Origin of the sequence: Novosphingobium sp. ST904 (assembly GCF_001298105.1) — a bacterium.
Lineage (GTDB): Bacteria > Pseudomonadota > Alphaproteobacteria > Sphingomonadales > Sphingomonadaceae > Novosphingobium.
Window position 1 is genome coordinate 1 of record NZ_LGJH01000149.1, and the last position, 51650, is coordinate 51650.

At 63.4% G+C, this 51650-nt stretch carries 73 protein-coding genes, 1 tRNA gene, 2 pseudogenes and 1 other annotated feature (1 of these 77 running past the window's edge); of the genes and pseudogenes, 17 read left to right on the forward strand and 59 right to left on the reverse strand.

Features of this window, described 5'->3' with window-relative positions; translation table 11 throughout:
- Positions 1-970: pseudogene (locus tag ADT71_RS15290) on the reverse strand (IS3 family transposase); the annotation flags it as partial.
- Positions 575-689 (reverse strand) — a sequence feature (AL1L pseudoknot). It overlaps the preceding pseudogene by 115 nt.
- Before the next feature lie 60 nt (positions 971-1030).
- Between ADT71_RS15290 and ADT71_RS15300 the strand changes: the two are divergent.
- A complete protein-coding gene (locus ADT71_RS15300; RefSeq protein ID WP_197283038.1) occupies positions 1031-1288 on the forward strand; it encodes a hypothetical protein in 258 nt (85 codons plus the stop codon).
- Between the two features lie 11 nt (positions 1289-1299).
- Here ADT71_RS15300 and ADT71_RS31420 read toward each other — a convergent pair whose 3' ends face one another.
- The 4 genes from ADT71_RS31420 to ADT71_RS15320 form a co-directional block, all read right to left on the reverse strand.
- Positions 1300-2013, reverse strand: coding sequence for a hypothetical protein (locus tag ADT71_RS31420; protein ID WP_156336604.1), 714 nt, complete (start codon positions 2011-2013; stop codon positions 1300-1302).
- Between the two features lie 567 nt (positions 2014-2580).
- Positions 2581-4041 carry a mercury(II) reductase gene (gene merA, locus ADT71_RS15310; RefSeq protein ID WP_054438164.1) on the reverse strand — a complete coding sequence of 487 codons (1461 nt, stop codon included), beginning with the start codon at positions 4039-4041 and terminating at the stop codon, positions 2581-2583.
- Positions 4042-4082: 41 nt separating this feature from the next.
- Positions 4083-4412 (reverse strand): heavy-metal-associated domain-containing protein, encoded by a 330-nt coding sequence (locus ADT71_RS30420; protein WP_082370374.1) that lies wholly within the window; start codon positions 4410-4412, stop codon positions 4083-4085.
- A gap of 12 nt (positions 4413-4424) precedes the next feature.
- Positions 4425-4790 (reverse strand): mercuric transporter MerT family protein, encoded by a 366-nt coding sequence (locus ADT71_RS15320; protein WP_231635913.1) that lies wholly within the window; start codon positions 4788-4790, stop codon positions 4425-4427.
- 107 nt (positions 4791-4897) lie between these two features.
- Between ADT71_RS15320 and ADT71_RS15325 the strand changes: the two genes are divergently transcribed.
- The 3 genes from ADT71_RS15325 to ADT71_RS15335 all read left to right on the forward strand — a co-directional run bounded on the left by ADT71_RS15325 (position 4898) and on the right by ADT71_RS15335 (position 6450).
- On the forward strand, positions 4898-5311 hold the full coding sequence (locus ADT71_RS15325) for a helix-turn-helix domain-containing protein (protein WP_054438168.1): 414 nt from the start codon (positions 4898-4900) through the stop codon (positions 5309-5311).
- A gap of 306 nt (positions 5312-5617) precedes the next feature.
- Positions 5618-6151, forward strand: coding sequence for an antirestriction protein ArdA (locus ADT71_RS15330; RefSeq protein WP_054438170.1), 534 nt, complete (start codon positions 5618-5620; stop codon positions 6149-6151).
- A 2-nt stretch (positions 6152-6153) separates the two neighbouring features.
- Positions 6154-6450, forward strand: coding sequence for a hypothetical protein (locus tag ADT71_RS15335; RefSeq protein ID WP_054438172.1), 297 nt, complete (start codon positions 6154-6156; stop codon positions 6448-6450).
- Positions 6451-6695: 245 nt separating this feature from the next.
- Here ADT71_RS15335 and ADT71_RS15340 read toward each other — a convergent pair.
- The 5 genes from ADT71_RS15340 to accD all read right to left on the reverse strand — a co-directional run bounded on the left by ADT71_RS15340 (position 6696) and on the right by accD (position 10546).
- Positions 6696-6769: transfer RNA gene (locus ADT71_RS15340), tRNA-Gly, on the reverse strand.
- Between the two features lie 139 nt (positions 6770-6908).
- Positions 6909-7856, reverse strand: a complete 948-nt coding sequence (locus ADT71_RS15345; protein ID WP_054438174.1) for an acetyl-CoA carboxylase carboxyltransferase subunit alpha — start codon at positions 7854-7856, stop codon at positions 6909-6911.
- 35 nt (positions 7857-7891) lie between these two features.
- Positions 7892-9241: an acetyl-CoA carboxylase biotin carboxylase subunit gene (gene accC / locus ADT71_RS15350; protein ID WP_054438176.1), complete on the reverse strand. Its 1350-nt coding sequence runs from the start codon at positions 9239-9241 to the stop codon at positions 7892-7894.
- Between the two features lie 13 nt (positions 9242-9254).
- The gene (gene accB, locus ADT71_RS15355) at positions 9255-9701 is read right to left on the reverse strand and encodes an acetyl-CoA carboxylase biotin carboxyl carrier protein (RefSeq protein WP_054438177.1); all 447 of its coding nucleotides are present in this window, start codon (positions 9699-9701) and stop codon (positions 9255-9257) included.
- Positions 9698-10546, reverse strand: a complete 849-nt coding sequence (gene accD / locus ADT71_RS15360) for an acetyl-CoA carboxylase, carboxyltransferase subunit beta (RefSeq protein ID WP_054438179.1) — start codon at positions 10544-10546, stop codon at positions 9698-9700. Before accD ends, accB begins: the two co-directional genes overlap by 4 nt.
- A 443-nt stretch (positions 10547-10989) precedes the next feature.
- Between accD and ADT71_RS15365 the strand changes: the two genes are divergently transcribed.
- From ADT71_RS15365 to ADT71_RS35035, 3 genes are all read left to right on the forward strand, one after another.
- Positions 10990-11406, forward strand: a complete 417-nt coding sequence (locus tag ADT71_RS15365; RefSeq protein ID WP_054438181.1) for a secondary thiamine-phosphate synthase enzyme YjbQ — start codon at positions 10990-10992, stop codon at positions 11404-11406.
- 127 nt (positions 11407-11533) lie between these two features.
- Entirely contained in the window at positions 11534-12952 is a 1419-nt protein-coding gene (locus ADT71_RS15370) for an L-serine ammonia-lyase (protein WP_054438183.1), read from the forward strand.
- Positions 12953-13208: 256 nt separating this feature from the next.
- On the forward strand, positions 13209-13334 hold the full coding sequence (locus tag ADT71_RS35035; RefSeq protein ID WP_255351651.1) for a hypothetical protein: 126 nt from the start codon (positions 13209-13211) through the stop codon (positions 13332-13334).
- A gap of 198 nt (positions 13335-13532) precedes the next feature.
- On the opposite strand, the gene wecC is transcribed toward ADT71_RS35035, so the two are convergent.
- Positions 13533-14834 (reverse strand): UDP-N-acetyl-D-mannosamine dehydrogenase, encoded by a 1302-nt coding sequence (wecC, locus tag ADT71_RS15375; RefSeq protein WP_054438184.1) that lies wholly within the window; start codon positions 14832-14834, stop codon positions 13533-13535.
- Positions 14812-15951 carry a non-hydrolyzing UDP-N-acetylglucosamine 2-epimerase gene (wecB, locus tag ADT71_RS15380; RefSeq protein ID WP_054438370.1) on the reverse strand — a complete coding sequence of 380 codons (1140 nt, stop codon included), beginning with the start codon at positions 15949-15951 and terminating at the stop codon, positions 14812-14814. The genes wecC and wecB overlap by 23 nt, the downstream gene beginning before the upstream one ends.
- 119 nt (positions 15952-16070) lie before the next feature.
- Between wecB and dcd the strand changes: the two genes are divergently transcribed.
- The 3 genes from dcd (at position 16071) to ADT71_RS15395 (ending at position 17859) form a co-directional block, all read left to right on the forward strand.
- The gene (gene dcd, locus ADT71_RS15385; RefSeq protein ID WP_054438186.1) at positions 16071-16625 is read left to right on the forward strand and encodes a dCTP deaminase; all 555 of its coding nucleotides are present in this window, start codon (positions 16071-16073) and stop codon (positions 16623-16625) included.
- Positions 16626-16697: 72 nt separating this feature from the next.
- Positions 16698-17279 carry a DoxX family protein gene (locus tag ADT71_RS15390; RefSeq protein ID WP_054438188.1) on the forward strand — a complete coding sequence of 194 codons (582 nt, stop codon included), beginning with the start codon at positions 16698-16700 and terminating at the stop codon, positions 17277-17279.
- A gap of 70 nt (positions 17280-17349) precedes the next feature.
- Complete coding sequence (locus tag ADT71_RS15395; protein ID WP_054438190.1) at positions 17350-17859, forward strand: nuclear transport factor 2 family protein; 510 nt, start codon at positions 17350-17352, stop codon at positions 17857-17859.
- 128 nt (positions 17860-17987) lie between these two features.
- Here the strand turns inward: ADT71_RS15395 and ADT71_RS15400 are convergent, their stop codons facing one another.
- The 19 genes and pseudogenes from ADT71_RS15400 to ADT71_RS15485 all read right to left on the reverse strand — a co-directional run bounded on the left by ADT71_RS15400 (position 17988) and on the right by ADT71_RS15485 (position 28304).
- A complete protein-coding gene (locus ADT71_RS15400; protein ID WP_054438192.1) occupies positions 17988-19058 on the reverse strand; it encodes a site-specific integrase in 1071 nt (356 codons plus the stop codon).
- 4 nt (positions 19059-19062) lie between these two features.
- Positions 19063-19344, reverse strand: coding sequence for a helix-turn-helix domain-containing protein (locus ADT71_RS35775; protein WP_082370375.1), 282 nt, complete (start codon positions 19342-19344; stop codon positions 19063-19065).
- Positions 19332-20060 (reverse strand): DNA methyltransferase, encoded by a 729-nt coding sequence (locus tag ADT71_RS15405; RefSeq protein ID WP_054438194.1) that lies wholly within the window; start codon positions 20058-20060, stop codon positions 19332-19334. The genes ADT71_RS35775 and ADT71_RS15405 overlap by 13 nt, the downstream gene beginning before the upstream one ends.
- Positions 20060-20323, reverse strand: coding sequence for a hypothetical protein (locus ADT71_RS15410; protein ID WP_156336607.1), 264 nt, complete (start codon positions 20321-20323; stop codon positions 20060-20062). Before ADT71_RS15410 ends, ADT71_RS15405 begins: the two co-directional genes overlap by 1 nt.
- Positions 20324-20396: 73 nt before the next feature.
- Positions 20397-20717, reverse strand: a complete 321-nt coding sequence (locus ADT71_RS33745; protein ID WP_054438198.1) for a hypothetical protein — start codon at positions 20715-20717, stop codon at positions 20397-20399.
- 86 nt (positions 20718-20803) lie between these two features.
- Positions 20804-20914, reverse strand: a pseudogene (locus ADT71_RS35780) (ASCH domain-containing protein); the annotation flags it as partial.
- A complete protein-coding gene (locus ADT71_RS31425) occupies positions 20911-21477 on the reverse strand; it encodes a hypothetical protein (protein WP_132468689.1) in 567 nt (188 codons plus the stop codon). The gene ADT71_RS31425 and the pseudogene ADT71_RS35780, both read right to left, overlap by 4 nt.
- On the reverse strand, positions 21474-22160 hold the full coding sequence (locus tag ADT71_RS15425) for a hypothetical protein (protein ID WP_054438202.1): 687 nt from the start codon (positions 22158-22160) through the stop codon (positions 21474-21476). The genes ADT71_RS31425 and ADT71_RS15425 overlap by 4 nt, the downstream gene beginning before the upstream one ends.
- 26 nt (positions 22161-22186) lie before the next feature.
- Positions 22187-22483, reverse strand: coding sequence for a hypothetical protein (locus tag ADT71_RS15430; protein WP_054438204.1), 297 nt, complete (start codon positions 22481-22483; stop codon positions 22187-22189).
- 374 nt (positions 22484-22857) lie between these two features.
- Entirely contained in the window at positions 22858-23061 is a 204-nt protein-coding gene (locus tag ADT71_RS15440) for a hypothetical protein (protein ID WP_132468687.1), read from the reverse strand.
- A 16-nt stretch (positions 23062-23077) separates the two neighbouring features.
- On the reverse strand, positions 23078-23266 hold the full coding sequence (locus ADT71_RS15445; protein WP_054438211.1) for a hypothetical protein: 189 nt from the start codon (positions 23264-23266) through the stop codon (positions 23078-23080).
- Entirely contained in the window at positions 23266-23769 is a 504-nt protein-coding gene (locus ADT71_RS15450; protein ID WP_054438213.1) for a hypothetical protein, read from the reverse strand. The genes ADT71_RS15445 and ADT71_RS15450 overlap by 1 nt, the downstream gene beginning before the upstream one ends.
- Positions 23769-24671 carry a hypothetical protein gene (locus tag ADT71_RS15455; RefSeq protein ID WP_054438214.1) on the reverse strand — a complete coding sequence of 301 codons (903 nt, stop codon included), beginning with the start codon at positions 24669-24671 and terminating at the stop codon, positions 23769-23771. Before ADT71_RS15455 ends, ADT71_RS15450 begins: the two co-directional genes overlap by 1 nt.
- An 89-nt stretch (positions 24672-24760) precedes the next feature.
- Positions 24761-26416 (reverse strand): toprim domain-containing protein, encoded by a 1656-nt coding sequence (locus ADT71_RS15460; protein ID WP_054438216.1) that lies wholly within the window; start codon positions 26414-26416, stop codon positions 24761-24763.
- Positions 26413-26592, reverse strand: a complete 180-nt coding sequence (locus ADT71_RS15465; protein WP_054438218.1) for a hypothetical protein — start codon at positions 26590-26592, stop codon at positions 26413-26415. The genes ADT71_RS15460 and ADT71_RS15465 overlap by 4 nt, the downstream gene beginning before the upstream one ends.
- 125 nt (positions 26593-26717) lie before the next feature.
- Positions 26718-27092 carry an ogr/Delta-like zinc finger family protein gene (locus ADT71_RS15470; protein ID WP_054438220.1) on the reverse strand — a complete coding sequence of 125 codons (375 nt, stop codon included), beginning with the start codon at positions 27090-27092 and terminating at the stop codon, positions 26718-26720.
- Positions 27089-27544: a hypothetical protein gene (locus ADT71_RS15475; RefSeq protein WP_054438222.1), complete on the reverse strand. Its 456-nt coding sequence runs from the start codon at positions 27542-27544 to the stop codon at positions 27089-27091. Before ADT71_RS15475 ends, ADT71_RS15470 begins: the two co-directional genes overlap by 4 nt.
- A complete protein-coding gene (locus tag ADT71_RS15480) occupies positions 27541-27945 on the reverse strand; it encodes a hypothetical protein (protein WP_054438225.1) in 405 nt (134 codons plus the stop codon). Before ADT71_RS15480 ends, ADT71_RS15475 begins: the two co-directional genes overlap by 4 nt.
- Positions 27942-28304 (reverse strand): YdaS family helix-turn-helix protein, encoded by a 363-nt coding sequence (locus ADT71_RS15485; RefSeq protein ID WP_054438227.1) that lies wholly within the window; start codon positions 28302-28304, stop codon positions 27942-27944. The genes ADT71_RS15480 and ADT71_RS15485 overlap by 4 nt, the downstream gene beginning before the upstream one ends.
- Positions 28305-28372: 68 nt before the next feature.
- Here ADT71_RS15485 and ADT71_RS15490 point away from each other — a divergent pair, with 68 nt between their 5' ends.
- The 3 genes from ADT71_RS15490 to ADT71_RS15500 all read left to right on the forward strand — a co-directional run bounded on the left by ADT71_RS15490 (position 28373) and on the right by ADT71_RS15500 (position 29954).
- Positions 28373-29038, forward strand: a complete 666-nt coding sequence (locus tag ADT71_RS15490; RefSeq protein ID WP_054438229.1) for a S24 family peptidase — start codon at positions 28373-28375, stop codon at positions 29036-29038.
- 66 nt (positions 29039-29104) lie between these two features.
- Complete coding sequence (locus ADT71_RS15495) at positions 29105-29635, forward strand: Ltp family lipoprotein (protein ID WP_197283039.1); 531 nt, start codon at positions 29105-29107, stop codon at positions 29633-29635.
- A gap of 1 nt (position 29636) precedes the next feature.
- Entirely contained in the window at positions 29637-29954 is a 318-nt protein-coding gene (locus tag ADT71_RS15500; protein WP_054438233.1) for a hypothetical protein, read from the forward strand.
- Between the two features lie 215 nt (positions 29955-30169).
- Here ADT71_RS15500 and ADT71_RS15505 read toward each other — a convergent pair whose 3' ends face one another.
- The 8 genes from ADT71_RS15505 to ADT71_RS15535 all read right to left on the reverse strand — a co-directional run bounded on the left by ADT71_RS15505 (position 30170) and on the right by ADT71_RS15535 (position 36495).
- A complete protein-coding gene (locus ADT71_RS15505; protein WP_054438236.1) occupies positions 30170-31168 on the reverse strand; it encodes a contractile injection system protein, VgrG/Pvc8 family in 999 nt (332 codons plus the stop codon).
- Complete coding sequence (locus ADT71_RS15510) at positions 31168-31572, reverse strand: phage tail protein (protein ID WP_054438238.1); 405 nt, start codon at positions 31570-31572, stop codon at positions 31168-31170. The genes ADT71_RS15505 and ADT71_RS15510 overlap by 1 nt, the downstream gene beginning before the upstream one ends.
- Complete coding sequence (locus ADT71_RS15515) at positions 31572-33818, reverse strand: phage tail tape measure protein (protein WP_054438239.1); 2247 nt, start codon at positions 33816-33818, stop codon at positions 31572-31574. The genes ADT71_RS15510 and ADT71_RS15515 overlap by 1 nt, the downstream gene beginning before the upstream one ends.
- Positions 33815-33949: a GpE family phage tail protein gene (locus tag ADT71_RS30435; RefSeq protein ID WP_082370378.1), complete on the reverse strand. Its 135-nt coding sequence runs from the start codon at positions 33947-33949 to the stop codon at positions 33815-33817. Before ADT71_RS30435 ends, ADT71_RS15515 begins: the two co-directional genes overlap by 4 nt.
- Positions 33949-34299, reverse strand: a complete 351-nt coding sequence (locus tag ADT71_RS15520) for a phage tail assembly protein (RefSeq protein WP_054438241.1) — start codon at positions 34297-34299, stop codon at positions 33949-33951. The genes ADT71_RS30435 and ADT71_RS15520 overlap by 1 nt, the downstream gene beginning before the upstream one ends.
- A gap of 130 nt (positions 34300-34429) precedes the next feature.
- Entirely contained in the window at positions 34430-34939 is a 510-nt protein-coding gene (locus ADT71_RS15525; RefSeq protein WP_054438243.1) for a phage major tail tube protein, read from the reverse strand.
- Positions 34940-34976: 37 nt separating this feature from the next.
- Positions 34977-36134, reverse strand: a complete 1158-nt coding sequence (locus ADT71_RS15530; RefSeq protein WP_054438245.1) for a phage tail sheath subtilisin-like domain-containing protein — start codon at positions 36132-36134, stop codon at positions 34977-34979.
- Between the two features lie 10 nt (positions 36135-36144).
- Positions 36145-36495, reverse strand: coding sequence for a GPW/gp25 family protein (locus ADT71_RS15535; protein ID WP_054438247.1), 351 nt, complete (start codon positions 36493-36495; stop codon positions 36145-36147).
- A 142-nt stretch (positions 36496-36637) separates the two neighbouring features.
- Between ADT71_RS15535 and ADT71_RS15540 the strand changes: the two genes are divergently transcribed.
- Positions 36638-37198 (forward strand): phage baseplate assembly protein V, encoded by a 561-nt coding sequence (locus ADT71_RS15540; RefSeq protein ID WP_054438249.1) that lies wholly within the window; start codon positions 36638-36640, stop codon positions 37196-37198.
- Positions 37199-37318: 120 nt separating this feature from the next.
- Positions 37319-38398 carry a hypothetical protein gene (locus ADT71_RS31435; RefSeq protein WP_132468685.1) on the forward strand — a complete coding sequence of 360 codons (1080 nt, stop codon included), beginning with the start codon at positions 37319-37321 and terminating at the stop codon, positions 38396-38398.
- Positions 38399-38418: 20 nt separating this feature from the next.
- Here the strand turns inward: ADT71_RS31435 and ADT71_RS15545 are convergent, their stop codons facing one another.
- Genes ADT71_RS15545 through ADT71_RS15580 form a run of 9 tightly spaced genes read right to left on the reverse strand, consistent with a single transcriptional unit; the run spans position 38419 to position 44972 of the window.
- Entirely contained in the window at positions 38419-38994 is a 576-nt protein-coding gene (locus ADT71_RS15545; protein ID WP_054438251.1) for a hypothetical protein, read from the reverse strand.
- A complete protein-coding gene (locus ADT71_RS15550; RefSeq protein ID WP_054438253.1) occupies positions 38994-39470 on the reverse strand; it encodes a lysozyme in 477 nt (158 codons plus the stop codon). Before ADT71_RS15550 ends, ADT71_RS15545 begins: the two co-directional genes overlap by 1 nt.
- The gene (locus tag ADT71_RS31440; RefSeq protein WP_156336618.1) at positions 39463-39636 is read right to left on the reverse strand and encodes a hypothetical protein; all 174 of its coding nucleotides are present in this window, start codon (positions 39634-39636) and stop codon (positions 39463-39465) included. The genes ADT71_RS15550 and ADT71_RS31440 overlap by 8 nt, the downstream gene beginning before the upstream one ends.
- A complete protein-coding gene (locus ADT71_RS15555) occupies positions 39633-39995 on the reverse strand; it encodes a hypothetical protein (protein ID WP_054438255.1) in 363 nt (120 codons plus the stop codon). The genes ADT71_RS31440 and ADT71_RS15555 overlap by 4 nt, the downstream gene beginning before the upstream one ends.
- A 3-nt stretch (positions 39996-39998) precedes the next feature.
- Entirely contained in the window at positions 39999-40943 is a 945-nt protein-coding gene (locus tag ADT71_RS15560; RefSeq protein ID WP_054438258.1) for a hypothetical protein, read from the reverse strand.
- Positions 40940-42661, reverse strand: coding sequence for a sialidase family protein (locus ADT71_RS15565; protein WP_054438260.1), 1722 nt, complete (start codon positions 42659-42661; stop codon positions 40940-40942). The genes ADT71_RS15560 and ADT71_RS15565 overlap by 4 nt, the downstream gene beginning before the upstream one ends.
- A gap of 12 nt (positions 42662-42673) precedes the next feature.
- Positions 42674-43633, reverse strand: a complete 960-nt coding sequence (locus ADT71_RS15570) for a hypothetical protein (RefSeq protein ID WP_054438263.1) — start codon at positions 43631-43633, stop codon at positions 42674-42676.
- Entirely contained in the window at positions 43633-44265 is a 633-nt protein-coding gene (locus tag ADT71_RS15575; RefSeq protein ID WP_054438265.1) for a phage tail protein I, read from the reverse strand. The genes ADT71_RS15570 and ADT71_RS15575 overlap by 1 nt, the downstream gene beginning before the upstream one ends.
- Complete coding sequence (locus ADT71_RS15580; protein ID WP_054438268.1) at positions 44262-44972, reverse strand: baseplate J/gp47 family protein; 711 nt, start codon at positions 44970-44972, stop codon at positions 44262-44264. The genes ADT71_RS15575 and ADT71_RS15580 overlap by 4 nt, the downstream gene beginning before the upstream one ends.
- Positions 44973-44983: 11 nt before the next feature.
- Between ADT71_RS15580 and ADT71_RS15585 the strand changes: the two genes are divergently transcribed.
- Positions 44984-45247 carry a hypothetical protein gene (locus tag ADT71_RS15585; protein ID WP_054438269.1) on the forward strand — a complete coding sequence of 88 codons (264 nt, stop codon included), beginning with the start codon at positions 44984-44986 and terminating at the stop codon, positions 45245-45247.
- A gap of 148 nt (positions 45248-45395) precedes the next feature.
- Here the strand turns inward: ADT71_RS15585 and ADT71_RS15590 are convergent, their stop codons facing one another.
- The 11 genes from ADT71_RS15590 to ADT71_RS15640 form a co-directional block, all read right to left on the reverse strand.
- Positions 45396-45668, reverse strand: coding sequence for a BrnA antitoxin family protein (locus ADT71_RS15590; RefSeq protein ID WP_054438271.1), 273 nt, complete (start codon positions 45666-45668; stop codon positions 45396-45398).
- Positions 45665-45910, reverse strand: coding sequence for a BrnT family toxin (locus ADT71_RS15595; protein WP_054438274.1), 246 nt, complete (start codon positions 45908-45910; stop codon positions 45665-45667). The genes ADT71_RS15590 and ADT71_RS15595 overlap by 4 nt, the downstream gene beginning before the upstream one ends.
- 60 nt (positions 45911-45970) lie before the next feature.
- The gene (locus ADT71_RS15600) at positions 45971-46450 is read right to left on the reverse strand and encodes a phage virion morphogenesis protein (protein ID WP_054438276.1); all 480 of its coding nucleotides are present in this window, start codon (positions 46448-46450) and stop codon (positions 45971-45973) included.
- Positions 46451-46454: 4 nt separating this feature from the next.
- Complete coding sequence (locus tag ADT71_RS15605; protein WP_054438279.1) at positions 46455-46943, reverse strand: phage tail protein; 489 nt, start codon at positions 46941-46943, stop codon at positions 46455-46457.
- Positions 46944-46946: 3 nt separating this feature from the next.
- Complete coding sequence (locus ADT71_RS15610; protein ID WP_054438283.1) at positions 46947-47162, reverse strand: tail protein X; 216 nt, start codon at positions 47160-47162, stop codon at positions 46947-46949.
- Complete coding sequence (locus ADT71_RS15615; protein WP_082370381.1) at positions 47159-47359, reverse strand: hypothetical protein; 201 nt, start codon at positions 47357-47359, stop codon at positions 47159-47161. Before ADT71_RS15615 ends, ADT71_RS15610 begins: the two co-directional genes overlap by 4 nt.
- A gap of 1 nt (position 47360) precedes the next feature.
- A complete protein-coding gene (locus tag ADT71_RS15620) occupies positions 47361-47576 on the reverse strand; it encodes a hypothetical protein (protein WP_054438286.1) in 216 nt (71 codons plus the stop codon).
- On the reverse strand, positions 47576-48070 hold the full coding sequence (locus tag ADT71_RS15625; protein ID WP_054438291.1) for a head completion/stabilization protein: 495 nt from the start codon (positions 48068-48070) through the stop codon (positions 47576-47578). The genes ADT71_RS15620 and ADT71_RS15625 overlap by 1 nt, the downstream gene beginning before the upstream one ends.
- A 119-nt stretch (positions 48071-48189) precedes the next feature.
- Positions 48190-48948, reverse strand: coding sequence for a phage terminase small subunit (gpM, locus tag ADT71_RS15630; protein ID WP_054438295.1), 759 nt, complete (start codon positions 48946-48948; stop codon positions 48190-48192).
- A gap of 161 nt (positions 48949-49109) precedes the next feature.
- A complete protein-coding gene (locus ADT71_RS15635) occupies positions 49110-50231 on the reverse strand; it encodes a P2 family phage major capsid protein (RefSeq protein ID WP_054438297.1) in 1122 nt (373 codons plus the stop codon).
- A gap of 49 nt (positions 50232-50280) precedes the next feature.
- A complete protein-coding gene (locus ADT71_RS15640) occupies positions 50281-51117 on the reverse strand; it encodes a capsid scaffolding protein (RefSeq protein ID WP_054438299.1) in 837 nt (278 codons plus the stop codon).
- A 147-nt stretch (positions 51118-51264) separates the two neighbouring features.
- Between ADT71_RS15640 and ADT71_RS15645 the strand changes: the two genes are divergently transcribed.
- Positions 51265-51650, forward strand: the 5' portion of a protein-coding gene (locus tag ADT71_RS15645) for a terminase large subunit domain-containing protein (protein WP_156336621.1). Its footprint extends 1570 nt past the window's final position; only the first 386 of its 1956 coding nucleotides appear in the window; the start codon lies at positions 51265-51267; its stop codon lies off the right edge, out of view.

The following is a 51650-nucleotide window of genomic DNA, read 5'->3' on the forward strand; positions in this document are numbered from 1 at the left end:
GCCTCGGCCAAGCGCTGGGTATAGTTCATCGCAAGATATTGAACTCCCCTATCGCTATGGTGGATCAGTCCATCATCGGGATCTGGCCTGCGGGCATGAATCGCCTGCTCCAGGGCATCCAGAACGAAGCTGGCAGTGGCTGACGTGCTGACCTTCCATCCGACAATCCGCCGGGCAAAAGCATCAATCACGAAGGCGACATAGACGAAGCCTGCCCAAGTATGCACGTAGGTGAAATCGACGACCCACAGGGCGTTTGGCCGGCTGACGCGAAATGCCCGATTGACCTTGTCCAGCGGACACGGCGCCTTCGGGTTGCTGATGGTGGTGATCGTCTTCTTCCCACGACGGACGCCTGCCAGCCCCATGGCGCGCATTAATCGTTCCACCGTGCATTTCGCCACCATGATGCCTTCACGCCGCATCTGGTGCCAGACCTTGCGTGCGCCATAGAGACCGAAGCTGGCCTCATGGACCCGCTTGATCTGCTCCCTGATCTCGTCATCACGCTGCGCACGTGCTGGACGCCTGCCGGGATCGGCACTACGCGCGGCGTGTTCATGGTAGGAGGATGGGGCGATTGCCAGTTCCCGGCAGATCGGCTCGATACCCAAATCCTCGCGATGGACGTCGATGAACGCCATCATCATCTCCCGGGGCGGTCGAGCTCCGCCATCGCAAAATACGCAGATGCCTTGCGCAAAATCTCGTTGGCCCGGCGTAGTTCCTTCACTTCGCGCTCCAGCAATCTCAGGCGTTCCCGGTCATCCGCCGCCAGCGCCGCTGGCCCCGCTCGTCGGCTCGCCTCCTCGCGGCACCACCGGCGCAGCGTCTCCAGCGAGCAGCCGATCTTCGCCGCGATCGACTTCATCACTTCCCATTCCGAGCCGTACTCGGCCCGCTGCTCCACCACCATACGAACCGCCCGCTCGCGGACTTCAGGTGAAAATTTGTTGGTTGTCTTGCTCATAACGGATGCTCCTTCTCACAAGTTGGAGCCTCCTGGAAACCCGGGGCGCTTCAAACCGACATGATCACGGAAACCACCAACAGCCCTGCCTTCATGCTCTATCGCGTAGACGGCAACGGCCCCGAGGCGCGCTGGACCAAGATTGGCGCAGCATGGCCGAACCGCGACGGCAAGGGTTTCAATATCCTCTGCGACGCCGTTCCGCTGCAAGGCCGTATCGTCATGAGGGAATACACGCCAAAACCCAAAGGCGACGCCACAGCGGACGCGGCAGTTCCGAAGGCGCGGGCGACCGCCAAGAAGGCCGGTGGGCGCTAACGCGCCCCCGGCTATCCGGCCTCATCAACCGTGGTGTCCTCGACAGCATATTTTTTAAGCTGACTGACGAGGTGGAAGATAAAGTCCGCCATGATGATGGTGTTCAGGCTCGTCTGCTGTGTCTTGTAGCAAATGATGCCGTGCAAAGCGCCATGTCGGTTGGGAACGGGGTCGGCGCGGTATTTCTCGCGCATCGTATCATCATCGCCAACCTCGTCATACAAGTGATCTTCCACCTTCCTGAACAACTGCCATGAATACTCATATGCCGCCAGATCGCCGAGCGGCATTTCGCGGACCATTTCCCAAACCTCTTTCAGCCGCGTGATCCGCAGGCGGGATTGCTTGCCATTCTTTGTAGGGACGGTGATCGTCCGCTTGCCGTCAAAGAACGCATCGCTGCATACCCGTTCAATCTCTGGGAATAGTAGCCGAGGTGCGACACGGAACATGCCCTGCCGGTGCGCCGCCAATGCTTCGTTCATCGTTTCCTTCGCTTCCTCGTCAACGTCATAGTCGGCGAGTTTTGCAAGGAACGCTTGTTCTACCGCAGCCCATTGCAGGGCCAGCCCCGTGCCGTCGTCATGCACCAGAAAAATGGGCGCGAGCATATCCATGTTGTGTGGGCGCGCACCGACCTCGATACGATGACGTTGCGATCCGACAGCCAGAATTATCATGCCCATGAGCGGGCCAGTCTCAGGCTTGAACAGGAGTTCGGGCATGAGCTGGTTCCCGGCAAACACGCCAGGAGCGCGCACAAGACATGGCCCGTGACGCCCGGGGCGAGATGACCGCGCACGCTGACAGGCTCGCGTTTCTTGCAATCACAACCGGGCCTGCTGCTAGAACAGATTGCCAGCCTTGTGCCTCAGGCCGCGAAATCGGTTTCGCGCTTTGTGCGCTCAACGGCGCTTGCACTTATACCGAGCCTTACATCGCGTTTCATGGCGTTTGCCCGACGCGCCAAGAAGGGCAAAGGTGACGCTGGTAGTGCCAGCCATAGCGAGGTTACGTCCAGCTTCCTTTCAACTTCCGGCAGCGCGTCCGAAGGCGCGGTTGACGGAGCAGATTTTAGGTCAATGTTCCTGTCCCCGCCGTTCGCGCCCCGACCCAGCCCACGGCCGCGATCCACGCGCCGCCGCTTACGGGCACGATTCCGCGCCCGTCACTTCTTCAAACCGCCATAGATGCAGTGAACCTAAAAACTCTCGGGGACAGGCTCAAATAGGTGGGCATTTGGATTTAGATAGGTTGCACCGTCTTGCTTTGCCAGATTGCGATGGATGGCTCTACCCGGCACAGCAGGACAACTTGGCCACATCCTTGTCGAATGTTTGCGCTGCCAATTTTAAGCCTTCAACCGTGGTCAGATAGGGAAAAATCGTCGCGCCGAGATCGACTGCGGTCATTCCACACTTGATCGCCAGCACCAGCGTCTGGATCGAATCTGCGCCTTCGGGGGCCACGATTTGCCCGCCGAGCAGCCGGTCACTTGCCTTGTCGGCGACCAGCTTGATGAGCCCGCGCGTGTCACGCGCCGCCAAGGCCCGAGGCACCGCATCGAGCGGTAGCAGCGAAACCTTGACCTCAAGCCCTTGCGCACGCGCCGCCGTTTCAGTGAGGCCGACACTGGCAACCTGCGGATCGGTGAACACAACCGATGGCATGGTGCTATTGTCGTAGCGGTCCTGATTGCCTTCGACAGCATTGCGCGCGGCCAGCTTCGCGCCATAGGCGGCCATATAGACGAACTGGTCGCGGCCAGTGATATCGCCTGCCGCGTAAATGCCCGGAACGCTGGATTCGAGATAGTCATCAACCACGATGCCGCCGCTCTGGCCCAGCGCGATGCCATGATCTTCGAGACCCATCCCGTCGCTATTGGGGCGACGTCCGGTGGCGATCAACACTTGCTCGGCCGCAATGGTCTGAACCGCAGCAACGGTGTCGCAATGGCCTTCGCCGTCGCAAGACAGGCTTTCGCAAATCAACTCTATTCCGTTGCCCGTCGGGTCGATGCGCTGATAGCCGATACCCGAACACACGCGCACGCCCTCAGCTTCGAGATAGCTTTGCAGTGCCGCGCCGACTTCCGGGTCCATTTCGGGCAGCAGGCGGCTGCGGCAGCAGATGGTGACGGTAACACCAAGCCGCGCGAACATCTGCCCCAGCTCGACGCCGATCACGCCGCCGCCGATGACCAGCAAGGATTTCGGCAGACGCTCAAGCGCCAGCGCCGATGTGCTGGTCAGATAGGGAACATTGTCGAGACCCGGAATTGGCGGCACAGCGGCGCGCGCGCCCATCGCCAATATGACCTTGCTTGTCTCCATCGGCGCATCGCCAACCAGCAACTTGCCATCGGCAAAGCGGGCCTTGCCGTCGATATAGGTCACGCCTTCATAAGCTGGCAGCAGATCGATATATTTCTTCTGCCTCAACTCCGTAACCAGTTCATCTTTCGACGTGGCGAGCGCGGTCCAATTGTCCAGACTGACACTGCCGCCAAGGCCCGGAAAGCGTGCGGAGGCCTTTCCGCCATGCACCGCTTCTGCGGCACGGATCAGGGTCTTGGACGGGACGCAGCCCACATTGACGCAGGTGCCGCCAATGATGCCGTGGCCGATCAGTGCGACCTTAGCACCAAGTTCGGCGGCGGTAATCGCGGCGGAAAATCCCGCCGAACCCGCGCCGACAACGGCCACATCGTATCCCTCCCGCCCAACAGGGCGGTTACAAAGGTCTTTCATTACAGGTCGCTTTCCTCCGGTGCGCGGTTTGCCGCCCGATTTCAGTTGTTGACGGCGCGTGCCGGATAGCCTGCATTGGTCGAAGCAGCGGCAATCGCTGTCGCATTGGTCCGGCGCGGATCATAAGTCGCACGCGCAGTCTTGGCACCAAAATCAACACTGACGGCGCTAACCCCGGTCACACCTTCCATAGCCTTCTTCACAGTGATGGGACAGGTGGCGCAGGTCATGTTCTGAATCGCGAAAGTGGTTTGCGTTTGCGCGCTTGCAGCAGTCGAAGGGTGATCCTGAGTCGTGCCGCCAACTGCGAATGCGACCCCGCCCCCTGCCATTGCCAGCACGGCAAGTCCGATAAGCAATATCTTTTTCATGTGTATTTCCTTTCAATAGAACAGGGGCGCCCACCAATCGATAGAGAGCGCGAGGATGACGATGGCAAGCCCCAGCCACAGCACCACTTTGGTGGTGCGAGCCGACTGCGGACGGGCACAGTATGACCCGTCTTCGCAAGGAGGCATCGCCTTGAAATAAATATGCCAGAAGCCAAATCCGAGCAGCGCGAGCGTTATCACCGCAACATAGGGCTTGTAGGGTTCGAGTGCCGTCAGATTTGCAATCCACGCCCCCGAAATGCCTAGCGTGACGAACAGCAACGGCACGACACAACAAGCCGAGGCCAGCCCCGCGCCGATCAGAGCACCCGTAGCAAGCCAGCCCGATCGGTCGCCCTTCGGGAGTTCGGTAACCACGGGAGTTCCCTTTTCAGGCGTTAAAGCCACGACGCGATTCCTTTCTTTTGGACTAATGATTCTCAGTGTAAGCTCTGTAGCAGCTACAGACTCAAGAGGTATTTTTCATGGAACAACAAGGCGGCATCTTGCGTGCCCAACTCGCCGGGAAGACCGGCTGCAACCTTGAAACCATCCGCTATTACGAGAAGGTCGGATTGCTCCCACCGACACCGCGCGCCGCCAATGGTTACAGGGTCTATTCGCCGGAACTGGTGCAAAGGTTGCAGTTTATCCTCCGCGCGCGTGAGCTTGGATACGCGATGGAGGAAATACGCTCGCTCCTGTCGCTCACCGACACGGGCACACAAACTTGCGGCGAGGTTATGGCGCGAACCCAATCTCACCTTGAAGATGTTCGTCACCGTATTGCCGACTTACAAAAGATCGAGACAACGCTGGCGATGACCTTGGAGAAATGCTCAGGCGAGGACGTGCCTGAATGCCCCGTCCTCGACGCGCTCCAGTTTCCAGTGACGTAGGCTATTAATGACACCTTCGCTCTATTGAATATTGAGGTTCGCGGGCGTCCCCTTCGGGCCGCGCTCTATCGCTCGCGCGACGAAACCCCGTGCCGGGTTTTCGCCCATCCGGGTTGCGATCCCTGACGTATAAGACTGGGGCGCTGCCCCTCGCGCGCTGCGAAGCCCCTTCCGCCCAGCTTCCTCCGCTTTGCTCCGTGCAGCCGGTTCCCCGCGAAGGGGCTTACTCCGCTTGCCCCCCGCTGTTCGCCACGAGGCAGGGTTTCAGAGCGCGTCCCTGAAACCCAAGCCCAATGGAGCCGAACAATGGAAACCACCCTCAATCACAAAACTGAACCCCGAATCTATGTGGCCTGTCTTGCCGCTTACAATAACGGCTATTTGCATGGCGCGTGGATCAACGCGGCGCAGGAGCCGTGGGCGATCTATGACGCGGTGCGCGTCATGTTGGCAGCATCGCCCATCGCCGGAGCGGAAGAATGGGCCATCCATGATTACGAGGGCTTTGGCGGAATCCGCATCGAGGAATACACCAGCTTTGACCGCCTGAGCGCACTTGCCAGCTTTCTTGCCGAACATGGTGTGATGGGCGCGGCCTTGCTGGAACACTATTGCGGCGATCTTGATGAAGCGCGGGAGGCCTTGGCCGACCGCTACCTTGGAGAGCATCCCAGCCTTGCCGACTATGTACAGGAGGTGACGGAGGAAACCACCGCCATCCCGCAGCCGCTGCGCTATTACATCGACTACGCCGCTATGGCGCGGGATGCCGAATTGAACGGCGACCTCTTCACCGTCAGCACCGCATGGGACGCTGTGCACGTATTCGCGGGGTGCTGACCATGGAACAGCAACCCCAAGTCTACCGCTTCACATGGCGCGGCATTGAGATCGAGGCTACCTATAGTCCCGTTCAATGGGGCGTCATCGCCCATCTTGAAATCCGCAGCATCGAGCCGCCACGTGCCCCGCTGCCTATCACCGAAACGGGCTACCTCTCGCATTTCCACCCTTGTGGAACAGTTGAAGCCAACGGCGGCGATGTTGTCGCGCAGGTCACAGCATGGCTGGACGAGGATGCGACAAAGCCTGCATGGCGCGCCTATGTTGCCAAGAGCCGCCAAGGCGAATTGTTCTGACGAGGGGAAACCGCGCCAACAGCGCGGGTTTCCCATTCCGCCCCAAGCCCCGGAACCCCGCCCGAGAATCGCGGCAAAGCCGCAACGTGTCTGTGATGACGAGATTGCTCGCCGCCGCTGTTGTCGGCATCAAGCGACGAACGAATCAGAATCAATTCCGCAAATTTTTCTGCACAATACCTACACAGGCAAAAATTAGTGATTTTTACCGTTATATTTCAGGTATTTAATGAAATCCAAAGATATGGAGCGGGTGAAGGGAATCGAACCCTCGTATTCAGCTTGGGAAGCTGCTGCTCTACCATTGAGCTACACCCGCGGATGGCGGCAAGACTGCTGCCTTTGCGCTATCGCAAGGTCGCGCTCTGGCACAGGGAGGCTGGGTGGTCAATGGGTTGCAAGCGCCTGGCGCCTGCATCGGAGGAGACGCCGACCCGGGGCCGGCGCCTCTCCTGAAATCACGCCCGGCCGATGGCCAGGAAGCGTTCCTCACGGCGGGCGAGCAAATCGCGGGCGGTAAGGGCAGACAGGGTATCGAGTTCCTCGTCAATGGCGCTGAACAGTGACCGGGCCGCGGCCGGGGCATCGCGCTGGGCACCGCCGACGGGCTCAGGCACGATGCGTTCGATGACGCCCAGCGAAAGCAGGTCCTGAGCCGTCACCTTCATGGCCTCGGCGGCGTCAGGCGCCTTGTCCGGGGTCCGCCACAGGATCGACGAGGCGCCTTCGGGCGAAATCACCGAATAGATCGAGTGTTCGAGCATCAGCACGCGGTCGGCAGCGGCCAACGCTACTGCGCCGCCGGAACCGCCTTCGCCGACGATGGCCGAAACGATCGGCACCGGCACCGCAAGACAGGCCTCGATCGAACGGGCGATGGCTTCCGCCTGCCCGCGCTCTTCCGCCTCGACGCCGGGGAAGGCGCCGGCGGTATCGACCAGGGTGACGACCGGCAGGCCGAACTTGCCCGCCATCTCCATCAGGCGGATCGCCTTGCGATAGCCTTCGGGCTTCGCAGAACCGAAGTTGTGCTTGATGCGGCTGGGCGTGTCGTGGCCCTTTTCATGCCCAAGAACCATGACCTTGCGGCCGTTGAGCCGCGCGAGGCCACCAACGATCGCCTCATCTTCGCCATAGACGCGGTCGCCCGCCAGCGGGATGAAGTCGGTGAACCCCAGGCGCAGATAGTCCACGAAGTGCGGCCGCTGCGGATGGCGCGCCACTTGCGTCTTCTGCCAGGGCGTCAGCTTGGCATAAGTGCCCGCCAGCATGCCGGCGCTCTTCTTCTCGAGGCGCGCGATTTCTCCCGCGATATCGAGATCGCTGTCGCTGGCAGTGGTGCGCAGCTCTGCAATGCGCGCCTCGAGCGCGGCGATCGGCTTTTCGAATTCAAGGAACGAGATCATGCTCTTTTCCGTTTACATGCCTGGTTCAGCGCGCCTCAGCCGGCGCGCTTGGCCAGCCATTCTTCCAGCCACTTGATCGTGTACTCGCCGCTCTCGAACTCGGGGTCCTCGAGCAGGGCCTGGTGCATCGGAATCGAGGTCTTCACCCCGTCGATCACCATTTCCTCCAGCGCGCGCTTGAGGCGCATGATCGCGCCCTGACGGGTGCGACCGGAAACAATCAGCTTGCCGATCATCGAATCGTAATAGGGCGGAATGCGGTAGCCTGCATAGAGCCCCGAATCGACGCGCACGTTCATGCCGCCCGCCGCGTGATAATTGGTCACCTGCCCCGGAGAGGGGGTGAAGTTCCATGGGTCTTCCGCGTTGATGCGGCACTCGATGGCGTGGCCCTTGAACTCGATGGCGTCCTGCGTGAACGTCAGCGGCTGGCCTTCTGCGACGCGAATCTGCTCACGCACGAGATCGACGCCCGTGATGGCTTCCGTCACCGGATGCTCCACCTGCAGGCGCGTGTTCATCTCGATGAAGTAGAACTCGCCGTTTTCCCAGAGGAACTCGATCGTACCGGCGCCGCGATAGCCCATGTCGGCCATCGCCTTGGATACGATGCCGCCCATGCGGTCGCGCTCTTCGGGGGTGATGACCGGCGAAGGCGCTTCTTCCAGCACCTTCTGGTGGCGGCGCTGCAGCGAGCAGTCGCGCTCTCCAAGGTGAACCGCCGCGCCCTTGCCGTCGCCGAACACCTGGAATTCGATGTGCCGCGGATTGCCGAGGTACTTTTCCATGTAGACCGTGGCATCGCCGAAAGCAGCTTTCGCTTCCGAACGGGCCTGACCCATCTGGCTCTGGAGTTCTTCGGCGGAATTCACGACCTTCATGCCGCGACCGCCGCCGCCCGAAGCCGCCTTGATGATGACCGGGTAGCCGATCGTCTCAGCCAGGGCGCGAGCCTCGTCGAAGTCCTCGATCGCACCGTCGGATCCCGGAACCAGCGGCAGGCCGAGCGCGCCTGCGGTGCGCTTGGCTTCCACCTTGTCGCCCATCGTGCGGATGTGCTCGGGCTTGGGACCGACCCAGATCAGGCCATGTGCCTCCACGATCTCGGCGAACTGGGCGTTCTCCGAGAGGAAGCCGTAGCCGGGGTGGATCGCGTCGGCCTGGGTGATCTCGGCCGCGGCAATGATCGCGGCGACGTTGAGATACGAATCCTTCGCCGCCGGCGGGCCGATGCAGACCGCATGGTCGGCAAGGCGCACATGCATGGCTTCGGCGTCGGCGGTGGAATGGACCGCGACGGTCTCGATGCCCATTTCGCGCGCGGCGCGATGGATCCGCAGCGCGATCTCGCCGCGATTGGCAATCAGGAGGCGCTTGATGGCCATGAAGCTACTGTCCTCAGGCGATAACGACGAGCGGCTGGTCGAATTCGACCGGCTGCTGGTTGTCGACGAGGATGGCCTGGATCGTGCCGCTCTTGGGGGCGTTGATCTGGTTCATGACCTTCATGGCCTCGACGATGAGCAGAACGTCGCCAGCCTTGACCTGCTGGCCAACGCTGATGAAGTTCGCCGCGCTGGGTTCGGGCGCGAGATAGACGGTGCCAACCATCGGCGACTTCACGGCGTCAACCGGGGCGGCAGGCGCAGCCTCGGCTGCCGGAGCGGCGGCTGCAGCCGGAGCGGCGACCTGCGGCAGTGCCGGGGCCGCGGCAGCAACGATCTGCTGTGCAACCTGACGCACGACCTTGATCTTGCGTTCGCCGTCCTCGACCTCGATTTCGGTCAGGCCGGTTTCAGCGAGGAGCTCGGCGAGCTCGCGTACCAGCGCGCTGTCGATGTTCACGCAACTTCCTTTCGTTCAAGATAACCGAGCAGCGAGGCCAGCGTGCCTTTGAGGTCCTGGCGGTGGACCACCATGTCCACCATGCCGTGGGCATGGAGGTACTCGGCGCGCTGGAAGCCGTCGGGGAGTTTTTCGCGGATGGTGTCCTGGATCACGCGCTGGCCGGCGAAGCCGATGAGCGCGCCCGGCTCGGCGATCTGGATATCGCCCAGCATCGCGTAGCTGGCGGTGACGCCGCCGGTGGTGGGATCGGTCAGGACGACGATATAGGGAAGACCCGCCCGTGCGAGGCGGCGGATCGCCACGGTCGCCTTGGGCATCTGCATGAGCGAGAGGATACCCTCCTGCATGCGGGCGCCGCCGGCGGCAGTGCAGATCACGTAGGCGCAATCCTCGGCGATGGCCCGTTCGACGGCCTCGACGAAAGCCTCACCCACCGCCATGCCCATCGACCCGCCCATGAAGGCGAAGTCCTGGACGCCGAGCACCACCTTCTGCCCCTCGATCGCGCCGAGCGCATTGGTCAGCGCATCGGGGAAGGGATTGGCGGCGCGCGCGGCGCGGATGCGGTCGGAATACTTCTTGCTGTCGCGGAAGTTCAGCGGATTTTCCGGAACCTTCGCGGCAGGCAGGACGGAATAACCGGCGTCGAGCAACTGGTCGAAGCGCGTCTGCGCACCGATGCGGCCGTGGTACTGGCAGCGCGGGCAGACCGACAGATTGTCCTCGAACTCCTTGGTGAAGAGCATCTCGCCGCAACCGGGACACTTGGTCCACAGGTTGTCGGGCGTGTCCCGCTTCTTCAGGCTCCCGAGGGAATTGCGTACCTTGCTAAGCCAACTCATGACGAACCCTTGCGTGAAACTCGTGCGGCCCGGTGAGTCCGGGCTCGCATGCTGGATCGACCGGGCGCAGTATCGAGGGCTTGTTTTCCAGCGCCCCTTGCGACCGAACGATCTCTGTGTGCGACGTGCTCCGCGCTGGCCTGTCGGGCCCGCCGCCGAGCGCGGCAATACGCGGCAGATATGGGTAGATCAATCGCCAGTACACTCCGGCATGCGCAAAAAGTGCCCCGCGGCGGTGCACGAGGAGCCTGAAAGGCGCAGAAATCCGCGAATCCGACAGGTTAATCGGCACCCCCGCAAAAGATGAGTGGAAGCGGCGAAAACAGGCTTTTTTCACCCCTTTACCATTACGTCAAGGCGGAATTCGTGGCCTTTGGAGCACGCTTCGGATCTTTCGGAGCGCGGTTGAAGGTGGGCCTGGAGGGGTTCAGAAGGGGTAGAACATGAAACAGGCCACCGCGATCCTCTCCTTCGACACGCCCGGCCGCGGGCTTTGCGATATCACCCGCACGATTGCCGACTGGCATCGCGAGACCGGCATCGGAGAGGGCCTGCTCACCCTGCTCTGCCGCCACACATCCGCCTCGCTCCTGATCCAGGAGAACGCCGCGCGCGAAGTGAGGGGCGACATCGTCGACTGGCTGGACCGCATGGCGCCGGAAGGCCGCCACTACGCCCATGACGACGAAGGCCCTGACGACATGCCCGCCCATCTCAAGGCAACGCTGACCGGCGTGAACCTCTCGATCCCGGTTATCGGCGGACGCCTGGCGCTGGGCACCTGGCAAGGCATCTACCTTGCCGAGCATCGCCGCGCCCCGCACCGGCGGCAGGTTGCGCTCCATCTGATCGGGACCTGACGCCGAACCTGCGGCGATTCTCCCACACCTGCCGCAATCGCCGGCGCTTTATCTGGCCCGGCTGAATTGGACCATTGCATCCGCCCACGCGATGCCTATCCACGCTGCCTTGTTGTAATCGGAGAGTATGCCGTGCCCTTCCCCGCCAGCGAGCGCGAGTCCGTCCTTTGATCTCGGCGCTGACCTGTTCCGCATCGGCCTGGGCCCTTCCAGTTCGCACACTGTCGGCCCGATGCGCATCGCCGCGCGTTTCCTCCAGACGCTCGAGGAAGCCGGGCAGTTCGAATCGATCGCCCGCATAAGGGTGGAACTGCAAGGCTCGCTCGCGCTGACCGGCGAAGGCCACGGCACGCCGGATGCCTGCCTCATGGGCCTGATCGGGTTCCAGCCGGAAACCGCCGATCCGGCCGAAGCGCACGAGGCCGCCGCCCAAGTCCGCGCGACCGGCCGGATCGCCCTGCTCGGCCGCCGCGAAGTCGCCTTCGATCCCGCGACCGATCTCGTGCTGGACTTCGACCACATTCCCGATCTCCATCCCAACGGCATGGTCGTGACCGCCTTCGACGCGGTGGGCGGCGAAATCGCCCGGAATGAGTATTTCTCGACCGGCGGGGGCTTCTTCTCCAGCCGCCACCAGCTCGAACAGCCCGCACCGGACGACCAGGTGACTCACGGCCCACCGGTTGCCTACCCGTTCGGCTCAGGCGCGCAGCTCCTGGAAGTCTGTGCCACCAGCGGGCTCGACATCGCCTCGGTCATGCTCGCCAACGAGGCGGCGCGCCGGCCGGAGGACGAGACGCTGGCCGGGCTGGACGCGATCGCGGAAGCCATGAACCAGTGCATCGACAGCGGCCTCGAACGCGAGGGGCTGCTGCCCGGCGCGCTCAAGGTCCGCCGCCGCGCCCGCGCGATTCACCAGAACCTGATCTCGCGCCCGCAGGACAACCAGGCCGAGACCCTGATGGACTGGCTCAACCTCTATGCCATGGCGGTGAACGAGGAGAACGCCAGCGGCGGCCGCGTCGTCACCGCCCCCACCAACGGGGCGGCGGGCATCGTGCCCTCGCTGCTGCGCCAGTATTGCAGCGAGGGGCGCAAGGCGGTTCCCGCCAAGGCCCGCCGCTACCTGCTGACCGCAGCCGGGATCGGTCTGCTCTACAAGCAGCGCGCCTCGATCTCGGGCGCGGAGATGGGCTGCCAGGGCGAAGTGGGCGTGGCCTGCTCGATGGCGGCGGCAGGGCTCGCGGCGGTCTGGGGCGGCACGCCGGAGCAAGTCTGCGCCGCCGCCGAGATCGGCATGGAACACAACCTCGGGCTCACCTGCGATCCGGTGGGCGGCCTCGTGCAGATCCCCTGCATCGAGCGCAACGCCATCGCCTCGGTCAAGGCCGTCAATGCCGCCAAGCTGGCGCTCCACGCGGGTGAGACCCCGCGCGTCTCGCTCGACCAGGTGATCGAGACGATGCGCCAGACCGGGCTCGACATGTCCAGCAAGTACAAGGAAACCAGCCAGGGCGGCCTCGCCATCAACGTGGTGGCCTGCTGAGGGCGAGCATGCCCCTTCCCCTCAGGCTTTCGGTCGCACCGAAAAGCCGTCGCTGGGGCGGACGGAACGTCGATGCGGGGCGCTCCGCCGCTTCCCCGCAATCCGGCCGCGTTTCATGCGGTCCGCACCTTTTTCACAGCCTGTTTTACCACGTTCACGGCAACTTCAGCCGGGCCGGTGCTTTGATCGACATGCAGCGGGTGCGACGCTGTGGCCGCAAGGCCGCCTGAATGTCGAATTTCAAAGGACAGGAACAATGAAGAAGACCGGCACCACCCTCCTCGCCGCCCTCGCACTCGGCGCCCTCATCCCCGCCTCGGGCGCCATGGCGCAGCAGCCGGCTCCCCACCCCAGCGCGCATCCCACGAAGGCGCGGTCGTGAAGAAGACCACGACGCGCCAGACCACGGTCAAGAAGACCACGCACAAGAAGGTCACCTGCCGCTACGTCATGCAGCATGGCAAGAAGGTGAAGGTCTGCAAGTAAGGCTTTCCGGCCCCCGTTCCGGCGGGGGCCCAGGCTGGGAGAAGTTCCGAGAGCCGGCCGTTCCCGGCCTGCCCCGGTTTCCTAGCCGCCAGTCTTAGCCCGCGAGCGCCATCCGGGCCTCGTCCTCGCGCACGACACGGGGCTGGTCGGGCCAGATGCCGCGGGTATCGTAGACCAGCTTTTCCGAACGCTCCGCCAGCGGAACCACGCGGAACACGTCGTGATCGACCAATACGATCAGGATCTCGCAAGTCTCCAGCGCATCGTCGATATCGATCTGGACAGCCCCGGTATCGGTGAACTCGATCGGCAGCTGCGCCGCATAGGGCTCCACCACATGGATGCGGCTGCCGAACTTGCGGGCGAGCCGGCTGGTGACAAAGCGCGCCGGGCTTTCACGGAAATCGTCGATATTGGCCTTGAAGGCGAGCCCGAGGCAGGCGACTTTCGCCTCCGGGTTGGCTTCCACCAGAGCCTCGGCCTTGGCGATGACATGGCTCATCTTGTGATCGTTGACGCCGCGCGCAGTGCGGATCAGCGGGGTTTCCTCCGGCGCGCCGTGAACGATGAACCAGGGATCGACGGCGATGCAGTGCCCGCCCACGCCGGGGCCGGGCGTCAGGATATTGACGCGCGGGTGACGGTTGGCGAGGCGGATCACTTCCCACACGTCCAGCCCCATGCGGTCCGCCACCATGGAAAGCTCGTTGGCGAAAGCAATGTTCACATCGCGATAGGCATTCTCGACCAGCTTGGTCATCTCGGCCGCGCGGGCATCGGTGGTCACGCATTCGCCGCGCACGAAGCGCTTGTAGAAGGCCAGCGCCTTGCGCGCGCAGCGCGGGGTGATGCCGCCGATCGAGCGATCGTTGTTGGTCAGTTCCTCAAGGATGCGGCCGGGCAGCACGCGCTCGGGACAATAGGCGATCGAAACGTCCGGCGTATCGCGGGTCAGGCCGGGAATCTTCAGGTCCGGGCGCAGTTCGGCGATCAGGTCGCGAAGCTGCTCGGTCGTCCCCACCGGCGAAGTGGATTCGAGGATCACCACGTCGCCCGCCTTGAGCACGGCAGCGACAGAGCGGCCCGCCGCCAGCACATAGGAGATATCCGGCGCGTGATTCTTGTCGAACGGCGTGGGAACCGCGATCACGAAGACATCCGCCGGCGCGATCGCGGTCGAAGCCGAAAGCAGCCCGCGCGAAACGACACCCTGCACCAATCCGTCAAGGTCGACTTCCTCGATATGGATCTCGCCCCGGTTGATGGTGTCGACGACATCCTGCGAGACGTCGAGGCCGAGCACCCTGCACCCGGCCCGGGCGATCACGGCGGCGGTGGGAAGTCCGATATAGCCGAGACCGACAACACAGACGTCAGGCTTCGATTCCGATTTCATGCGCGAGCAGCTCCACGATTCGGCGCGAGGTCTGCCCGTCCCCGAACGGATTGTGGGCGCGCGCCATGGTCTCGTATGCCTGTTTATCGTCCAGCAAGGTTGATATTTCGGTAACGATCGTCTCGGCCGAAGTTCCGACGAGTTTCGCCGTCCCCGCGGCGACCCCCTCGGGCCGCTCGGTGGTCTCGCGCATGACCAGCACCGGCTTGCCAAGCGCGGGGGCCTCCTCCTGCACGCCGCCCGAATCGGTCAGCATGATTTCGGCAATCGCCAGCAGCCGCGCGAAGTGCGGATAGTCCAGCGGCTCGATCAGGGCCACGTTGTCCAGCCCGGAGAGGCGCTCGTTCATGACCGTGCGCACATTGGGATTGAGGTGGACGGGGAAGATCACCGCCGTGTCGGGCCGCTCCGCGATCGTGCGCACCGCGCGCGCGATCTGCTCCATGCCCTCGCCGAAGTTCTCGCGCCGGTGGCTGGTGACGCCGACGATCCGCTTGCCCGCAAAGCGTGCCTCAAGGTCGGCCAGGCCCGCCGCCAGCGAGGGATCGCGCCCGATCTGCGCCGTGACCCAGTGCAGCGCGTCGATCACGGTATTCCCGGTAACGTGGACGCGTGCGGGATCGACATTCTCCCGCAGCAGCGCGGCTTGCGAGGTCTCGGTCGGCGCGAAGTGCAGGCTGGCCATGGCGCCGATGATCTTGCGGTTCACCTCCTCCGGCCAGGGATGGTGGATATTGCCCGAGCGCAGACCCGCCTCGACATGATCGACCGGCAGCTTGCGGTAATAGGCCGCCAGCGCGCCCGCCATGGCGGTGGCGGTGTCGCCCTGCACGATCACCCGGTCCGGCCGCACCGCGTCCATCACCTTGCCCAGCCCGGTCAGCAGGTTCGCGGTGAGCGAGTCGAGCGTCTGGTCGGGCTGCATCACGTCGAGATCGTGATCGGGCACGATCCCGGCGATCTCCAGGACCTGGTCCAGCATCTGGCGGTGCTGCGCCGAAACGCAGACGACGCATTCGAAGCGCGGATCGGCCTTGAGCGCATGGATCACGGGGAACAGCTTGATCGCCTCTGGGCGCGTGCCGAAGACGACGAGGATGCGGGTCTGAGCGGTCATGGCGGCGGGCATAGCAGCGAGTGGTTAATGTTGCGGTTAAAAGAGAGTCCCCGCCGCATTCGTGGACAAGATTTCCCGGGGACTTGTCGCGCTTGCCCGCATCGGGAAAGACTTGTCCCATGTCTATCCTGAGCGACAAGTGGATCCGCGAGCAGGCGCTCGAAAACGGAATGATCGAGCCTTTCGTCGAGGCCCAGCGCCGCGATGGATGCATCTCCTACGGCCTTTCGTCCTACGGCTACGACGCCCGCGTCGCGCCGGAGTTCAAGATCTTCACCAATGTCGATTCGGCGGTGGTCGATCCCAAGGACTTCGCCAGCAATTCCTTCGTGGACCGGCATACCGACGTCTGCGTGATTCCGCCGAACTCGTTCGCACTGGCCCGCACGGTCGAATATTTCCGCGTGCCGCGCGACGTGCTGGTGATCTGCCTCGGCAAGAGCACTTATGCCCGCTGCGGAATCATCGTAAACGTCACCCCGCTGGAGCCGGGCTGGGAAGGGCACGTCACGCTGGAATTCTCGAACACCACGCCGCTGCCCGCCAAGATCTACGCGAACGAGGGCGCCTGCCAGTTCCTCTTCCTCAAGGGGAACGAACCCTGCGAGACGAGCTACGCCGACCGGGCCGGCAAATACATGGGCCAGCGCGGCGTGACCCTGCCCCGGCTCTAGGTTAAGGCCCAGGGAACAATCCGCCGCCATATCCGCTTCTCCGGGCATGAATGCCATGTCGGGAGAGAAGACATGTCCAAGATCGCAGCCATAATCGGGCGATTCCTGATCGCCCTGATCTTCGTGATTTCCGGCGCCTCCAAGCTGATGGACGTCGCTTCTACCGAAACCATGATCGTCGCCACCGGCCTGCCTGCCGGCCTCGCGATTCCCACCGGCCTGTTCGAACTGATCGCCGGCCTCTGCCTCGCCGCCGGCTTCATGGTGCGGCTGGTCGCGGTGCTGCTGGCGCTGTTTACCGCGGCGACGATCCTGTTCTTCCACAACCGCTTCACCGACCCGATGCAGCAGATCATGGCGCTAAAGAACGTCGCGATCATCGGCGGCCTGTGCCTGGCCTTCGCGCACAGCCAGATGTGGAACCACTACTACGCGATTACCCGCGAGCGCCGGGGAGAACTGGCCGCGCGCGATGCCGAGGAACGTATCCGCGACGCCGAACTGCGCGCCGCGCGGGCCGAGGCACGGGCCGAAGCCATGACCGATGGCCATGTGGCCCCCGGCTATGTCGAGGCCGCACCGCGCACCGTCATTACCGACTACAACCATGACGGCGTTCCCGAAGTCCGCCGTCGCCGCTGGTTCGACTGGTAGTTGCGCTTGACCCGCCTTCCTGCATTCGTGACTCCTTGTAGGAGCACACTGCGGGAGGGCGGAATTGACAATGGAAGACATGCTCGCGCGCGAGGCGATCCGTGACGTGATCGCCCGCTACACCATGGCCGGCGATCGCCTGAAGATCGATGACTTCGCCGCCTGCTTCACCGCCGACGCCATCCTGGAAAGCGAGCACGTTCCGGCAGACCGCGCGTTCCGCTTCGAAGGCCATTCGCAAATCCGCGCCTGGCAGCAGGGCTGGCTGGACAGCGCCGCCACCGGCACCCCGGTCCACGCCGCCACCTTCGTGCGTCATCACCTCACGACCTCGCAGATCGAGATCACCGGCGATGGAAACGCGGCGGCGCGCACTTACTGGCAGGCCTGGACGAACATCGGCCCCGACCATGCCGGAATCTACCTGGACCGGCTGCGCAAGGAGGCGGATGGCCGCTGGCTTATCGCCCATCGCCGCGTGCGGATGGACTGGGAAGCGGAGAACAGCCTGTTCCGCACGGCGATCCCCCTTTCGCGCGAGGCGAAAGGAAACGGCACAAACCACGCTTCACCCGGTTGACCCGGCCGAAAATTGTCGTAAAGCGGCGTCCACCAAGCACTTCACGAAGTGCTCAGGGCGGTTAGCTCAGTTGGTAGAGCATCTCGTTTACACGGCGATCATCTATCGCCCCGAGAGCCGCAGGAAAGCTAGGCTTTCTTCTTCACATCATCCATCTGGTCGGGACTATGTCGGGACTCGCTCGCTTCGAGCGCGTTGCGGACGTCGTCGTCCAGGACGTGGGCATAGCGCAGAGTGGTCTCGATGCGCTTGTGCTTCAGGGCCTCCTTCGCGGCCGCCAGCGAGCCGGTGGCGCGCACGATGCGAGTGCCGCGCGTGTGGCGCAGATCGTGGATGCGAAAGTTGTCGACGCCGGCGTCGCTGCGAGCCTTGGCAAAAGGTTTGCGCAGCGCGGTGGGCGTGAGCGGGTAGCGCTTGCCCTTCCGACGGTTCCCCCTGCTCTTCTGGCAAATGTACGTGAAGACGAAGGGCTTCCCCTCCTCGTCCTCGCATTGCTCCTGCCGGGCGATGATTTCGACCAAGGCCGTGGTGAGCGGCCGGGTGACGATGTCCCCGCCCTTGATGCGCGTCACCGCGACCTTGCGCGGAATGCTCACGTCCTGCCAGCGGAGGCCGAGCACCTCGCCTCTACGCCATCCGGACTTGAGCAGGAATTCGACCGCGTCGGACACGTCATTGCGCAGGGCGAGGAACAGCTTGGCTTCCTCAAGCACCTCCAACTCGCGCGGCGGCCTATTCGGCACTTTCAGCATGAGCTGCGACCACTTGGGCATTTTGCCGATGTCGTATTCGGTCTCGTTGGCCCGGCGCCATACCGAGCGCGCGTTCTCGATCTCGCGGTTCACCGATGCGCTCGAACGCTCATCGCGCCGTTTCGCGAAGTAGACCTGAAGGTCGCGCTGGCTGACTTCCGAGACCAGCTTGTTCGCGCCCAGCCCATCGACCAGCTCGGCCAGCATGTATTTGATGGTCGGCCAGCTCGGCAGCAGTTCGGCATGGTCCTGGTACAGGCTCGCCGCTTCATTCATCGTGATCGGGGGAAGCTGCTCGTTCGGCAGGGCAGCCTTACGCCTTTCGCGCCGCTCGAATTCCTCGGCGGCGCGTTTGGTGGGGCAACCAGTGGAGCCGTAATAGCGACGGCCCTTGAACTGGAAATCGTAGAGGTAATGGGGTTTGCCCGCAGGCTTGTAGACACTCAACGAATCACCGATCGGCGTTGCGCACCGTAAACGGCACGATCTGTCCTCGCCCCTTGGGCGACGTAGATCGGCGGGTTGGATGGCGCGGCGGGCATGTCGGTTGAACCTGTCTGAGGCGTTCGATGTATGATTCGAGGTCGGACATAGTGTACCGAATGGCGCGTCCGATCAAAACGTAGTGCAACAGCCCATTCTGACGGGCTTTGCGGAGGGTGCGCGTGCAAACTCGCAATCGCGCCGCAGCTTCGGCTTCGGTAAGGAGAAGCTGATCGCTCATGCCTGCCATTGCTCCCACGCCGAAGTGATGCGCTCGACAGCGGTGGCAAAGTGCCTGGGGTTCTTTTCGATGCCCGTGAAGATCTTGCCTTGGCGGATCGCGGCAACGCCGGTTGAGCCGGTGCCCATGAAGGGATCAATCAAGGTGCGGCCCGCGAGATTGCGCATGATCTTGTCCATCACGTCGAGCGGCTTGACCGTAGGGTGGCCGAACACCTTCGCCGGCATGGTGCCCGACGACACCCAGCGGTGCATATCGTGATGCTCGCCCACCGGGTGGAAGCCCGGGTTCCATGCGTGAACGAACGGCTCCACGTCCGCGAGATAGTGCTTGTTCCGCATGGGGCTGGGGTTCTTCTTGATCCAGCCCAGCAGGCAGAACCGCTTGTATCGCGGGTTGAGGTAGCCGAGCAGCTCGGGAAGCTGATCGTTATGGCAGAAGACCACGATGGAACCTGCCAGCAGCGGGTTGATGATCGACATTTCGAAGCCCTGGTCGAGTTCTTCGGTAACGATCTGGTCGCTGGCGCCGCGCGCCTTTCGGAACGCGCCGCCGCCGCTGTTGTCGAACCTATACGGCGGGTCCATGAACTCGGCGTCGAAGCGGCCGAGGCTATCCCGGATCCAGTATGCATCCGCGCAGTACAGCGTGTGCGGGCCGATCTTGACAACAGTCCTATCGCCGCCCGGCGCGCCGGGATCGAAGCCGATGAAAGAAGCCTGCATCAGAACCTCCGCGCCCGCTCGAGGAATTCCTCAAGCTTGTCGGGATGCGTGATCGCGGTGCCGTCCTGGTTGGCAAAGAAATAGCCGGGCAGCTCCGAGCCGTTCGGGCGCCCGCCCTCAATCCAGCCAAGCTTGCGCTTCTCCAGACTGCGGGCGGTGCGCCAGTTGCGTGCGCTCATGAGCTGGACGCCGAAACCGCAGCCGTCCTTCCGGTCGAAACCGGAAGTGCGGAGCATGGTCAGCTGGTCGAATGATAGTTTCACGGCCGACATGGTCGAGTGCTCCGGCCAGCGGGACGACGGATGGTGGCGGCGCTGAACAGATCAAGCATTTCGATCACGCGGCTTCTCCCAGCAGTTGGGCCGGGGTCGGCCAGTTCCAGAAGCCCTGCGCGCCGCGCATCGGGACGGGGGTCGCCCATTCTTCGACCTCAAGCATTGGCCATCCGAAAAGGGCGTGTTCCTTGCGGTCGCTGTCGTTGACGTAGGGGACGCCGAATTCTTCAGCGATCTCGGCCGCCGGGCGGGGCTCGCCGAGAATGGCAGTGCCGATGCCGGCGGCGATCGGCAGATGGTCCTGGTATGGCATCCACGCGCGGCGCAGGATCGGGAGGGCAGCGCGGGCCTTAAGGCACGTCTGCGCGGTGGCGAGTGCCATGTCGGCGTCGCTGTGGCGGGCGCGGATTGCGTGATAGATGTTGCATGCCTCGGTGCGAACGACCTCGCGGGCGCGGCGTGGATGACGATACGCTGTCCGATGAGCGAGCGCGGGGCGCGCCAGCTTCGGAATTCATAGGGCTTGGCGCCCGTGACGATCAGCGATGCCCATGGCTGGTGGACGGTGAGCGCTTTCATCGCGAGGCCTCCCCGGCAAACCACTCCGGCTTGGGGAAGCGACTGGTGAAGACGTATCCTTCGCTTTCGGTCGAATCGAGATTTTCAGCCTCGGGCCAATTGGCGAGAATTTCCGCTTCATCATCGGCGTAGGCGACGACGATATGGTATCCAAAGCCCTCGCCACTCACCCAATACGGGTGCTTTATGGGCCAATTCACCGGGCGCGAATCGTCAACGGGAAGTTGGAAGCGGCAGCGAATCATACGAGGTCGCTCGTCTGCCGGCGCGAGAGGGCAGCGGCGCCCACCTCGCCCTTCACATGGTTGCGGGCGTTTCCGGCCGCAGTCCATGCAGGTAAGCAATTCCTCGAAATGGATGTGCGGCTCGGACGGGCGTCGTGCCCGCTTGCCTTCTGCGAAATCGATTTCGTGCAGAATGCGGTTGGCTATCGCGCGGGCCTGACGCTTCGGAATGCCAAGGATAAGGCACTTTCCGTGTGCGGGTTCGCCGGTATCCCGGAAGGCGGAGATCTGGATATCTCCGCCGCCAAGATTTTCGATCCAGATGCTTGAGCGCTTCATGCGGCACCGCCTTCCGGTGCGGACGCGATCATGAAGTTCGTCTCGCCCCATTTCGCGGCGTTGCGCAGCAGCTGCTCCGCGTGTTCAGCGAACATCACCTTTGTCTGATAGTGACCCCAGCTGAACTGCACACCGCCCCCACCGCCCAGCGGCTTCATCATCGGGTTGGCGGCAATGCCGATCCATCCGCTGATATGCTTTCGCGCGGCAGCGGCGCAGAGTTCGTCGAAGGCCATATCCCAGTCGGCCTGACCACCTTTATACAGGTCGTCCTTGGTGCGTTCGTCCAGGCTGGACACCAATGCGCGCAGAGGTTCCGGGAAGTCTTCGTGCTCATCCGCGTATTCGAATATCTCGGCGATAGCTTCCGGAGCGGGCGACACAGGGAATGGCCACATCCCTTCGATCCGCACGCTGGCGTCGATAAGGCGTTGGTAGATGTCAGCCTCGGCGGGTTTCGCGGGCTGAGGCGCGTAGCGCTGGCCGCAGAACGGGCAGAATGTCGGGGCCGCGATGACAGGGCCGACGCGCTTGCGGGTTTCGATCTTGCTGGTCGCGATCTTGGGGAGGGCCCGCATGGGGCCGCCATCGCGCGGGATCGTGAAGGTGACGTCGATCTCGGTGTTATGCTTTTTGAGCATCTCGTTGAATTTCGAGAGGCAGGTGCATTCTTGGTGTGTCATTTGCGGGGCACTCCTGGTTGGAAAAGTCAGTCGGCGCCGGCCGCGAGTTCGCGGTCGATGCGTTCGATTTCGGCGAGGCAGAGCGCGGCGGCCTGAACGGCCTTGCGGCGCACGCGGGTGAGTTCGGCGGGATTGGGGCGGCGGCTGAGCAGGTCGGCCGCGTCCAGCAGGAAGACATGGCCAAGGCGCAGCAGATGCTGGCGGGGCGCCGCGTCATCGGCATCGGCCGTGTGGCCGTAGCGCGTGATCTGGCGCTGACGTTCGGCCAGGACGGCGAGCGCGGCGGTCGAGACTTCTGCGAGTGGAGGGAGCGGGGTTTCCATGGTCAGGCCCCCACGCGCATCAGATCGGCGACGGCCAGCTCGGCCCGGCGCGCGCCCATGTTCCACCAGAGATGGCGGCGGGTCGCCTTGCGGTAGGGGTTGGCCGGCGCGGCGCGTTCCGGAAGCGGGCGGCAATGACGGCGTCGCGTGCTTCGCGCTGGACGATTCGGGCCGTGGTCATGCGCCGATCCACTTCGCGAGCTGGGCGCAGGCGCAGATTAAGCCGAGCAAAGCGATTGCGGCGAAGTATGCCCGCGTCACGCTGGTGGCGAAGGGGCGAACAATACGGCGAAGGCGCGCATTTTCGGCGGGGGCGGCGGGATCAAGTTCCTGATCCCATGCCCATCCCTGAACCGCGATGCGGTGCCGGCGGCTCACTGGACGGACCTTCCGGGCAGATCCTGCGCGTCATCAGGGCAATAGGCGTGGACGACATCGCCGATCACTTCGGTGCCCCAACCATCCGGCAGGGCATGGACGCAGCGGCGCTCCACAGTGCCGCAGGCGCTGCATTCGAATTCGAAGGGCATCGGAAGCGCGGCGGCGCGCTGGGCAAGGGCGGGGTGTTTCAGGCGCATGTGCATTCTCCCCGGCTCAGAGGCCGTTCCAGACGAAGTGGGCGGTGATGCCGATCGCCATGGCGAGCAGGCCCATGGCCGCGATCGCGGCGATGAAGGCGTGCAGCGCGAGCGACTTGGCGGGCGAAAGCGGGCGGCGCGCAGCCGGGTGGCGGGGCGCGCAGCGGAGGCAGGGGCAGTCAGACGGGTGGATGGTGCTTTTCATCAGGCAGCACTCCTCAGGGCCTGAGCAGCGCGTTCGGCCTGCCAGGCGTGGTTGATGCGGGCGGTGTGGTGGATGGCGGGACCGGCGCGGCCGTCACCAAGGTGCCAGGCCAGTGCGAGCAGCAGGTGGCGCTGGTAGAGAAGGTCGTGGCTGTAGTTGCGCTGCAGCTCGGCTTCGGCGCGGCCGAGGGCGACGGACACCGCCTCGATCCGGGCGGCGAGCGTAGGCAGGCCGGGCGCTTCGCCCTCGCCCGTGACGATCCAGTGCCATTCGGCCGCCAGCAGCTTCCACGCGTCGAGATCGGCGCGGGCATCGGCTTCGTCCAGGCGCTTGGCCGCCACGAGCTGCGGGTACATTTCCTCCCGCCGGGCGACGGCGCGGCGGCATTGGCCCAACAGCTCCGGCCAGTCATGGCGGAAGATCGGGGCGTCCTCGCTGCCATCCGGCCGCCAGTCGTCGCTGCGCCAGATCACGATGGGTTCGAAAGGATCCTGCCGGCGCATCAGATGACCCTCCCGGCGTCGAGAGGCTGCGCGAACACCCAGCAGGACATGACCTTGTCCGCAGGGTTGTTGACGTTCTTGTTCGCGATCCATTTGCGCGACTTCGAATTGCGCAGCAGCTTCTTGAGCTGGTCCATGTTCGGCGGCGGAAAACCGGCGTTGCGGCACCGCGCTTCGAAATCGACCAGGTTGATGGCGATCAGCTTGTCCGGGGTGCGGCTCTGGTTGACCGACTTGCCATCGACGTGATCGTCCGGCTTTTCGCGGCCGAGCAGCCACTGCACCTTTTCCCAGAAATCGGAGACGGTGGGATGATCGCCGCCGCAGGCGTTCTGGCGATCGAGCGCCATCTGATCGACCAGTTGCAGGGTTTCCTCGATCCATTCGGGCTGGATCACGGGGAACAGGCCCTGCAGCGCTTCGACCCCGGCGGCGAGCTGGCTGTGGCACTTGATGGGGCGCGTGTTGTTCAGGCCCTCAACCCGCCTGGGCATGTCCTGGTCGTGATGGGTGAAGCGTTCGAAGAAGTACGAGAGGTACTTGGCCTCCTGCCGGATCACGTGAACGATCGTCCCCGACAGTTCTTCGATGGGCCAGTTTTCCAGCTTTACCGCTGCCGTCTTGGTGGCGGCCGACCAGCGCGACTTATCGACGTCCATCGACATGAGGCGTTCGAGCACGGCGGGAATCGCATCGATCCGCTCGTTCTGCATGAGGTAGATCGAACCGAGGAACGGGGGTTCCACCGTCTCGAAACCGCCGGTCTTCTGGCCGGTGCCGCGCGGCGAGCGGCCGTTGTAGAGCACCAGCAGCTCGTTGTAGTCGAACTGCTTGAAGCCCTTCCCCTTGTCATCGTCGCGGCCGCCTTCGATCAGGCCGACCGGGAGGTTCGCCACCTTCATCAGGTTGCGGGCGAGGAAGGCGACGGTGCCCTTGTTCGGGTCAAACCCTTCGTACCCGGCGCGGCCAGCCAGCTTCCACAGGAACTCGATCAGGGTGGACTTGCCGCGCCGGGCAAGCCCGTGACTTCAAGGAAGCCGAGGGACTTGTGCCGTTCGCGGATCTGCACCGCGAAGAACGACATCGTGAAGAATGCGAGCGCGGCCAGCCCCTTGGGACCAAAGGCGGTCCACAGCGCCGGAACCCAATCGAATGCGATCTTGTCCGCATCGTAATCGATATCGAGCATCCGCTCCGAGCTGCGGAGCTTCACGGCCTGCTTGCCGAAATCGAAGTATTTTTCCTGATTGAGCGCCACCAGGCGGCCTTCGCGCACGGCAATATCGCCCAGCAGCCAAGCCCGGTGAGCGGCCGAGTAACCCGTGAAGGGAATGGGCTCGACCACCTTGAGCGCGCGGGTCTGGTTCCGGATGATCCGGTCCAGCTGATCGCCGCTGCCGGTCCACGTGCCGGCGAACGCCATGAGGCGCTTCTTGAATTCGCCCGAGTTGGCGCAGGCCGAGGATGAGAACCGCGCCTTCACGGTGGGTTCGGCGCCGGGGAAATCGATCTGGAGGAAGTAGTTCGTCTCGTCCGCGATCTCGTCCCGCTCACGATAGAGCAGGCGGAAGGCGCAATTCGCGATCTCTTCGATCAGCAGGTTGCGCTTTTCGCCCTCTTCGTAGGAGACCTTGCACCACCACAGGGTGTTCTTGTGGCGGAAGTCGAACGAGGCCAGCGCGCGCCGCTCGTGCAGCATCTTGGCCTTTTCGCGCGGCGATTCGGCGATGGTGACCGCACCGTTCCAGAGGAAGGTGTCGATCGCATCGGGCCCCAAAGGCGCCCGGTCCTTTTCTCCGCGCCATTCCAGATGATCGAGGAGAAGATCGTTCCAGTCCTTGGTCGTGCCTTCGCCATCGGGGCGCACCTGTGCGGCGGTGGCATCCCAGCCTTCCGCCTTGGCCCGCTTCACGAACCGGCGGGACCATTGGACGCCCGCTTCTCCGGGATCGAAAGCGAAGACCAGGCGCGGCCGGGTGGCGCGCTTGATCTCCTGCAGGGCGCTGCGCAGCATCGTCAGGAAATGTTCGGGCCAGAAGCTGCACGACATCGCCGAAACGGCGGTCAGGTGCGCGCCCTGGTGCAGGGCGACGGCGTTGAAGATGCCTTCTGTGATCCAGATGTCATCAGCGCGGGCGAGTTCGTCCAGCGTGATCTTCGGCGGAATCCAGCAATGGCCGCCCGGCTTTCCGCCGTAGGCGAAATGCGCCTTGCCTTTGAAGCGGCCCGGCTTGTCGATGATCCGTTCCCAATAGGTATCGCCCACCGGGAAGCGCACGGTCGCGCTGGTTTCGTGCGTCTTGCTGTCGCGGTAGAGTTCCTGCGTGTAGGAACCGCGCAGCAGGCGCAGATCGAGGCCGCGCTCGTTGGAAAGATAGGCATCGGCGGCGGCGTGCGGATCCTTCTCCGTGGCCGGGTACCGCTTGGACCAATCTTCGAACAGATCGGGCAGCAGGTTGCGGACGCTGTCTTCCCAGCGGCAATTGCCCTGCCGGCCACAGCGCACGATCTTCGGCTCTTTCGCGGCGCAGAAGACCTCGGCCTTCTTGCAATCCGGGCAAATGCCCTCCTGCATCCATTCGCCGGACGTCTTCTTGAACTTGAAGCGTGCCTGCAGGCCTTTGATGATGTCGTCTTGGAGGCTCACTGGAGGAGGCCCTCCATGATCGCCTTGCAGCGACCTTCCGCGTGAACGACCTCGGCGATGATCCGAGCCGCATCATCGTTCTCAAGCTTGCCGGCCTTGTGCAGCGCGATGACGCGATCGACGATCGCCACGCCGGCTGTCACGTAGATTTCAAGGCATTCGGAATAGCCTTTCATCTCGCGGTGGGTGCGCCCTGTACGGCGACTGATGGTGCGGAAAATACGCAAAGGTTCCCCCTCGGCCGGATCGCGGCCGTTAAAATTTACGGGTTGTGGGATGGGTGGGCCGGGCTGGCGGCGGGCTAGGTGCCGAACATGCTCAACTGGTCGGGATCGCCGTCGCTACTGTCCCGCGTGGGGGGCAGCACTTGCGGGATCTGGTCGCTGGGGCACTGCGGCAGGTCCAAGCCCTCGCGCCTGATCAGGCTGGGGTTGAACGTGTGAACGAAGGCGATTTCGGCCATGTAGGTCATGCCGCACCCGGTGTTCGTGCAGTGGCAATGGATGTGCTTCACCGTGGGCGTATGGCGCACGCTGCGGCGGATGAAGGCCGGGGCCTCGCACACCGGGCAGATGATCAGCGCGCTGTCCTTGGCCGGGGCACCGCCCGATCGCAGGCGGAATTCCAGCGGCGCATAGATCAGCGGTTTACCGTGAAGGATGCCTTCGCCGCTCATACGTTGTCCCCCTGTTCGGCGCGGTCGAGGGAGGCGAGTCCATCCGTCAGGCTGTCGATCGCCTCGTGCACTTCCTTTCGCGCCCGGCGGCGGGCGCGAGGATCGCCTGATCCGCTGGCGGTGATGAGCGCAGCCACCGCTTCACCCGTTTCCTTTGCCGCCTTGCCTGCCACGGAAACGAGGCAGTGATCGGGCGTATCGCGGGCAGCGAGGTCAAGGCGCAGCGCATGGAGGCGGTGGAACGGCGCGTGATCGCCGCCACGTTCCATAAATGCATGATCAAGGCGTTCCGCGTCGATCAGGCGGATTTCGGTTTCGCAGTCCGGATCCGACCAGTTGCGCACGCTGCGCTCGGAAACGCCGCAGATGGCGGCGCAACGATCCCATCCGATCACGGCTGCAATTTGGGTCAGCGTGCGCTGGTACGTGAGGGGCTCGCGCAGCTTGGTCATATTTTGATGCCTTCGTATGCGAAAATGATCATGCCATCGCGAACCTCAATGGCGTCTATGCCAAGGGCGGTCCGGTTGCAGAACGTGAAGTGCTGGAGGGAAACCACACTAGGAAGGTGGACCCGGTAGCTATTGCGATAAGCCTGCACGCGGTAATCCCAATCCGCGCCAGTGACGAAGCGGAGCGCGCATTTGCCCAGATCATCCCCTTTGCCGATGAATAACTGGGCGCTTGCTTGCCCGCCTTTGAGGCCGGCAGATCGCGCCAGTTGCGCGCCCACGTAAATCGTGAGGCACGGCGAGGGCGGCGAATCCTTCCATTGCAGGACGATCCTATCGGGTTCGACGGGGAAAGGCTTTGGTTGATCAACCAGCCTGCGGCGGACGCGACTGAAGCTCATGCGACGACTCCCTGCGATCCGTCGCCGAGATCGAAGGATACGCGCTGGGCGCGACGATCTACCCCGCTCGAGCGATTGCTTATGCATTCATCGGTACCCGTCCAGCGCGAGCACCGCTCGGTTGCTTGAATGGGATAGATGTCAGGACGGAGTAGATGACGAGACACATCGTAAAGGCGTTCGGCCTCAAGCACGTACTCGGCGGGCAATTGCTTAGACTGGTTGATGATCCGCGACATCGTAGATTGCGGAATGCGGAGGTCCCGGCCGAGCTGGCTAATCGAACCAGCTTGATCGCGACAAGCGAGCAGTGCCTGATAGCGGGTCAGCGTCATATCCATAAGCGGGTAGATGCCCATTTATGGATATGTGGTCAACCCGAAAAAGCATCGCGCTTGTCTATTCACTTTTGGGTAGGTGATTGCGCGTGGCAAAGCTGATCCCTGAAAGACTGGCTGAACGGCGCAAAGCTGTCGGTTTGAGCCAGGCCGAATTGGCCCGACGTGTCGGGATCGGGCAATCGTCTGCGAATCGCCTTGAAACCGGGGGAACCCGAAACCCTCGGCAGATTATTGAAATCGCTCGCGTACTTTCGACGACGCCCGAATACCTGACCGGCGCAACCGATGATGTGGCCGAGGGATACGTCCCAGCGCCTTCTGCGCAAGATGTTGCGGAAGAGTTGGGCTTGGTTCCCGTACGAGAGTTGGACCTGACGCTCGGCATGGGCGCGACCTATCTGGACGTACCGGTCACTGAAACTATTCGCCTTTTCCCGATAGAGTTCCTGCGCGCCTACACGCGGGCATCGCCTGACCTGCTATTCTTCGCGCACGGCATGGGCGATTCCATGGAGCCGACATTACGAGATAGCGACCTTCTCTTGGTCGATTGTTCGCAAAAGTCGCTCAACATTTCCGAAAAGATTTGGGTGATTACCTACGGCGGGGTCAGCGCAATCAAGCGTCTGCGGCCGCTACCTACTGGCGGCGTGGAGATGATGGCAGACAACCTGCACGTTCCAAACGCAATCGCTTACGACGGAGAAATGCAAATAATAGGCCGCGTTGTTGCGGTGATAAGAAAGGTCTGAGGCCACAGGTCTGCTCTTTCCCTGCCGTCTACGGGTCGCACCGATGATGAATACAGGGGACTTTCAGTGAGTGATGAACAAAAGAAGCCGGGCTTCGGTAAGAAGATCGGTATGGGGTGCCTTATTATTCTGGGCATTTTCATCGCCTTGGCCGTGCTTGGCGCGATCGTGGGCGACAGAAACAAAACGGCCAGTAGCGAATCCGCGCCTGCCCCCGCTGGCGCATCTAGTGGCGAGCCTGCTTTCGAAACACCTCAAGAGTCTGAAGAGGAACCCGCAAGCACTTTGACGGGCCCACAGAGCAACGCTGCCAGAACTGCGGCGAACTACATCAGCATGTCCGGATTTTCTCGAGAGGGGCTGATCGGCCAACTCTCGTCTGACGCGGGGGAAGGATACGATGTGGGAGACGCGACCGTCGCCGTTGATAGCTTGAACATCGACTGGAACGAGCAGGCAGTCAGGTCTGCAAAGCAGTACCTCAGCATGACCGGCTTCTCCTGCAAGGGACTAATCCAGCAGCTTTCGTCTAGCGCCGGTGAAAAATACACTGCGAGCCAGGCGAAGTATGGGGCCGAGCAGGCTGGGGCTTGCTGAGATGCTGCTGATCTATCTGGCTGCCGTGACAGCCGACGTCGATGCATGCGCAAAAGCGGTCCATTCAAACCTGCCGGGGGCGGAGGCGGCGTGCGATTCCTCGGGCGTCAAAATCGACTTGTTCGACAGCAAGAGCATGTCTGACGCATGTCTCTCTGCGCTGAAATCTGGTGCGGAAGCGGGGAAGTATGGACCGAACTTGCCCATAGCCGCACGCAATGGCCTCATCCGCGAATTCGACAAGAAGTTGGAAGCCTGCCGCACGCCTAGTCAGGGGCCGAAAACTCCTGTTCGCGAAACCACGAAACTATGGGACTGAGGAGATCAACACGTGCTTTCAATATTGACCGAATGGCTCTCCATGAGAGCAAATCATGCGCCAGTGACGGTGCGCTTTCATGATTCAGAAAATAGCTCCGAACGGATCATGCTTCGTGTCGATGCTACCGGTGTGGTGCTTGCACGACGGGAAAATATTTCCGGTTGGTCTGCATACCCTTGGCGGGAAATCGCTGCTATTTCGCCTGTCCTTAACTAAGCACTCTCAAGCGAAATCCGCTGCTTGATCCCACCGCCGCCCGCGACGGACGTATCGACTGAGGACAGCAGCCACTTGATCCCGTCGACGGTCGTGTTCCAGCCCGACAGCGTTACCTGCTGGTTGGGCTGGAGCGCAGTATCCGCGAAGGCCAGTTCGTATTCGAACTGGTAGGCGCCGCGCTTCCGCTTGGCCGCTTCAGCCTCGGCCGCCTGCTCCGCATCCGCTTCGCTGGCATAGGCGCGTTTGAGGCGCTTGCGCTTGGTGCCGCCGGTCGACGTGGTCTTTTTCTTCCCGCTGTCCTGATCGTGCCATGATGCCTCCGCACCATCGTATTCATCCCGCTGGGCGCGGGTGAAGCGCCAGGACCATCCATCCCGCTTAGTCAGAGTCTTCGCAGCCAGTGTCTTCCCGCCCGCCGTGGTAGCGCTGCCCACGGGCATGAAGACCAGTTTGCGATCCTTCCACGTCGCCACCGCATCATACCGGCTCCCCAGATCCTTGACCAAGAGCATGTCGCTTTTGCCGTGTTGATCGAGCGCGGTGATGGGCTTGCCGGCGAGATCGGGATGGACCTGTGCCGTGATGCTGTTGCGGCGCGCGATTTCGCCCAGCACAGCGCCGAGTGTGGTGTCCTTCCACGATTGGGTGCGGCGCTTGCGATAGTCGCCGTTGAGGTCCGCCGATCGGGCGGTGATGCGGATGACGTCCGGCGGCCCGGTGGCTTCCACCTCGTCCACGGTGAAACGGCCTTTCTCGACCAGGCCGAGCGTTACGTCCGTGCCCGAGGTCCAGCCCAGCGCCAGCGTGATGACCTTGCCCGGTTCGGGCAGTGCCATCTTGCCATCGCTGTTGTGCAGGGTGAGCGACAGTTCATCCGCGCTGCCATCCCGCTTTTCGGAAAGGGACAGATCGATGAAGCGCGGTTCGATCTTATCGGCAAGGTCCACACCGTCCAGCGTGAGCCGCACGGCCGCGACGTTGGCGTCTGCCATCAGTCCACCCGCGTGAGCTTGAGCGAGAAATTGACGGCGCGCGGGATACCGCCGGCCAGCACCATGCGGTGTTCCCGGTCGAGCTGGTCGATCCGGTAATGGCCGAGGACGAGGCCGGTGCCATCGATCAGCGGCCAGTTGCCGCCGGTGTCCGCCATCTCCACCAGGCGTTCCAACGCGCTGTAGCTTCCGGCGATTTCCGGAACGAGCAGGCCGGCCAGCGTGATCGTGTCCTCTCCCGGGCCGGTAAACTGGCTGGCGGGGCGCGCCATGTGCCGATCGCTGCCTTCATGCCGCCAAGCCTGCGAGCGCTGGAATTCCGAATAGGCGGCAGAATCCATGCCGAAAATGAACATGCCCAGCGTGAGCAGCTTGGCGGGCGAGAGGAAGGGGACGGAAGCCATCAGTGATCCACATATTCGCTGCGAGCTTGCTGAGCCTGCAAGCGTTTGAACTTTCGTAATGCGGCATCGACCAGTTCATCGACGTTCATGCCGGGCGCAGCGTGGATATGGATCGCGATCGGGGCCGCTCCGGCACCACCAACGGAACCTTGGACCGGGCGCGCGGCTGCGGCCATCGGGGTGAGCGAGATCGCGCCGGCAGCGGCAACGCCCGTAGCCATACGGCGCACGGCACGGGTGGGGCCGTGGCGGTTCTTGTCGATGCCATGTTCAAGGCCGGTTGCCACATGCCCGCCCATGGCCATGAAGACGCGGGAGGGAGACTTGATGCCGAGGTACTTCCTGAAGGCGGTGACGCCGTTCTTCGCCATCTCCACCAGTTTCCACGCCAGCGCCATCGGGTTGATCGCCATGAGCAGGCCCTGCATCATCATGCTGCCGATGGACTTGAGCCAATCCGGCAGGCCTTGCACGGCGTTCTTCACCCAAGCCACGCCCTTCATGAACGCGCCGCTGATCTGGCTCCAGTGGGCGTAGACGAGGTACACGGCTCCCGCGAGCGCGGCGACGATCAGGCTGATGACCAGGACGATCGGGTTGGCCATCATCATCATGCCCGCGCGCATCACGCCCTGGGCAAGAAACATGGCGGCCACGCGCATCATGCCAAAGGCCCGCACGGCAAGGCCAGCGCTCTTGATGGCGACATTGGCGAACCTGCCGAGCAGGGCCCCGGCGCGCGATGCGCCATCAACCTTGCGGAAAAAGGGAATGACCTTGGCAAACGGCCCCAGCAGGCCGCCCAGCGCGAACTGCGCGGCGCCAAGGCCGATGCGGAAGGCGACAAGGCTGGTCAGCACGGTCGTGATGCCGGAGGCAAGCTGGGGATGAGCTTTGGACCAGGCGCGTACCGAATTGGCGATCGAGACGATCTTCGTGGATGCCGACATGACCGTGGGCAGCAGTTCCTGCCCCAGTGTGATGTTGAGCGCCTTCAAGGCGTTCAGGGCCAGCCCGGTGGCGCCTTCAGTCGTGGCGATGCGGGCCATGTATTCGGCCTGCATCGACCCGGCGTACTGCGCCTTGTCACCGACCAGTTGCAGGTTCGTCTGCAGCTTGCCGAGGTTGGTGAGCATCGGCGCGATCGCGCCCACCGATTCTGAGCCGAACAGGTTGGTCAGGATTCCCGTCCGCTGGGCCTTGGGCACCTTGGCGAGCCGCTGCAGCACGTCCGTGATGGCCCCGCCGGCATCCTTCTGCATGCGTTCGGCAAGGTCGGTAGCTTTCAGGCCGAGCGAGTCCAGCGCCGTGGTCTGGCTTTTGGTGGCCGATTCACCCTTGGTGAGCGCCAGCATCATGTTCTTGATGCCGGTGGCCGCTACTTCCTCTTCCACGCCCACGCTGTTGAGCAGCTGGGCCATGGCCGCGACTTGCGGGGCGGTGACACCGGCCACTTCGCCCAGTGCGCCGATGCGGGTAACGATGCCGGAAACGGCAGTGGCGTTGCCGCCATAGGCATTGGTCAGCGCATTGATCTGGTCTGCCAGGCGCGTCACGTCCCCCTGCCCCATGGAGAAGGCCGTCCGCCACTTCGCCATCATGTTACCGGCATCGTCCCCCGAGATATCGAAGGCGACGCCCATCTTCGCCGCGTCTTCCGCGAAACCGAGCAGTTCCTTGCGGGGAATATTGGCGCGGCCAGCGGCGGCGACGATCGCGGCGATACCCTCGGCCGCCATCGGAATCCGGGTGCTGAGGTTCAGCACTTCATCCGACATCTGGGCGAAGGCCTTGGGGCTGGGGAAATTCACCACCTTGCGCACATCGGCCATGGCGCTTTCGAAGGTCATGGCCTGTTTCGTGGCCATGACCAGCGGCAGCGACATGGCCACGCCCGCCAGGAGGTTATCCTTGCCCTTGTTCTTCCATTCCTGCGCCTTGCCCAGCATCGCCATGCGATCGGCGTTGATCACGGCGAGCCGGCGCTGGTTGCGCAATTGCTCGTTTGTACCGGCAATCTGGCGTTCCAGCGCGCGCTCCCGGTTCGTGAGTTCGGTGATGTTGCCGGCGGCGCTGCCCAGCTCTCGGCGGACCTTGGCCAGTTCACGCTCCAGCTTCTTCGATTCGCCAGTGAGCGAGCGGATCGACTTCGATCCCTTGTTGCCGAGGCCGACGATGTTGCGCAGCGAGCCGGACATCTTGTCTACGCCGAGGAAGTTCACGATCAGGGAAAGCTTGTTACTCATTCCTCGCCTTCCTTGCCCTGCATTCGGTTCCAGATCGCGATGGCGCGCTCACGCCAATCGAAGAGTTCGTCGATCGGCAATCGGGACAGCTCGCTAAGCGGCCAGTGAAAGACGGCCGCGATATCGGCCATCAGGTCTTCGGCAGATGTTCCGCGATCATTGCCTCGAGAGCTGTCCGCTCCGCTGGGGTCAGAAAAAAACCACGGATGGTACCGCCGATCTGGGCAAGATCGTCCGCAGGCAGTCGATCCGCCTCATCCTGCAGCAGCGGCGGATTGGAAATGCGGGGGATGACCTTGAGGATTGCGGTAACGTCCGTCTGCAGCAAGTCCTGCAGGGCAAGGCCGCGCAGCTCGCCGCCCATGGGTTTCTTGAGCGTGATCGACGTGATATGCGTTTCGCCCCGGATGATCGGAGTGGCGAGCGTGACGGTTTCGAAGACGAGGCCGTTTTGAGCGGCGGTATCGGGCTGGGTTGCCATGTGCGGGGCTCCTGCGTTGCGGTGGATCGGGCGGGGCATCAGGCCGGAGAGGGGGAGAGGTTACCGATCCTCCCCGGCCCACCACCGCGACGGCGCCCCGCAAAGGACCGCCCGGTGAATCTCGAATGGATCAGCCGGTGAGGATGGCCATGATCTCGGCGTAACGGTCGATGCCGTTCACCAGGAAGACGCCGTTGATCATGTCGATCTCCACCTCGACCACGCCGTCCACCTCGCGGCGATAGTACGAGGCCGGGAGCGTGTATTTGTGCTCGGTGGCATCGCCGGCTTTCGCCTTGCCTTCGTCGATTTCGGAGAAACGGCCGCCGAGGTAGATCTCGACAGCTTGCGCGGCAGTGCCGTCATCGGCGCGATAGGCGCCGACCAGGCGCAGCTGCACACCGTCGATAGCCGCGGTGCCGAACATGCGGATCAGCGCGGCAACGTGGCCAGCCATGGTCATCGTGGCTTCCAGAGCCTCAAGCCCCATATCGAGCTTGACCGCCCCCAGCATGCCGCCGCCCCGATGATCTTCGGTAGCGATGGCCAGCTTGGGCTGTTCGAATTCCGAGATGACGCCGAGGTAACCCTCGCCATCGACGAAACCATTCATGTTCACGAGCTTGCGCGGCAGGCCCATGGCCGAATCCTTTCAGAAAGAGGGGATGGGCTCGGGCTCAGACCAACTGGTCGGCGAAGTCCGAGTAGTAATAGTCCGTGATCTGCAGATCGATGGTAGGGTTCTCCATCGGTGCGCAGGGGGTGTAGCGGAAACGGAAGTTGGGCTTGCCGGCGGCGAGCTGCGCGGACGAGTTCTTGTCCCGATCGAAAAAGAATTCTGCGCCGACGATCTTCCCGGCGGCTTTGAGCGCGCGGGCTGCGGCGTTCATCTTTTCCAGCAGGTTCTTGATCAGGCCCACAGTCATGGGCTTGTCCACGAAGGGCTGGATGGTGGTGGCGATCACGTCCTGCAGCGCAAAGCTGGTACGCACGGCGCTTTCGAAGGCAAAGTCCGGTTCATCATCGCCCGCCGTGGTGCGGTTGCCCCAAGGGCGATAGCCGTCCGTGCGGACGAACGTGGTGACCGGGGCATCATTCAGAACGCCGGCATCGGTAGACGAATCCAGCAGATCGAAGTGAACGTCCTTCGTGATCGCCAGCACACCGTCCATCGCCACGTTCGAAATCGTCTTGTGCCATCCGGTCTCTTCATCGATCCGGGCGCGCAGGCCGAGGACGCGGGCAACGGCATCGCCGCTCCAGTCGTTGGTGTCCGGCCAGAACAGCATCAGCTCGCGCGCCGAGAAGTTGTCGCGATAGGTGACGGCAGCGGCCACGGTTTCGCCGATCGCGCGGGCATAGGCCATGCCGCGCAGCTTCTTGGCCGCGATGACCAGTTCGGTGGTGACGGCCTGCGTATCGAGGCCGGGTGCGCCGAGGATGCGAGGAGCGACGCCGAGCAGCGCCTTGGCCGCAAGCAGGGCCTGCATGCCGGTCTTCTGGCCGGTGGCGGTGGTGGTGCCGATCACGTTGGCGTCGGTTCCCGCCTGATCATCGCCCTCTTCCACGCGGACGACGACGACGATCGGGCTCGACTGGTCGCCGATAGCCTCAAGCGACCTCTTCAGCGTGCCGAGGCTCCCGGCCTTGCCCGCCGAGATATCGACGCTGGTGACCAGGACCGGAGTGTTGAGAGGGAAGGCTGCATCGATATCGGCGGCAACGTCCCCGGCGCCGGCCATGCTGGTGGCGATCAGGCCGATCACCGCCATGCTGGCGGGCGAAGCCGAGACGGTGCTGTCGGACGATTCGGTAATGGTCAGGCCGTGGGTCATCAGGGCTTCCTCAGCTCGCGATGGGAATGGAAAGGGTGACCTTCGAATTCGGCGCAGCCACATCCGTGCGCTTGCCCGAAATCGAGATCGTGAGATTGCCCGCCGCGAAGGTGCCCGAAATGTCGACCTTGCTGATGGCGATGCGGGGTTCCCACTGCCGCAGGGCCACGGCCGTAGCCGCACGCAGCAGCATCACGGTGGCGGCGTTTATGGGACGGTCGATCAGGTCGAACAGCATTGAGCCGAAGTCGCGGCGCATCACCCGGGTGCCCAGCGGGGTGCAAAGGATCTTGCCGATGGACTGCGCAAGGTGCGCGGTACCGTCCAGGGCTTTTCCGGTCGTGGCGTTCATCCCGATCATGGGAAGCACCAAGCCCGGTCGCGGGCGCGAAAACCAGAGGCCGCCGGGGTAGAGGGCAGCGTTACCTGCCGCCCCCCGCGCTTGTCGGCGCTCGGCGGGGTAATCCTGCCCTTCCCGCCCCATCACAAGGCACAGCGCACCGATGAAAGACCAGGAAGACATCCCCGCCGACGTGTCGGAGCTGATCCGTCTGGGCACGATCGCCAGCGTCACGCTGGATCCGCCGCGCTGCACGGTGGACTATGGCGACGAGGAAGATGGAGAAGGCGCTGCCGTGACGCCGCCGATTCGCTGGCTGATGCCCCGCGCAGGCGACACGCAGGTGTGGTCCCCGCCAACGGTAGGCGAACAGGTCGTGCTGCTGGTGCCCGACGGACAGATCGCGGCGGCCGTGGCATTGCTTGGCCTGACGCAAGATGCGTTCCCTCCCGGATGGTCCAGCCTGACGGAAGGGATGAAGTTCAAGGACGGCGCGCGGATCTCGTATGACCCGGAAGGGCACGCCCTGCTTGCGGAGCTGCCGGCCGGCGCGACGGCTGCGATCATAGCCACGGGAGGGATCAGGATCACGGGCGCAGTGACTATCGAGGGCACGGTGACAGTGACCGGCGACGTGGTGGCGGATGGCATCAGCCTGAAGGACCATCGGCACAAGGACGTTCAGGCGGGCACTGCAGTGAGCGGACCGCCAAAAACCGCGTAAGACACCTAATTACCAGTATTTTTTATAAGTTTCCAAATTTCCTTCTTATAATCAAAATTGGTAATTGATTTAAATCCCCCCGGAGCACTTTATAAAAAGATAATATATCAGGGGATCATTGTGATGGAGAGACTGCCAGCTATCGCTGCCTGCCTTATGGCCGCCACGCTATCAACCTCCTGCACCACGCCTAACCCCGGAGCTAAAGGAGGAGGAAAGAATTATCTGGAAACCGTAAGTACGGCAGATGAGTTGATGGCGCGCCTCGCCATGCGCGCGGCGACAAAATTTAACGGAGATCGACCAGGGTCGCCCGACTTTCAGGTCATCGTAACTGGCAACGCATATCCCATTGGAACGCTTATCCGACGGGGGACATCGATTCCCGTGGATTACAATGCATGTCAGATTGCGGAGCCACCGAAAGTCTCCTCGCCCAATATCTTTCCCGACTACCTTTTGATGCAGAAGACCGGGTTCAATTTTGGCCTTGATAGCAACGCCGTTGCCAAGGTTGCCTCTGCGGGTGTGGATTTTAGCAATACCGATAATAGCACTTTAACATTCAGCGGCACACAGACCGGCTTTCTGTCAGATAACGATCTAAAACGCCTAATGTCCTCAAAAGAATGTCGCGACGCAATTTCTTCGACAGATGCGTGGCTAGTAAGAGGCTACATAGAAGGAAAAAGAACATTTGAACTCAAGAAAGAGTCCAACAAAGAAGTGAAAATCGGATTCAATAAGATAGGTTCGTTTGATTTAAATTTTGGATCAGGCAACGCATCATTAAGTTTTACTGACGAAGAGCCAACTCAGTTCCTACAAGTAGTATCACAGCTGACTATCGATCAGAGCGGAACCATACAAAGTGCCATTCCGTCTCCCGGACCTAGTGCCAGCCAAGCTGGAAAAATCTACATCCAACGCGACAAAGCGGACACCTCCGGCAACGGAACTGCTGTTCGAGCTGCTCTGGGTGCTTTGCCCTCGCAGGTAGCGCAGGGCATCGAAGCAATTGATTCTCAGAAAATGCCAACATTGGCACAGGTAAGATATTTTAACGTCGCTGACGAAGGACTGGCTCAGCAGGCACTTACAATACTTAAGCTGACATACTCCAACGCGATCATGAAGCGCGTCCCTTTGCCATCACCTTCGGGGCAGCTTGAAATTTGGCTCCCCAGAGTCGGGCAATAGCGTACAAACTAAATCAAGCTTCAGAGTCGGCCCTCCCCCAATGCCACTACGGCAGCTATCAGCGCATCAAGCTGCATCGCCTGTTCTGCCGCGATCAATCGTTCGCTTGGGCCGAGGCATTCCGCAGGGGCGCCAGCCAGTCGTATGTCGGGCGCCTGAGCAGTTCCGCCGGGGGAAGCGGGTAGGCCGGGCACTGCGATGCCTGCGCTCGCACTGCCAGCGGGGCTTCCGGCTTTGGCGCCGTCGAGCAGGCGCTGATAGCGAGCGCGCAAAGCGGCAAGGCGCTGCGCATAATCCTTCGAAGCGGCATCGTTGATCTCCTGCTGGCGCGCCATTTCGCGCGCGATCCGTTCGGCATCGAGCCGCGCCGCCTCTGCCTGGGCCGCGCGATAATCGTCCTTCGTCCTCTGGTGGGCAGTCTTCTCGGCCGCCGCCTTCTGGTTCGCCGCGTCGCGCTCTGCCGTCAGCTGCCCGCATTCGGCCCACAAAGCGATTGCGGCGATGCCAAGGGCGATCACCCCGCGATGCCGCCAGATCGCGCCCCATGCCCACGAGAGGACAGATTTCGCGATAGCGGCGAGAGGCAGCGCCCCCATCACGCGGCGGCCTGATAGAGCGCGGCCTCATCGGCGCGGCGGCGGCGCAGGCCTTCCAGCGGCTTGCCGTCGTTGTTGATCCACTTGCCGAACTCGGCCGCTGCCCCGGCATGCTTCCCGGCGACGTGCAGCTTCGTCAGCGTGGCCTTGAAGATGGCCCCGGTGTTGTAGTGGAACGAGACCAGTGCATCGAACTGGTTGGGCGTGGTCGGGGCGGAACCGATGGCCTTGGCGACCTCGTTCACATAGCGCACGATTTCGCGCTCGAACCGCGCATCGCACTGCGCCTGTGTCCAGACGGTGCCCTTGGCGATGTCCGGCCCGGTCGATCCCCAACCGATCGTCCAGGGCTTGCCATCCTTGCTGCCGGGGTCGGGATAGGCTTCGAAGCGGCCATCGGCGCGCTTTTTTGCGCAGCCTTCCCACTTGTGGATCAGGGCCTTGCCCTTCGGGCCGAGGGTGCGTGCGTCAGTCATGGCGCTTTTCCTTTCGGTGCGCGAGGTAGTCGAGGAGGTGGGAGATCAGCGGCCGGGCCAGCGGATCGAGCGCGGTCATGCGAAGGTGGAGCCGCAGCACCCGCCAGTATCCGAAGCCGGACGCGGCAAGCGAAAGCGTGACCACGAGGGCGAACGGGTCGTTCACGGCGTGGCATCCTTGGGCGCGCCTTCGTCCATGCCCACACGCTTGCGAACGATCGTCTGCAGCGCATCGAGGAAGAAGGCGAAGCCGAGGGCGCCCAGCACCATGGAGAGCAGGACCACGCCCTCCATCGGCCAATCGCGCAGCCGCCCGATGACGACGGACAGGGTGGCGAAAGCTGGCAGGGCCGACAGTTCGGAGAACACCAGCCAGCGGCGCTTGCGCTGCCAGAGGCCGAACGCCACCGGGTCCGATGGCGGTTCGGGCGCGACGCCGAACAGCATCCAGCCAAGCCGCGCGCCGCACAGGGCCATCCCGCCGAACAGCGACATCAGCCAGAGCAGGAAATCGTCCAGCTTCATGGCTCAGCTTCCGATCTGCGGGTTGGCGGCCCTGATGGCGGCGCGCACTGCGGCGCGGGTGGCGGCATCGATCGTGGGCAGGATCGCGAAAGTGGAGAACAGGCAGTTCGCCTTCCCCGATCCGCCGTTGCCGCCATAGAGCATGTCCATGGTCACCTGATTGACCAGCGCGCCCGGCGCCGCCGAAAAGCCCGCGACCGTGGCGATGGCCACGCCGTCCATCAGCAGGGTGGCGTTGTCGTTCAGGTAGTCCACCGCGATTTCAAGGATGCCCCATTTGCGGTTGGCCAGCGCCACCGGCGCGGCTTCGGTCAGTGTCCAGCTGGTCCCGCCGCCCAAGCGCCGGATCACGGCATAGTAGGTCGAGCCATCGGCGGTGATGCCCAGCTGGAGGAAGTCCTTGGCGTTGCCGGTGCGCAGGGCGAACATCGTGCGGTTCGCGCCCATCGCGGTCTTGGGCTTCACGGCCAGCATGATCGTGCATTCGTTGGTCAGCGCCAGCGCGCCGGGCAGCGCGCCGGTCAGCACCGAGGCGGCCTGCCCGTTGATCGTCATGTCGATGATCGGTCGCTGCGACACGGTGGCCGCGCCGGGCTGGTTGGCCTCGGTCGCCTGATCCAGCCTCAGCGCATAGGGCGCCAGGCTGTACATGTTCTTCATGTAGACGCTCCCCGCCGCGCGCGGATTGCACAGCCACGGATCGACGAAGGCATAGCAGCTGGCCAGCGCATCCCCGGCTGCGGCGGCGGCATCGAGCGCCATCTGCATCTGCGCGGACATGTCCATGTTGCTGGCATCGCCGCGCCAGCCAGCGTCCAGCGCCAGGCGCACGCCGGTCTTGAGCGAGGCCTTGTAATTGGCGATTTCCCAGCGGGTGAGGCCGACCTTTTCCAAGGCGCCCGCCACGGGCATCTGGCGGTTGCGGATGATCTTGGACAGGACGCTCATGCAAGGAGGCTCCGGACGGTATGGAAGGAGAGGAAGAAGGCGTGGTGCATGCCGGCGTTGCCGTTGCTGAACAGGCCGCGGGCTTCCTTGAAGTCGAGGATGCGATCGCCGAGCTGGCCCAGATCGCTGTACCCGGTGTTGCGGGCGAGATCGGAGTTCGTGTCGTTGCGGTTGAGCACATCCCGGTACGCCACGTCGGACGGCCGGTAGAGCGGCCCATTGTTCAGCCATGAGCCCTGCGCACCCAACCGGTAGCTGATCGACAGGGTGAGGTTGTAGCGAAGCTCGGACGTGGTTTCGTCCACGCGCGGCGCCTGGTTGTTGGACACGATCACGCGCGGCACGCCGTCCCCGCCGTCGAAGGTTAGGATCGCCCCGGCCGCCACGATGTCCGGCAGCGATGGCTCGGGGTAATGATCCAGCATCTGCGTGCCTTCGGCGTTGTAGATGATCGTGTAGCGCAGGCCGTCCGCATAGCGGGAATTGACCATGAGGCGCCCGGCATCCTCGGGAAGCTGGCAGATCGACTGTTCGGACGTGGGGATGCCCGCCAGCGCGGCATCGGCAGAAGGCATCGTGAACGAGCGCTTCCACGTGCCGTGGGGCGTCTCGCTGGTGTCGGCGCGGTCCAGCGTGGCAAGGCTCAGGCCCTGATTGCCGCGAATGGGATAGAACAGCCGCCCTTCGCGGGTAGCGATGCCGTGCGCCGGGCAGAACAGGTTGTCCTGCCCCAGCGTCAGCATCTGCTTGGCGTTTTCGCCGCTGATCGGCAGGGCCAGCGGAGTATCCGCCTGTCCCTTCCACGTCAGCAGATTGTCATCGCTGTAGATGCCCACGATCTGCTGCGGGATGCGGCGGCCCGCCATCAGCCACCAGACGTCCGCCACCGGGTCATAAACCGGCGCCGGATCGGCGAAGCCATAGCCAAGGGTCGAAACCTCGTCCGCTTCGCGCATCAGTTCGAACTGCGGGTTGGTGGCCGAAAGGGTTTCCAGCATCGTCAGGAAGCTGGCGGTGGGATCGGTGCGGATCGTCTTTTCGATCCAGCGCACCTGTTCGAAGGTGAGCACGCGCGCGATCACGCGGCGGGTGGCGGCATCGCTGCTGGCGCCCACGCGGCCTTCGCCGACGAACAGCACCTTGTCCTTGCCCACCGCGAAGGCGGGGATGCGCACATAGCTGGTGGTGCCCCGGATGGAGGCGGGCCACTGCGCGTTGGACGAGAACAGGATCGGGAATTCGCGCGAACGGTAGAGCAGGCCCTCGATCATGTCATTGTAGCGGCGCTGGTCTTCGGTGGTACCGTTCGGCAGCGTCACCTTGCGGTGAATGTCCTCGCCGTTCGGCCCCACGACCATGCCCAGCGCGTCTTCACAGAAGAACCGGGGGCTACCGTCCGGCAGGGCGGCATATGCGCTGTCGTTCAGCCGGTTATCGACGGCCGCGAACCTGGTGACGATGCCGTCCAGTTCGGTCGTCAGGTTGCGGTTGCCCACCAGAACCATTTCGCCCTTGGCGTTCACCGCCAGATGGACTTCGCCCAGCGGCCCTTCGATCAGGGACTGGAGTGCGGAATCGAAGGTGGCCGCCGCATCGAGCTGGCGCGAGCCGAAGACCGTCGCGAGCGGTGCCTTCACCATCGCGCCGTCCTTCACGAACGGGACGAGTTCGGTGCCGGTCACGGTGTCGGCATTGGGAAGCAGGGAAATCTTGGTCATCGTATCGCTCTCTCAGACGCCGATCGTGCGGATCCACACGGTGATCGTGCGGTTGTCGGCATTCCAAAGGCGGATGCCGGTGGGCGGGGCGCCAACGATGGCGGTGATGCCGGTGTTGTCCTGGACGTCGGTGATGCCGCCCGCCGTGCTGACGGCGAGCGATGGATTGACCCATTCGGTGTGGGCCACCGGCAGATTGAAGGTGACGTAAGTGTCCTGGGGGATATCGACTTTCCCCCAAGTCACCTTCTTGCCCGAGGCGTAGACCTCATAGCCGCCGTTCTCGATCAGGCTTCTTTCGACGATCCGGTCATATGCAGAGCCGTGGAAGCCATCGAGAAGATCGGCATCGAGCGCGGACCCGGCACCATGGACGGTCAGCAGCTTCGCGAGCACATCGGCGGCGGTGTAGGCATCGGCATCGAGCGGCGTGAAGCCCAGCCAATCGAGCAGCGATGCCTTGGCGACGGCGGCCGTGAGCGCACGCAGTTCGTCCAGCCCGGCCTTGGCTTCGGCCAGCGTGGCCAGTTCCACCACGCCGCGCATTTCCGTGGTGGCGGGCGGGTTCGTGAACAGGGCGTTCCCGTATTCGATGTTCGCGGCAACGTCGCTGCCGAACGAGATATCGAAAGCCAGCAGGGCGAAGGCCAGCGCCGCCTTGCTCAGGATCACGTCGGCGCCGGTATAGATCGCAAAGAGCACGCCGTCCGACATGAACAGGCCAAGCCCGGTGGCGGACCACACATCGGCGGAATAGTCGTAGGCGGTGAGGTGCGTGATGTTTGCCGCCGCCGCGAGGCCGGATGTCACATCGATCCGCTTGAATTCGCCCGGCAGCACGGTGAGCGTGGGGGCATAGTCGAACGGGGTGGCGGTGAGGCCAAGGTGGGACAGGACCACCTTGTCGGAGCCGGCGGCGCCCTGCACGGCGGCAAGGCCCGCGTCAGTCAGCTTGAGGGCAAGCGAGGCCATCAATGGGTCTCCAGATAATCGAGCCCGTCCTCGGTCAGAACGGGCTCACCGATTTCGGTTTGAAGGACGAGCGACCAGTCGCGGCTTGCATCGTGCTGCGCCTGGTAGTCGGCGCGGTGCGTGCCCCCGGCGAGCCCGCCAGCGGCCATGAACAGAGTGGCCTGTGCTTCCAGCGACTGGACGAAATCGAAGTGGGAGCGCAGCGGCTTGGCGGCGGCCACATCGCGGATGATGGATTCTGCCGTCTCGGCGGTCAGGAACTCGGCGCCGATCTCCAGCGCCGGGGCGCGCACTTCGAAGGTATGGGGAACGCCCACCGGGTCCATCTGCCACCATTCGACAACCGACAGCAGCGGATGGAAGCGGGCGAGCACTTCCTCAACAGCGGCGCGCGTGCCCTTGCGTTTGTGGAAGGCCACGGCCCCCGCCACTGCTGCACGCTTTTCGGCGACGGTCCACGTCGTATCCCAATGGCTGATCGCCAGTTCCCATCCAAGGAAAGGCAAGACGTCTGCCTGACAGGCAAACGGGTTCTTGAGCGCGGCAACCCTGGACAGATCGACGCGGACCAGAAGCGCCTGTTCAAGGGCGATTTCGGCGGCAGTGGAGTTGGGCGGAAGCAGGCTGGTCACCAGACAGTGCCCCCGATGGAGACATCGATCGTGTCCGCGTCGGCGAACTGCGACAGGTCTATAGGACCGTCTACGGCCGGGGAGATCAGTTCGACGCGGGCGACATTGCCCACGAACAGTGCCGCCGTGTGCGCTGACGGTTCGATATCGCGGCCGAGCCGCCGGGCTTCCTTCAGGTAGGCATCGAGCTTCGCCAGGGCCGTTTCAAGGATCAAGTCCTGGTCAGGCCCGGCGAAGGGATAGATGCGGGCTTCGATATCGTAGCCGATCCGTTCTGCCGGGCGGACCCGCACGCGATCGGTCATCGGGCGGACGTCGCCCTGAAGCGCGCTGTCCACAGCGGCCACGACTGCGGCCGGGGGCACGCCCGTGCCGCTGTTCGACATCACGGTGATGTTCACATCGCCCGGCCAGTCTGCCGCGTCCAGCGCGGCGGTCATGTCCGCTACGAGAGCATCGGATGCGGCATGGGCGGCAAGCACGTCCAGCACCAGCGACCGGATATCCTCCGGCTCCGGGGATTCGGCCGAAACGTCTGCGACATCACCATGCGCCGACATGGCGTGGAATTTGTAGGCCAGCTCGGGACCGGCAACGGAGAAGCGGTGCGGCGCAAGCTGGATACGCAGCTTGTAGGGCGCATCCTTTTCCATGACGGCGGCCGCCGTGTCCGTGGCCGGGGTGACGACCAGGCGCGGGCAGTCCACGATCGCGCGAGATGATCGAGGTTCGCCCCGGTGGCAAAGGCCAGCAGCAGCGCGCGGCCGGTATCGGCGAACGACTGGACAAGGACCGTTTCGTCGTAGCTGTCCGACTCCAGCAGGATCATTGCCGGATCGCTTTCCACCAGCGCGGAGAATTCGGGCATCAACGAGATCAGGCGGGCAAGCTTGCCCGCGAGCCGCGTTTCATAGTCCGGCGTATCGACCGATACCGGCGGGGGCAGCGCGGAAAGGTCCACCGAGGGCGAGGAGGCGATTGATCCGACCATGGCCCATGGCATGGTCCAGCTTCACACGCGCGCGGTAGGGTATGTGGGGGTAGAGGCTGGCGCTACCTAGCGGCCCGGGCGAGACAACATGCGCCGACCGGCTTGCGGATCGGGGCTCCCCCGATCACCGCGTGAAAACTCAGTGTTTGGCGACTATTTCGCGCAGGGCGTCATCGATGCGCGATTGCCAGCCCGGCCCGCCCTTCTTGAAAAAGTCCACAACCTCGGGCGAAAGCCGGATCGTGGTGCTGACCTTCGTCGGAGCCTTCTGCGCTCCGCGTGCGCGCATGGTCTTCGCCAGATGCGGGAACGCTTCGGCGAAGGGTACGGCCTTGGCGATATCCGCTTCCGTCCATTCCGGGTTGTCGCTGACCGCGTCCATGTCGGCCTGTGTGATCTTGGGTTCGGTCATGACATCAGCCTCCGTTCGTTCTTGCTGGCGGGGCGGGCCGAAATGATCGAGATGCCTTCGGTGCCCAGCGTGGCGAAGATCACCGCGATAACGCCGTTCATGCGCCCGATGGCAGCGAAGCGGCCATCCTTGGCTTCGCGAACCAGCGCCGAAGCGAAGAAATCCTCGCCAATGTCCGCGAAGTCAATGCCGTGCTTGGCAAGGTTCACGATGCGCTTCGGTTCGTCCCATACGATGATCATGGGTTTTTTGTAGTTACGATTTGACATGGCGTCAAGCACTAATCGTAAATACAATTTGAACTATTTACCCGGTTCGATCAGGGATTCGGCGACTTCCATCACGATGCGCTCATCGCTTGGCGCGAAGCCGAGCAGGCGGCGGATGGGGTAGCGGGCGCGGATCGGGGAATGGTTCGGGCGGTAGCCAATCGTCGTGGTTTCGCCGAACTGGCTGACCGATGCGACGCGGTCCACGTTGCCGGATGCGGGCCGGATTTCGACTCCGCCCTCGTCCGCGTCGATTTTCCAGTTTCGGAGGCGGCGCAGGCCCTTGAACATCTTGCCGGTCTGGCGCCTGCGAAGGCGCCCGCGCCTGTCCTTGCGGGGCTTGCGCGGCTCCATGGGGCGGCCGTCCGGCTCCACGTTTTCGGCAATGCGCTTCACGTTCGCGAGGCGTAGCGCCTGTCCCAGTTTGAGGGAGCCGCGCCGCATCTGTGCAGGTTCCAGCCCCGCAAGGATGCGGCCAAACCACTCGCTAAACTGGTTCAGGTCTTCGGCCACGGGCTCAATCGTCCCAAGGTGGCAGGTCTTCGGTCGCCTCGAAGCCGGTCAGCGCCGGGGGCGGCTGCGTGCCAGTGATGCTGAGCGGATCCGTGAACAGCGGATCGGGCTCGCCGCGATAATCAAGCGCAACGCTGCCATCGGGATTGGGCGTAGCGACCACCACCTGATCAAGCTGAAGTTGGATCAGAACGTCGGCAGTCTTGTTGTCGAGGATATCAGCGTCGAAGCTGAAACCTTCGGCGTTCGGCACCATCAGTTCCGGCTGATTGGTGCGCAGCCACATGAACACGGCCAGCGCCAGGACGGCAAGATCGGTGGCCATCTCCACGACCAGGACGTTGAGCTGGAATGCAAAGCAGAGGCCGCGATTCTCGGTCAGCGTGGATTTCGCGGAGCCGCGCTCGATCCAGATGCGGATGCGATCAGGATCGCGCTTCAGTTCGGGCAGCGCGCCATAGATGGCGTCGCGCAGGGTTTCGATCTTGCGCATGGGTCAGTCCCAGAGCTTGACGGTTTCGAGGATGGCGGGCGCGGCGGTGGCGAGGTCCGGCAAGGTGACCACGGTTCCGGCGGGCAGGCGCGTGCCGAGCGCGGCAAGGCCGGGATTGAGCGCCAGCACCTGTTCGGTAACGCCGCGCGTGCGGCCCAGCTCGCGCCAGCAAATGGCGTCCACGGTGTCACCGTCGAGCGCGGTGGCGGTCGTGGTCATTGCTGTGCCGGGTGATTGATCGCGCGGCGAGCCGGGCGACCGAGGATCATGTACTGCAGATCATGGACCTTGTTACAGAATTCGGCGCGATCCCGCACATGCTCTTCGGGTAGTTTTAGAAACGCGTTCCAGACTTCGCCAATCATCGTGACCAGAGCGTGTTCCTCATCGGTCAAACGTTCATCGCCGGACATCATGTCAAAACCTGCTAATAAATTCGATCAGGGCCGCTTCGATCGCATAACCATCGGAGCCGTCTGGCGTGTCCGTGACCTCAAGACTGATCTGCTTGCCGTTGCGCATGGAGATGCACAGAGAGGGGCCGCCAATTGCCATCGGCGCGACCCACCAGTGCGAGATTTCCTCGATCACGATGGCTTTCGAGCCGACGCGATAAATACGCATGCTCTTCATCAGATAAGTTCCACCCGGTTGCGCGGCACCGGCTTGTCGGCGCCGATGCTGCGGAGGTCCGCCACGGCGCCGAGCGCCAGCGCTCGCTGATCGTCAGCCGAGGTATCCTTCTCGGCCGCGCGGTCGAGGCCGTCGTCAGTGGCCGAGATATCGCGGTACTGGTCGTACAGCTCGGCCCCGGCGAAATAGCGCACCACGCGCTCCCACAGGACCTCCGCGATGTTGCGGTCGTTGATCGTGGTGGTGGTGACGGCGGCAAGCGAGGCGGCGCCCTCGGCGACGCGGGCGCTGCGCCATTGCGACAATTCGCGGAAGGCATGCAGCATCCCGCCTTCGATTGCGGCGGTGAGCCGGGGTTCGGGCACGGTGCCATCGCCAATGCGGATCACGTCGCGCACGGCGGCGAGCTTGACCGGGGGGAACCAGCCATCGGCCACAACCTGCGCATCAGGCGAATCGGCTTCTGGGGCGGGAAAGGCGATCAGGCCGGTCATGGGCGATCCTTTGGCGAGGGCGAGAGCGGTTTTCGGGGGGTGGGGACGGTTTGGTTCGGCATGGCCGCAAGCGGATCCCGATCAGACCGTCCGCCCCCCGAGCGCCGTGGGGCGGTCCGTTATTCGGTGGGGGCGCCTGTGGGCGTCAGCTTCTTGAGCTGGGCGTCGAGGCGCTTGATATCGGTCTTCACGCCGACGCCGGGATCCAGCACGCGGGCACGGTTGAGATGGACGAGCGCTTCCGTGACGAAAGCCGCCTTCCCACCGGCGGGCGCATTGTCGGCGGCGGGATCGAGATCCTCGGCCTTGCGGTCGTAGGCGCGGCCGATGGCCTTGTGCAGCTTGGCCTTGGCTTGATCGGGCATGTCGGCGCCGTCCACCAGTGCCAGGACGTGCAAGAGCTGTTCGAGCGAGATGAGTTCGTGCTGCTCCAGCGCGGTATCGGCAAAGCTTTCGGCGAGGAAGCACGCGGGGGTGCGCTTGAAGCGTTCGGGCAGGACGAGGCCGAACTTGATGACGTGGGCACCGATCCGCAACGCGTAATCGTAGTCGCGGTAGTCCAGCGCCCAGATCATGTTGGTCACGAGGATTTCGTCCTGCGCGGCCAGTCCCTGTTCGCCGGCAGTGAGGACGCCTTCGATCCAGTCCGCGAACGTCTTGGCGAATTCGGCCTTCATCGGGTTGCGTGCTTCGACCGAATCGATGTCGTGCATCGTGCGGATGTTGTCGTGCAGCACGACGCGCAGCGTGGCGTATTCGAGGCCGGCTTCGCTGTCCGGCTTGGGTTCGGCCGGTGCAGCGCGATGGCTGACGTGGTTGGGGCCCGCGCTCTTGAGGCCACGGACCATCTGCTGATGGCGACGGAAGGGGCTGACCATGCGGGGCTCTCCTATGATCTGGGGAAATGGCCGCATATCCGGCGGCGGCCGCCGCAGACAGGAAGGTGCGAAACCATCTGCCCCCGGCCTATGTTCTGGGCTCTTGCGGATGCCGGCCCGGATGCCAGCATTCCGCCATCAATGCCCTCTCCGGGGTGGTATTAGGGGCGGTCACCGAAGGTGATGTTCTCGGCCATCACGGCGAAGTCGGTGTCTTCGATCACGTAGCCTTCGTTGACCGAGTTGTAGTCGACCAGGCCCGCCATGTTTTCCGGTTCATCCTTGATGTACCGGCGGCGCGATTCCTCCTGGTAGTACATCGACAGGTTCGAGCTGTTTTCCGCATTGGGCTTGCCCAGCGGCGTGATCAGCATCGTGCCTTCGGGGAAGAAAGGCGCGATAGCTGCCGGACGGCCGCCGATCTGCTTGGACGACATGACGATATCGGAAACGGTCTGGTCGCTGGTGGACTTTCCACCGTCGATCGTGTCCGCAAGCGGGCGGTTGACCATCGGGAAGTACTTCTCGTCCACCAGATCCTGGCTGACGACCACCACATGATCGGTTGACTGGCGCGCGTAGCTCGGCATGCCGGCGATCAGGTCATAGGCGAGCGCGTCGATGTTCTTGTAGTCGCCGTCTGCCGTGTCCGAGTTCTTGCCGATGTAGATCGGCTTGGCGGCGCCGGTCGCGGTCGTGACATCGCCGTTGGTGACAGTTTCGCGGCCCATGACATGGCTGGCCTTTTCGACGCGCAGCTTCTGCAGCCAACCGATATTGAGGTCTTCGCCAAGCGGGTTCTCCTCGGGATCGGAATCCGTCGCCGCTTCGACGCCGTTCCAACCGACCATGATGCGGGTAAGGCCGATGGAGGTGGCGACGTGCTTGGCATAGCGCTGGGCGAAGTCAGGGAACTTCGACCATGCATCGATGACTTCCCACGGCAGGTACGTGTCGAACAGCGTGCTGTAGAGCTTGTATTCGCGGTCCTGCAGGTTGCCCACGTAGGCGGGCTTGCGCGGCAGGTTCGGGCGCGAAATGCGGCGACCGACCATGTTGTTGGTGCCGAGGCCGAGAACTTCGCCGATCAGATCGCGGCGCGGCATGATGTTGATGCGCGACAAGAAGCCGACGCTTTCGCGCTGCAAATCCTCAAGGCGCTGTTCGCTGGTGGGCGAAAGGGAGAACTGGCGGCCGATGTTGGTGACGCCATTTGCATGCCCGATGGCATTGAAAAGGCCGTCCAGGCGCTCGCGGCCGCGATCGGAGAGAGAGTAACCCATGGTCTATGGTCCTGTTTAGAAAATGCGGGGCGGCGGTGGATGGATCGGCTCAGAAGACGCCGGCGAAATCGCCCGCGCCACCATCACTCGGGGGGCGGCGGCTGAACTTGTTGGACGGGGTTTCTTCCTGCACCTTCTCGACCTTGCTCAGCTTTACGCCGATGGCATCGACCTCGGAGCGGAGTTCGGTGCGGAGGGCGCCGATCTCGTCCGAGAAGGACTTGCCGAGTTCGCCGAAGAGCACCTTGATCTGGCTGAAATCGAACGCGGCCGGTGCTGAGGGTTCCGCTTCCTTGGGCGGGGTAACTTCGGCCTTCGGAGGGGTGAACTTGGCCGAGAAGCTATCGAGCATGGCGCCGAACTTGGTCAGGAAGCTGTCGCCGCTGGCACTGCTGCCTTCGTTGGCGAACTCGATAGTGTCGGCGATGTCGCGCGAATAGACTTCGGTGCCGGGGAGCTGGCGGTTGAACTGCAGGCGTTCGGTGGCGATCGAGGCTGGGCTGTCGGTGAGCGCGCAGCCCATGAGGTAAGCGAAGCCCTTTCCCGCGAAGTTGGGCTCGATCTCGATCGAGGGATAGACCTTCTGGCCGGCATCGTTGAGCGCCTTGGCATCCTCGTTGATGTCGAACACGCCGTAGAGGCCGGTGCGCTTTTCCTTCTTGCCGTTGAAATCGACCTCGACCTCGGCCGTTGAAAGTTCGGTCACGTCGCCGAACGCGCGGAACGGGGCCTGCCCGGTTGCGCCGCGAATATGCTCGATGTTGAGACGCGCGCCGTAGGTCTTCGGGTTGTAGCTTTCCGCCATTTCAGTGAGCAGCTTGGGCTCAATGTTGCGGCCGTCCACGGTCGGGCCGGAAGTGGCGAGAAGGAAGGCTTTGGTCTTCATGGTTCGGGCTCCGCGTTCGGTCCTGATCTGGGCGATTACGGCGCCCGGCGTTCGATGAGGACTTGAAGCCCGACCGCCTGCATTCTCGCAACGCGCGGGCGCGGTGACGCTGGGCTTTACCCGCGCAGGCCATGCCCGAGGGGGGCGGTGCCGGTGCATGGCATGGTCATGCCCAATGCCCGCCCTGCCAAAAGCGCGAAGAACGCTGCGACGGTTAGCCGTCAGGTGGGGCGTGCCCTGCGCCGGGAAGCCCGCTCGCTATTCTGGCGCGGGTGGCAACTGACCCAGATCGAGGAGGAGCTGGGGGTCAATTACAACACGCTGGCGAGCTGGTCGCGCCGGGATGGGTGGGAGACCCATCCAGCGGTGGACATCATCGACGACCGGATCGAGGTGAAGGTTGCCAACCTGCTCGACAAGGAGCCCCTGACCGAAGGGGACATGAAGCGTATCGACTTCCTGACGCGCCAGCTTGAGCGGACGGCGCGGATCCGCAAGTACAACGAGACCGGCCGGGAGGGCGATCTCAACCC

Bases quoted from the DNA above. Each gene is read 5' to 3' on its own strand.
- ADT71_RS15300 (WP_197283038.1), top strand. From the start codon at position 1,031: ATGATCACGGAAACCACCAACAGCCCTGCCTTCATGCTCTATCGCGTA.
- ADT71_RS31420 (WP_156336604.1), bottom strand. From the start codon at position 2,013: ATGCCCGAACTCCTGTTCAAGCCTGAGACTGGCCCGCTCATGGGCATG.
- merA (WP_054438164.1), bottom strand. From the start codon at position 4,041: ATGAAAGACCTTTGTAACCGCCCTGTTGGGCGGGAGGGATACGATGTG.
- ADT71_RS30420 (WP_082370374.1), bottom strand. From the start codon at position 4,412: ATGAAAAAGATATTGCTTATCGGACTTGCCGTGCTGGCAATGGCAGGG.
- ADT71_RS15325 (WP_054438168.1), top strand. From the start codon at position 4,898: ATGGAACAACAAGGCGGCATCTTGCGTGCCCAACTCGCCGGGAAGACC.
- ADT71_RS15330 (WP_054438170.1), top strand. From the start codon at position 5,618: ATGGAAACCACCCTCAATCACAAAACTGAACCCCGAATCTATGTGGCC.
- ADT71_RS15335 (WP_054438172.1), top strand. From the start codon at position 6,154: ATGGAACAGCAACCCCAAGTCTACCGCTTCACATGGCGCGGCATTGAG.
- ADT71_RS15345 (WP_054438174.1), bottom strand. From the start codon at position 7,856: ATGATCTCGTTCCTTGAATTCGAAAAGCCGATCGCCGCGCTCGAGGCG.
- accC (WP_054438176.1), bottom strand. From the start codon at position 9,241: ATGGCCATCAAGCGCCTCCTGATTGCCAATCGCGGCGAGATCGCGCTG.
- accD (WP_054438179.1), bottom strand. From the start codon at position 10,546: ATGAGTTGGCTTAGCAAGGTACGCAATTCCCTCGGGAGCCTGAAGAAG.
- ADT71_RS15365 (WP_054438181.1), top strand. From the start codon at position 10,990: ATGAAACAGGCCACCGCGATCCTCTCCTTCGACACGCCCGGCCGCGGG.
- ADT71_RS15370 (WP_054438183.1), top strand. From the start codon at position 11,534: ATGCCGTGCCCTTCCCCGCCAGCGAGCGCGAGTCCGTCCTTTGATCTC.
- ADT71_RS35035 (WP_255351651.1), top strand. From the start codon at position 13,209: ATGAAGAAGACCGGCACCACCCTCCTCGCCGCCCTCGCACTCGGCGCC.
- wecC (WP_054438184.1), bottom strand. From the start codon at position 14,834: ATGAAATCGGAATCGAAGCCTGACGTCTGTGTTGTCGGTCTCGGCTAT.
- wecB (WP_054438370.1), bottom strand. From the start codon at position 15,951: ATGACCGCTCAGACCCGCATCCTCGTCGTCTTCGGCACGCGCCCAGAG.
- dcd (WP_054438186.1), top strand. From the start codon at position 16,071: ATGTCTATCCTGAGCGACAAGTGGATCCGCGAGCAGGCGCTCGAAAAC.
- ADT71_RS15390 (WP_054438188.1), top strand. From the start codon at position 16,698: ATGTCCAAGATCGCAGCCATAATCGGGCGATTCCTGATCGCCCTGATC.
- ADT71_RS15395 (WP_054438190.1), top strand. From the start codon at position 17,350: ATGGAAGACATGCTCGCGCGCGAGGCGATCCGTGACGTGATCGCCCGC.
- ADT71_RS35775 (WP_082370375.1), bottom strand. From the start codon at position 19,344: ATGGCAGGCATGAGCGATCAGCTTCTCCTTACCGAAGCCGAAGCTGCG.
- ADT71_RS15405 (WP_054438194.1), bottom strand. From the start codon at position 20,060: ATGCAGGCTTCTTTCATCGGCTTCGATCCCGGCGCGCCGGGCGGCGAT.
- ADT71_RS33745 (WP_054438198.1), bottom strand. From the start codon at position 20,717: ATGGCACTCGCCACCGCGCAGACGTGCCTTAAGGCCCGCGCTGCCCTC.
- ADT71_RS31425 (WP_132468689.1), bottom strand. From the start codon at position 21,477: ATGAAGCGCTCAAGCATCTGGATCGAAAATCTTGGCGGCGGAGATATC.
- ADT71_RS15425 (WP_054438202.1), bottom strand. From the start codon at position 22,160: ATGACACACCAAGAATGCACCTGCCTCTCGAAATTCAACGAGATGCTC.
- ADT71_RS15430 (WP_054438204.1), bottom strand. From the start codon at position 22,483: ATGGAAACCCCGCTCCCTCCACTCGCAGAAGTCTCGACCGCCGCGCTC.
- ADT71_RS15440 (WP_132468687.1), bottom strand. From the start codon at position 23,061: ATGCGCCTGAAACACCCCGCCCTTGCCCAGCGCGCCGCCGCGCTTCCG.
- ADT71_RS15445 (WP_054438211.1), bottom strand. From the start codon at position 23,266: ATGAAAAGCACCATCCACCCGTCTGACTGCCCCTGCCTCCGCTGCGCG.
- ADT71_RS15450 (WP_054438213.1), bottom strand. From the start codon at position 23,769: ATGCGCCGGCAGGATCCTTTCGAACCCATCGTGATCTGGCGCAGCGAC.
- ADT71_RS15455 (WP_054438214.1), bottom strand. From the start codon at position 24,671: ATGAAGGTGGCGAACCTCCCGGTCGGCCTGATCGAAGGCGGCCGCGAC.
- ADT71_RS15465 (WP_054438218.1), bottom strand. From the start codon at position 26,592: ATGAAAGGCTATTCCGAATGCCTTGAAATCTACGTGACAGCCGGCGTG.
- ADT71_RS15470 (WP_054438220.1), bottom strand. From the start codon at position 27,092: ATGAGCGGCGAAGGCATCCTTCACGGTAAACCGCTGATCTATGCGCCG.
- ADT71_RS15475 (WP_054438222.1), bottom strand. From the start codon at position 27,544: ATGACCAAGCTGCGCGAGCCCCTCACGTACCAGCGCACGCTGACCCAA.
- ADT71_RS15480 (WP_054438225.1), bottom strand. From the start codon at position 27,945: ATGAGCTTCAGTCGCGTCCGCCGCAGGCTGGTTGATCAACCAAAGCCT.
- ADT71_RS15485 (WP_054438227.1), bottom strand. From the start codon at position 28,304: ATGGGCATCTACCCGCTTATGGATATGACGCTGACCCGCTATCAGGCA.
- ADT71_RS15500 (WP_054438233.1), top strand. From the start codon at position 29,637: ATGCTGCTGATCTATCTGGCTGCCGTGACAGCCGACGTCGATGCATGC.
- ADT71_RS15505 (WP_054438236.1), bottom strand. From the start codon at position 31,168: ATGGCAGACGCCAACGTCGCGGCCGTGCGGCTCACGCTGGACGGTGTG.
- ADT71_RS15510 (WP_054438238.1), bottom strand. From the start codon at position 31,572: ATGGCTTCCGTCCCCTTCCTCTCGCCCGCCAAGCTGCTCACGCTGGGC.
- ADT71_RS15515 (WP_054438239.1), bottom strand. From the start codon at position 33,818: ATGAGTAACAAGCTTTCCCTGATCGTGAACTTCCTCGGCGTAGACAAG.
- ADT71_RS30435 (WP_082370378.1), bottom strand. From the start codon at position 33,949: ATGGCCGATATCGCGGCCGTCTTTCACTGGCCGCTTAGCGAGCTGTCC.
- ADT71_RS15520 (WP_054438241.1), bottom strand. From the start codon at position 34,299: ATGGCAACCCAGCCCGATACCGCCGCTCAAAACGGCCTCGTCTTCGAA.
- ADT71_RS15525 (WP_054438243.1), bottom strand. From the start codon at position 34,939: ATGGGCCTGCCGCGCAAGCTCGTGAACATGAATGGTTTCGTCGATGGC.
- ADT71_RS15530 (WP_054438245.1), bottom strand. From the start codon at position 36,134: ATGACCCACGGCCTGACCATTACCGAATCGTCCGACAGCACCGTCTCG.
- ADT71_RS15535 (WP_054438247.1), bottom strand. From the start codon at position 36,495: ATGATCGGGATGAACGCCACGACCGGAAAAGCCCTGGACGGTACCGCG.
- ADT71_RS15540 (WP_054438249.1), top strand. From the start codon at position 36,638: ATGAAAGACCAGGAAGACATCCCCGCCGACGTGTCGGAGCTGATCCGT.
- ADT71_RS15545 (WP_054438251.1), bottom strand. From the start codon at position 38,994: ATGGGGGCGCTGCCTCTCGCCGCTATCGCGAAATCTGTCCTCTCGTGG.
- ADT71_RS15550 (WP_054438253.1), bottom strand. From the start codon at position 39,470: ATGACTGACGCACGCACCCTCGGCCCGAAGGGCAAGGCCCTGATCCAC.
- ADT71_RS15555 (WP_054438255.1), bottom strand. From the start codon at position 39,995: ATGAAGCTGGACGATTTCCTGCTCTGGCTGATGTCGCTGTTCGGCGGG.
- ADT71_RS15560 (WP_054438258.1), bottom strand. From the start codon at position 40,943: ATGAGCGTCCTGTCCAAGATCATCCGCAACCGCCAGATGCCCGTGGCG.
- ADT71_RS15565 (WP_054438260.1), bottom strand. From the start codon at position 42,661: ATGACCAAGATTTCCCTGCTTCCCAATGCCGACACCGTGACCGGCACC.
- ADT71_RS15570 (WP_054438263.1), bottom strand. From the start codon at position 43,633: ATGGCCTCGCTTGCCCTCAAGCTGACTGACGCGGGCCTTGCCGCCGTG.
- ADT71_RS15585 (WP_054438269.1), top strand. From the start codon at position 44,984: ATGATCGAGGTTCGCCCCGGTGGCAAAGGCCAGCAGCAGCGCGCGGCC.
- ADT71_RS15590 (WP_054438271.1), bottom strand. From the start codon at position 45,668: ATGACCGAACCCAAGATCACACAGGCCGACATGGACGCGGTCAGCGAC.
- ADT71_RS15595 (WP_054438274.1), bottom strand. From the start codon at position 45,910: ATGATCATCGTATGGGACGAACCGAAGCGCATCGTGAACCTTGCCAAG.
- ADT71_RS15605 (WP_054438279.1), bottom strand. From the start codon at position 46,943: ATGCGCAAGATCGAAACCCTGCGCGACGCCATCTATGGCGCGCTGCCC.
- ADT71_RS15610 (WP_054438283.1), bottom strand. From the start codon at position 47,162: ATGACCACGACCGCCACCGCGCTCGACGGTGACACCGTGGACGCCATT.
- ADT71_RS15615 (WP_082370381.1), bottom strand. From the start codon at position 47,359: ATGATGTCCGGCGATGAACGTTTGACCGATGAGGAACACGCTCTGGTC.
- ADT71_RS15620 (WP_054438286.1), bottom strand. From the start codon at position 47,576: ATGAAGAGCATGCGTATTTATCGCGTCGGCTCGAAAGCCATCGTGATC.
- ADT71_RS15625 (WP_054438291.1), bottom strand. From the start codon at position 48,070: ATGACCGGCCTGATCGCCTTTCCCGCCCCAGAAGCCGATTCGCCTGAT.
- gpM (WP_054438295.1), bottom strand. From the start codon at position 48,948: ATGGTCAGCCCCTTCCGTCGCCATCAGCAGATGGTCCGTGGCCTCAAG.
- ADT71_RS15635 (WP_054438297.1), bottom strand. From the start codon at position 50,231: ATGGGTTACTCTCTCTCCGATCGCGGCCGCGAGCGCCTGGACGGCCTT.
- ADT71_RS15640 (WP_054438299.1), bottom strand. From the start codon at position 51,117: ATGAAGACCAAAGCCTTCCTTCTCGCCACTTCCGGCCCGACCGTGGAC.